This window comes from Halomonas sp. B23F22_20 (assembly GCF_043496985.1).
Classification (GTDB): Bacteria; Pseudomonadota; Gammaproteobacteria; order Pseudomonadales; family Halomonadaceae; genus Halomonas.
Genome location: NZ_JBIEKH010000023.1, coordinates 1 through 57671, shown reverse-complemented (window position 1 = coordinate 57671; position 57671 = coordinate 1). Strand labels below are relative to the sequence as shown.

Below are 57671 nucleotides of genomic sequence, written 5' to 3'. Positions count from 1 at the left end.
CCTTGTGGGTCGATGCGCGGCGATTCGGCGGCCATTAGATCGGAGAGCAATTGGGCGCTGCCGCAGCTCATGGTCCAGCCCAGGGTGCCGTGACCGGTATTGAGCCAAAGGTTGTCGTAGCGAGTGGCGCCGACGATCGGCGTGGAATCCGGCGTCATCGGCCGCAGCCCGCTCCAGAACTCGGCGCGGTCGACGTCGCCGCCCTCGGGGAAGACATCACGCACCACCATGTCGATGGTCGCCCGACGCTTTTCCGGCAGGCTCAGGTCATGGCCCGCCAGCTCGGCGGTGCCGCCCACCCGAATACGGTCGTCGAAGCGCGAGATCGCCACCTTGTAGGTCTCATCCATCACCGTGGACTGGGGCGCCCCGCCATCGTCGATGACCGGCACGGTCAGGCTGTAGCCCTTGACCGGATAGATCGGCAGACGAATGCCCAGGTCCTTGACCAGGAACGGAGAGTAGCTCCCCAGGCAGACCACGTAGGCATCGGCGGTGAGCTCGCCGGCGCTGGTGATCACGCCCTCGATGCCGGCATTGCCACGGCGAATGCGCTGGATGTCGACGTTGAAGCGGAATTCGACGCCCAGGCGCTCGCGGCAATGGTCGGCCAACCGAGTGGTGAACAGGTGGCAGTCGCCGGTCTGGTCGTCCGGCAGGTGCAGGCCACCGACGAACTTGCCGGGTACCCGAGCCAGGGCCGGCTCCACCGCAGCAATTTCCTCGGCGCCGAGCAGGCGATGGCGCACGCCGCACTGCTCGAGCACCTTCATGTCCTTGGCCACGGCCTCGACCTGGCTGTCGTGGCGAAACAGCTGCAGCAGACCGCGCTGGCGATCCTCGTAGCGGATACCGGTCTCGGCACGCAGGGCGTCGATGCAGGCCCGGCTGTGCTCGGCGATGCGCACCATGCGCTCCTTGTTCACCGCATAGCGCTCGGGATTGCAGTTGCCGAACATCTTCATCATGAAGCGGGCCATGGTCGGGTCCATGCGCGGCTGGATCTTCAGCGGCGCATGCTCCTGGAACATCCACTTGACCGCCTTCTGGGGAATGCCCGGGGCGGCCCAGGGCGAGGAGAAGCCGAAGGAAACCTGGCCGGCGTTGCCATAGCTGGTCTCCATGGCCGGCGCGGACTGGCGGTCCACCACGGTGACCTCATGGCCCTGGCGGGCCAGGTAGTAAGCGCTGGTAACGCCGACCACGCCGCTGCCGAGAATCAGTACCTTCATGCTCTCACTCCCCTGCTCTTGTTGATCGCGCTGGATGGTCGCGGGAACGATGGCGCCCGGCGCTGACCGGACGCGTTGCGTGGAGCAGAGTATAGGAGAGCCGAATCAGTCGATTGAACTATTTTCCATCTAAAAATCACATAATAAGTTCAAAATATGACTCATATTGATTTCAAATCACCAAAAAATAGCCATTAAAAAGGAAAAACAACCATGAGTATCATATCGCCTGGCGCCGTGGGCTGGCGAGGGTCCGCCGCAGCAGTCCCCAGGCCCCCAGCCCGGCCAGCAGGTTGCCGACTGCGGCCCCCAGTGCCAGGCCCGTCAGGCCGCCCAGCCAGGCCCCCAGTCCCAGGCATGGCAAGTAGAAGGCGAACAGTCGCGCGGAGGACATCATCATCGCCCGCAGCGGCCACCCCAGGGCATTGCCGGCGGAGACCACCAGCATGCACACGCCGAGTGCCGCATAGCTTGGCGGCAGGAAGCGAACCAGGACGGACAGGTCCGAGCGGACTTCGGCGGTGCCGGCAAGGGCCGCTGCGACCCAGGGGGCGGCCAGCGCCAGTGCGAGCCCGAGAGCCAACTGCCAGACCACCGTCACCCGAAGCGCCAGGCGCATCAGACGATGCACCTGGGGCCAGTCGCCCGCGCCGTAGCAACGCCCAAGCCAGGGCGGCAGCGACATGGTCATCGCCAGCACGGCCATCAACGAGACAGTCTCGAGGCGACTGATCAAGCCCCAGGCCGCCACTTCGGACTCCCCGAGCCTCGCGACGACCGAGATCGCCAGCATGGCGGCGAGCGGCGGCATCAACTGCCCGATCATGGCCGGACCGGCGATGCCGAGGAAGGGCTTGAGCGACTGCCGCGCTTCCTCGCGCAGCCCATTCGCAGACAGCCACCCCCGCCCCGACAGACGCGCCCCCAACATCACGAGCCCCAGCAGAAAGGCCAGCACCGTGGCCCAGGGCGCTCCTGCCAGCCCCAGGCCCGGCCAGTCGCCGATGCCGAAGATCAGCAGCGGATCGAGCACCAGGTTGGCCAGACTGGTCACCACCATCAGGGTCCCGGGCAGACGGGTATTGCCATGAGCGCGAAACAGGCTATAGCCGAAGTAGAGCAATGCACCGAGCCAGGCGGCAACGAGCTGGGGCCCCCAGTAGTCGCGGATCAGCGCCAGCGACTCCTGAGCGGCGCCGAGGCGCAGGAAGATTGGCGCCTGGGCCCACCACAGCAACAACGACAACAAGGCGATGACCAGGGTCCCGGCGAGCAGCACCAGGCTGCCCAGGCGCCTGGCACGGTACGTCTCACCGGCGCCCAGAGCGCGTGAAATCAGCGCAGCGATGGCGATGCCCATGCCCACCTGGACGCCGATGATCAGGAAGGAAAGCGGAAAGGTGAAAGACTGGGCGGCCAGCGACGCGGTACCCAGCCGGGCAATGAAGGCGCTGTCGATCAGCTGAAAACCCAGCAGCGACAGTACGCCGATGGCCATGGGCCAGGTCTGGCGCCACAACGCCAGGCCCAGCGAGGAAGAAGTAGCGTCGGTTCGCAACACGAGGCTCCGAGGTGGTCATCGAGGGCGCCCCATTCTACGCGAAGTCGGGGGCCGACTCAGTGGGGAGTGGCAGATGACGCCACCAGCAACGGAAACACTTCGGCGGCCGGCAGCGGCGGATAGAAATAGAACCCCTGCACCAGATCGCAGCGCATCTCGCGCAATAGCGCGAGCTGCTCGCCGGTCTCCACCCCTTCGGCGACCACCTCCAGCCCCAGCCGATGGCCGATGAAGATCGCCGCTTCCATGATGGCGCGATCCTCTGGCTGCTGGGGCGCATCGCGGACGAAGGCACGATCGACCTTCAGCGCGGTGACCGGAAAATGCTTGAGGTAGCTCAGAGACGAGTAGCCGGTGCCGAAGTCGTCGATGGCGATGCGCACGCCATGATGATGGAGGAGACGGAGCTTCGCCAGAATCCGGTCATCCGCCTCGATCAGTACGTTCTCGGTCAGCTCGATGCCGACATCCTGGGGACGAAGCCCATGACGCATCACGCAGGCTTCGAAGCGCTCCAGACTATCCGCCGCCAGTACCTGCCGCCCCGAGAGATTGAGGTCGATGCGCAGATCCTCGATACCGGCAGCACGCCACACGGCCTGCTGACGGCAGACCTCCTCCATCACCCACTCACCCAGACGTTCGATCAGCCCTGAGCGCTCGGCCACCGGAATGAACTCCGCGGGCGACACCGACTCGCCGTCAGCGGGATACCAGCGCAGCAAGGCCTCGAGATTCTCGATTCGCCCGCTCACGGCGGACACCTGTGGCTGATAGTGCAAGCTGAGCTCCCGGTTGGCGATGGCACGCTCCAAGCCCTCGGCCAGGCGGTGCTGACGCATCAGCTCGTCGTGGAAGTGCTGCTTGAAACACTGCAGCCCTCCCCGGCCATCCAACTGGGCTCGGTTCTTGGCCACGTCGGCATTGCGGATCAGCTCGCGAGCCGACATGCCATGCACCGGAAAGAGGCTGATACCCAAGCTCGCCGTCACGACACGTTCGCCGCCGTCCAGCAGGAAGGGCTGGCGGAATACCGCCCGAAGCCGCTCGGCCAGGGCACGAGCGTCCCGCTCGTGCGCGATCTCGGGACAGGCCATCACGAACTCGTCACCGGACACCCGCGACATCAGGTCACAGCTGCGTTGCTGCCGGCGCAGCCGACGGGTCAACTCGATCAACAGCTGATCGCCCTGAGCATAGCCCAACGCATCGTTGATCTCGACGAAATGGTCGATATCCAGATAGAGCACGACCAGTCCCTGGCCCTGTCGCCGGCAATGCTCCAGCAACTCGTCGAGATCGGTCTCGAAGGCCTGACGATTGGGAAGATGGGTCAGGCGATCGAAGTGAGTGGCGAAGGCCAGTTCGCGGTGGGCCCGCTTCTGGTCCGACAGGTCGACGTCGACACAGAACATCAGCGGCGAGGCGGTATGCTCGCCTAGCATCACATGGTGGGAAAACACCGGCACGGCCTCGCCGCTTCGGTGACGCAACTCGAGCTCGTCGGCGGGGATCTCCTTGCCTTCATTGATCCAGGCTCGATGGGCGTCTATGACCGGCTGGCGCATGGCCTCCGGGATGATCAGGTCCTCCAGCAGCTGCCCCATCGCCTCCTTGGTAGGGTAGCCATATAGACGCACGCTGGCCTCGTTCCAGTAGATGACTCGTCGGTCACGATCATAACCCTGGACCGCTACCCGGGGCAGACTCTCCAGCAGGGCGCGAAAACGCTGCTCGCTTTCATGGTGACGGCGCTGGACGAGCGCGAGGTCTGCCGACGCGGACGGAGCACGGCGAAAGGCCGGCTTTGCCCACAACCTGGCCCATAGACGCGCGGCACGGCGAAGCATGGATTTCCTCGACAACCAATGATGGAAGTCCGTCATGTCAATCTCTCTTCACCCTAGGGATAAGGCCTGGCACATATGCTCTCCCTGCGGCGCTTGTTTCATCTTGACATACGCCGTGCCGACCAGCGCTCAAGCCAACCCGATACCTTCGGCCACACAGGCATCGACTCGCCTCTTTGACATTTTGAAACATTTCTCCTCACTTGCTCACTGTTGACGGTCAGTTCCGTCAACGAACGGGCCAAGACGCCCGATGAGCCAATCAGGAGAACTTCCTATGAAACTCGATACGCTTAAATATGGTTTTGATCACACCACCATGCCAGTGGACCCTCTCGCCGGCTACTGGGCCCCGGAGGTCCAGGCAGATCTGATCAGGCAAGACTGGGCCCTGAGCGAGGTTCGCTCACGGCTCGACCTGGCGGCTTGGCAAGGTTTCACCGCCGACCTGCCCCGGGATCCCTACGTCAACCGACGCTGGAAGCGAATGTCCTGGCTGGCCCTCGACGACGCCGGCGGCGTCCAGGAACTGGGGCCCTGCCCCATGGCCCAGGGCGGCGCCTTCAACGATGCCGAGAGCATGGCGGACCGGCTGCGCTACTATGAGCCGCTGGCGCCGGCCTTCCTTGAGCGCGCCGACGTCAAAGCCTTCGTGCGTGCCTGGGCCCGGCTGTGGGATATCCAGCCCGACGAGCCCATCCTGATGCAGATCACCGGGCAACGCGGCGAGGGTCACATCGATCCCCTACAGGGCCAAGGCATCCACGCCGATGGCTGCCAGGCGTTGAGCATCCTGGTGCTCGAACGTCGCAACGTATTGGGCGCCGACAGCCGGCTCTATGCCGACAAGACGGGCAGCCGCGAACTCGGCGTCGCGACCCTCGCGCCCGGCGACATCCTGCACCTGCGCGACGACCGAGTCTTCCATAGCGTCGACCCGCTCGCCCAGCTGGATCCCGCAGCGCCGTTCGAGCGCTTCATCATCATCATCAACAGCCGCTTCGTGGATGACTTCCAGAACCGCATCCTGAGGCGCCACTTCCCCCAGGCAGTGCTTTATCGGGGGTAAACCGCAAGGGTGAGGCGCCAAGGTGACAGGCGCCGTTCATGCGATGCCTGACCGAAACGCCTGCCCAAATGCAACGCCCCCGGCCATGGGTCGGGGGCGTTCGTATCGCGGCGACCGAAGGCGTTTACTGGCGAATGCCTTCGAAGGTCACATAGAGCTCGAGCTCGTGCATCGCCTCGGGGAAGCTGGACATGTCGATACCGTAATCGGCAAGCGTCAGGGTGGCCGAGCCTTCGAAACCGGCACGATAGTTACCCCAGGGATCGTCGCCCTCGCCCAGCAGAGTCACCGGCATTTCGATGGTGTTGGTCTCGCCGTGCAGGGTCAGTTCACCGGTCAGCACGCCCTCGCCATCGCCGGTCGGTTCGAAACCGGTGGAGGTGAAACTGGCGCTCGGATACTCGGCGACGTCCAGGAAATCGTCGCTCTTGATGTGCTTGTCGCGCTCGGCATGGTTGGTGGTCAGGCTGGCCACGTCCACATCCAGGCTGGCCGAGGAAGCCGCCGGATTCTCGGGGTCGTAGCTGAACTCGCCGCTGAACTCCTCCAGGCTGCCGAGGATGTAGGAGAAGCCAAGGTGACTGATCTTGAACTGGATGAAGGCGTGCTGGCCGTCGGTATCGATGACGTAGTCGGCGGCCTGGGCCTGGGCGAACGGCACCAGGGTAGCAGCGGCCAGGGCGGCACTGAGGGCGGTTTTCTTGAACATCGCGTTCTCCTTGCGTGGTTCAGTCTTGGGATGACCCGCCGGGACGGCGAGCCTGAACGAAACGGGGGGACAACATACGCTTCAGGGTGTCATGGCGATCCACCCAATGGTGCTTGAGGGCGATCATCCCATGCCCGGTGGCCAACCCCAACAATCCCAGGGCGGCATACCAGTGAATCATCCCGGCCAGGCTGGCCTGGTCGGGAAGGCCAGTCACCACCGCTGGCACTTCGACAACGCCAAACACGCTGATACCGGCCCCTTCGGCGGTGGAAATCAGGTAGCCGCTGACCAGCACCAGCAGCATCAAGACATAGAGCCCGGTGTGGCCCAGGTGGGCGGCGAAGCGCTCCAGGCGCGAACCGGGTAACGTCGGCGTCGGCTGCATGAACCGCCACGCCAGGCGACCCAGGGTCACTGCCAGCAGCAGCATGCCCACCGAACGATGCCACCAGGGCGCCAGGTTATACCAGCTGTCGTAGTAACCGAGTCCGGTCATCCACCAGCCCAGCACGAACAGGCCAACGAAGGCCACGGCACTCAGCCAGTGCAGCAGGATGCTGGTCAGCCCCCAGCCAGAGGTCGAATTACGCCACATGGGCAGTTCCTGAACGTCTCGAATCAAGACAACAGGCTACCCGAGCGAGCGGATCGAATCCGCTGAAAAAAGATGAAAGTTTCGTTCGGAAATTCCGCATGCCGCCCGGGCGGACGACATGCGAAGCACCGGTACGAACCGGCGGCCCATGGAGGAGCCAGGCGTGGCCCGGCCTACCGCACCTCAGCGTGCCGCCAGGGCGTCGAGCCCGCGGGCCAGGTCGGCCTGGATGTCGGCGATGTCCTCGAGGCCCACCGCCACCCGGATCAAACCTTCACGGATACCGGCAGCGGCCTTCTGGTCGTCGGACAGGCGGCCATGGGTGGTGGTCCCGGGATGGGTGATGGTGGTCTTGACGTCGCCCAGGTTGCCGGTGATGGATAGCATCCGGGTGGCATCGATCACCGACCAGGCGCCCTCTCGCCCGCCCCGGACCTCGACGCCGAGCACGGCGCCGAAGCCGCGCTGCTGGCGGGCAGCCAGCGCATGCTGGGGGTGGCTTTCCAGCCCGCTGTAGTGGACCCGCTCCACCGCCGGATGCGCCTTGAGCCATTCGGCCAGGCGCTGGGCATTGGCGCAGTGAGCCTGCATCCTCAGCCCCAGAGTCTCGAGCCCCTTGGTGAAGATCCAGGCGTTGAACGGGCTCATGCAGGGCCCGCAGGTACGCACTACACCGAACAGCTCCTCCAGCAGCTTGTCAGGGCCGACCACGGCTCCGCCGATGGCCCGGCCCTGCCCGTCCAGGTACTTGGTCGCGGAGTGGATCACCAGGTCGGCACCCAGCGCGATCGGCTTCTGCAGCGCCGGGGTCAGGAAGCAGTTGTCGATGGCCAACCAGGCCCCGTGGCGGTGGGCCAGATCGGCAAGCGCCGGGATATCGGCCACCTCCGAGAGCGGGTTGGACGGCGTCTCGGCGAACAGCAGCTTGGTCGCTGGCGTCACGGCCGCTTCCCAGGCCGCCAGGTCGGAGAGCTCTACGTAGCGGGTGGTGATGCCGAACTTGCCCAGGTACTTGTCGAATAGGCTGACCGTGGAGCCGAACAGCGAGCGGGAGGCGACAATCTCGTCGCCGGCCTGCAGCAGCGCCAGCGCCGTGGACAGGATCGCCGACATTCCGGAACTGGTGGCCACACAGCGCTCGCCGCCCTCCATGGCGGCCAGGCGGCGCTCGAAGGTCTGCACCGTGGGATTGGTGAAGCGCGAGTAGACGTTGCCAGGCTCCTCGCCACCGAACTTGCGCGCCGCCTCGGCGGCGCTGTCGTAGACAAAGCTCGAGGTCGGGAAGATCGGCTCCCCGTGCTCTTGCTCGGCAGTGCGTTGGTGCCCGGTGCGGATCGCCAGGGTGTCGAGCCCCCAGCCCTCCGGGTTGGATTCGTCGTGCATGGGGCCTCCCTGTCAGTCGATGTCATCTTCCTGATTGTGCATGCCCACCAGGGCATGGTCACCGGCACTCTGCTGGGTCTTGGCAGCGTCGTTACGGCTCGCCTCCAGCGCCGCCAGATAACCCTCGTCGATATCACCGGTGATGTAGCGACCGTCGAACACCGAGCAGTCGAAGGCATCCAGGGCCGGATTGACTTCGCGACAGGCCGCCTTCAGATCCTCGAGATCCTGGTAGATCATGCGATCGGCACCGATCAACTCGCCGACCTCGGCTTCGCTACGGCCGTGGGCGATGAGTTCGGTGGCCGCCGGCATGTCGATGCCGTAGACGTTGGGATAGCGCACGGGCGGCGCCGCCGAGGCAAAATACACGTTCTTGGCCCCGGCTTCGCGAGCCATCTGGATGATCTGCCGGCAGGTGGTACCACGCACGATGGAGTCGTCCACCAGCAGCACGTTCTTGCCCTTGAACTCGATGTCGATGGCGTTGAGTTTCTGACGCACCGACTTCTTGCGCTGGGTCTGCCCCGGCATGATGAAGGTCCGACCGATGTAGCGATTCTTCATGAACCCCTCGCGGAAGGTCACACCCAGGTGCTGGGCCAGCTCCAGCGCCGAGGTCCGCGAGGTATCGGGAATCGGGATCACCACGTCGATATCGTGCTCAGGCCACTCCTGCTGGATGCGGTCGGCGAGCTTGCGTCCCATGGCCATGCGCGTGCCATAGACATAGGCGCCATCGAGCAGGGTGTCCGGGCGCGCCAGGTAGACGTGCTCGAAGATGCAGGGGGCGAGCCGCGGCGCATCGGCGCACTGCTGGGTATGGATCTCGCCGTTCATGTCGACGAAGATTGCCTCGCCCGGTGCCAGATCACGGTGGAGCTCGAAGCCCCCCACGTCCAGGGCCACCGACTCGGAGGCGATCATTACCTCCTGGCCTTCGCCTTCATCGCGGGTACCGAACACCACAGGGCGGATGCCGTTGGGATCGCGGAAGGCCACCATGCCGACGCCGTTGATGATGGCCACCGCGGCATAGCCGCCCTTGCAGCGGCGATGCACTCGACGCACCGCGTCGAAAATGTCGCCCGGGGCCAGGTGGGGCCCCTGCTTGCCCAGCTCGTGAGCAAAGACATTGAGCAGCACCTCGGAATCGGAACTGGTGTTGATATGGCGCAGGTCGGAGGAGAACAGCTCCTGCTTGAGCTGATCGGAGTTTGTCAGGTTGCCGTTGTGCGCCAGGGTGATGCCATAGGGCGAGTTGACGTAGAACGGCTGAGACTCCGCCTCGCTGGAGGATCCGGCGGTGGGATAGCGCACGTGCCCGATACCCAGGTTGCCCTTGAGCCGCGCCATGTGGCGCGTGTGGAAGACGTCACGCACCAGGCCGTTGCTCTTGCGCAGCAGGAAGCGGCCTTCGTTCCAGGTCATCATGCCGGCGGCATCCTGGCCACGGTGCTGTAGCACTGTCAGGGCATCATAGATCCCCTGGTTCACCGCCTGCTTGGCCATCAGGCCCACGATACCGCACATTACACCTTACCTCGCTTGCCTTGGTTGGGCGGCACGGGGCCGCCGCATATCATCATGTCAGGGGGTGACGATCCCGTCATCCACCGCGTCTTCCGTCGGCTCGGATGTCGGGACGCCGAGGGCGCCGGGCGACACCGGCAGTTGCCCTTCCCAGTCCGCCAGGCGCCCGATCGCCCAGTCTTTCATCTGCACGAAGCTCGGTCGCAGGGCCGCCTGCTGCCAGGCCTGAAGACGCTCGAGCGGGGTCAGGCCGATCAGCAGCGTCGCCACCACCAGAATGGCGGCGCCCTTGGCCAGGCCGAATGCCGCCCCAGCGACCCGGTTGAACAGCCCCATGCCGACCCACTCGACCGCCGCCTGGATCAGGCGGATGATCACGCCGCAGGCCAGAATGACCCCCAGCACGACCACCACGAAGGCCAACACCAGCCGACCATCGGGACTGTCGATCAGACCATCGAGCCGCATGGCCAGGGGAGCAGCCAGCCAGCGGGCCGCCAGCAGTGCCACGCCCCACGACGCCAGCCCGAGGGCCTCGCGAACCAGGCCTCGCATCAATCCGGCGATGCCGGTGACGGCGAGCACCGCGACGAACAGCCAGTCCAGCCAGGTCAGGGTCATGGCCTCACTCCGTTTCCACCAGCAGGCCCTGGAGATTGAGGCCGGCCTTGAGCTCGGCCATCGCCTCCTCGGCGACCTCGCTGCTGGCATAGGGACCGACGTAAACACTGGTCAGATTATTGTTGCGAGGACGGCGATAGGCCGGAAATCCCTGCTCCTTGAGCCGCGCCTCGAGACGCTGGGCATTGCCGGGCTCACCAAAGCTGCCGACCTGTACCGCCCACTCGCCACCGGACACCGATTCCTGGGTGCGCTCTGCCGACGCCGACAGACGCTCGTCGGCGGCGCGGGCCAGATCGGCGATGGGGTCGCTCGACGTATCCGGCTCAGGCGCAGGCTCCGTCGACGGCGCCGCGGTCTCGACGTCATCTTCCGCCGGCGCCGGATCGGCCACATCGTCGCCGGCCGCGGTCGCCTCCTCCTCATCGACTCTCCCGGCCGTCTCAGACGCCGTGGCGTCGTTCGGCGAACCGGAGAGCTGAGCGCTGTCCGACAGGCTGTCGGAGGGCTGCGGCGCCGCTGGTTCGCGATGCGCCACCTCGACCGGCTGCTCGATGGTCAGGCTCGGCTCGGGGCGATTGTCCCGCGGCGCAGGATCGTCGAACAGCAGCGGCACGAAGATGACCGCCAGGGCGATCAGAATCAGTACACCGCTGACCCGCTCTCGCATTCCATATTTCATGTCATTCCCTCGCTACCGGCATCCGTTGAAGTCTGCGCCGCCCCGGCCCAGGCCGCCAGCACGCCGGCCACGGTAAAGAAGGAACCGCACACCAGCACGCGATCATCGGGGTCCAGGTGATCGGCCAGCCAGGCCGCGCCTTCTCCCGGTGAGTCCGCCAGATGCAGCACCCGCGCCTCGAGCGCTCCGAGACGTTCGCCCAAGGCCTCGGCACTGCGGGCCCGGTCGCCGTCGAGGCTCACCGGTAGCCAGGCATCGACTGCCGGCGCCAGGGCGCCGATGACGCCATCGGCGTCCTTGTCGGCGAGCATGCCCAGCAGAGCGATGGTACGTCCCCGGCACGGCCGCTCGGCCAGGCGTCCGGCGAGGTACTCGGCGGCATGAGGGTTATGTCCCACGTCCAGGCACCACTGGCCACGCCACTGCATGCGTCCGGGCAGCTCGACTCGAGACAGCGCCCGGCGACAGGCCGCGGCGTCGAGTTCCCAGCCCGCCAGGGCAAACGCCTGCAGCGCGGTGGCGGCATTGTCCAGCGGCAAACCGGGGTCCGGCAATGCTGCGACGCGCAGAGACTTGCCCTGCACGTCCAGGCCCCGCCAGGACCAACCGGACGCCTCGGGCGTGCGATGGTAAGTGTCACCGAGGGCATGACGAGGGGCACCAAGGGCCTCGGCGGTGGCGGCGACGCTGGCCGGCAAGCGGGAACTGCCAAGCACCGCCGGCCGACCGGGCCGCATGATGCCCGCCTTCTCCCGGCCGATCCCTTCGAGATCGTCCCCCAGGAAGGCGGCATGATCACGGGCGATGGTGGTCACCACCGCCACGTCGGCATCGAGCACGTTGACGGCATCGAGGCGCCCCCCCAGGCCCACCTCGAGGATGGCAAGCTCGGGGCCACGAGCGCGAATGGCGTGCAGCGCGCCCAGGGTACCGGCCTCGAAATAGGTCAGACTGATCGGCTCACCGTCGCATCGAGCGGCCTCAACGGCCTCGAAACCGTCGATCAGCTCGGCATTCGTCGCTTCGCGACCGTCCAGGCGCAGCCGCTCGTTGTAGCGCAGCAGGTGGGGCGAGGTATAGGTGGCGGTGGTGGCCCCGTGCTCGCGAGCCAACGCCTCGAGCATGGTCACGGTGGACCCCTTGCCGTTGGTCCCGGCCACGGTGATCAGTCGACCAGCGATGGGCCCCTCCAGGAGCCCCATGCGGCGCGCGACCTCGGCCACACGCTCGAGGCCGAGGTCAATATCCACCGGATGGGCCGCTTCCAGTCGCGCCAGCCAGGCCTCGAGAGAGGAGGAAGGAGCGTCGCGCATGGCGCCTCAGCGCTCGGCGTCGCGGCGCGGAGACTCGCCGGCGGACTCCGCCGCGGCCCCCTGGGGCGTCTCGTCGGACACGACCGCCTCGTCGGCCGTGTCGGCCTGCTCCGCGGCGTCGACGAGATCGGGCTCGGAGGCCTCTTGCTCACCCTCGGCCAGGCCGCTGATCGGCTGATGCGTCAGCTTGCGCAGCACCCCGCCGAGTCGGCTGCGGATCTCGTGACGGTGCACAATCATGTCCACGGTGCCGTGCTCGAGCAGGAACTCACTGCGCTGGAAGCCCTCGGGCAGCTGCTCGCGCACTGTCTGCTCGATGACCCGCGGTCCGGCGAAGCCGATCAGGGCATTGGGCTCGGCGACATTGAGATCACCGAGCATGGCAAGCGAAGCGGAGACGCCGCCGAATACCGGATCGGTGAGTACCGAGATGTAGGGCACGCCGGCCTGCTTGAGCTTCTCGAGGGCGGCAGAGGTCTTGGCCATCTGCATCAGCGAGAACAGCGCCTCCTGCATGCGCGCCCCGCCGGACGCTCCGAAGCAGACCAGCGGCACGCCCTCTTCGAGGGCCAGGCTGGCGGCACGCACGAACTTCTCGCCGACCACCGCGCCCATGGACCCACCCATGAAGGTGAACTCGAAGGCCACCGCGACGACCGGCAGACCGTCCAGCTGACCGCGCATGGCCACCAGCGCGTCCTTCTCGCCGGTGGACTTCTGGGCGGCGGTCAAACGGTCCTTGTACTTCTTCGAGTCGCGGAACTTGAGACGGTCGACGGGCTCGAGGTCGGCCGAGATCTCTTCGCGACCATCCGGATCAAGGAACCAGTCGAGGCGCTTGCGCGCGGTGAGGCGCAGATGGTGGTCGCACTTGGGACAGACGTTGTGGTGCTTCTCGAGTTCCGGCAGGTAGAGCACCCCGTCACACTTGGGACACTTGCGCCACAGGCCATCGGGGACGCTCGCGCGGCGGTCCTTGCGCTGAATGCGGCCCACCGAGGGCACGATCTTGTCTAGCCAGCTCATGTCAGAAACGCTTCCATTGTTGCGGACGCCCCCGGGACGTCGGGGGCGGAGTCGATTCGGTCGGCTCGGGCCGTCAGGCATCCAGTGCCTGGCGCATCTCACCCAGCACCGCTTCCAGGGTAGCGGGGATCGCCTCGGGTCGCTCGGCGTTCTCGGCGATGCGCGACACCAGCGCGCTGCCGACGATCACGCCGTCGGCCACCCGGCCGATCTCGGCGGCCGAGGCGCCGTCGCGTATGCCGAAGCCGACGCACAGCGGCAAGTCGGTCATCTCGCGCAGCGGCACCAGATGCTCGGCGACATCCTCGGCATTGGCGCTGGCGCCGCCCGTGACGCCCTTGAGCGAGACGTAATAGAGATAGCCCTCGCCATGGGCGCATATTGTAGCGGCCCGAGACCGTGAAGTGGTAGGGGCGACCAGGAAGATCGAGGCCAGGCCGCGCTCCTTGAGCACCGGCCCCATCAGGTCGGCCTCCTCGGGTGGCATGTCGACGAGCAGCACGCCATCGATGCCGGCCTCGCGGGCCTGGTCGGCAAAGGCATCGAACCCCAGGCGCTCCACGGGGTTGAGATAGCCCATCAGCACTACCGGGGTCTCGCTGTCTTCGCGCCGAAACTCGCGCACCATGTCGAACAGGTGGGTCAGGCGTACGCCGTGCCGGAGTGCTCGCTCGCAGGCTTTCTGGATCACCGGGCCATCGGCCATGGGATCGGAAAACGGTACGCCCAGCTCGATGACGTCGGCCCCGGCACGCACCAGGGCGTGCATGAAGCCAACGGTATGCTCCGGCGCCGGATCGCCGGCGGTGATGTAGGGGATCAGCGCACGACGCCCCTCGGCCTTGAGCGCGGCGAAACGTTGGTCGATACGATTCATCACTATCCCCTAGAGTTCGATGCCATCGATCTTGGCGACCGTCAGAATATCCTTGTCGCCACGCCCCGAGAGGTTGACCACGATGTGCTGGTCGGGGCGCATCTGCGGCGCCAGCACCTTGGCGTGGGCCAAGGCGTGAGCCGACTCCAGCGCCGGCATGATGCCCTCCACGTGGGTCAGCTCGCGGAAAGCCTCGAGCACGGCATCGTCGTTGGCCGCCACGTAATTGACGCGCCCCACGTCCTTCCACAGGGCATGCTCCGGCCCCACGCCCGGGTAGTCGAGCCCGGCGGAGATCGAGTGGGTGTCGCTGATCTGCCCGCCCTCGTCGGACATCAGATAGGTCCGATTGCCATGCAATACGCCGCGCGGCGCGCCAGAGGCCAGGGGTGCGGCATGGCGGCCGGTGGCCACACCGTCTCCGCCGGCCTCGACGCCATACATGGCCACCTCGTCGTCTTCGACGAAGGGATAAAACAGCCCCATGGCGTTGGAACCGCCGCCCACGCAGGCAATCAGTGCATCGGGCAGGCGGCCGAACTCCTCCAGCGACTGGCGACGCGCCTCGCGGCCCACCACCGAATTGAAGTCGCGCACCAGCATCGGGTAGGGATGCGGTCCGGCCACGGTGCCGATGATATAGAAGGTATCGTCGACGTTGGTCACCCAATCACGCAGCGCCTCGTTCATGGCGTCCTTGAGGGTGCGGGTGCCGGACTCGACGGGAATCACGTTGGCGCCCAGCAGGCGCATGCGGTAGACGTTGAGCTTCTGGCGCTCGACGTCCTCGGCCCCCATGTAGACATCGCACTTCAGGCCCAGGCGAGCGGCCACGGTGGCGGTGGCCACTCCGTGCTGGCCGGCGCCGGTCTCGGCAATCACTCGCGGCTTGCCGCTCTTCTTGGCCAGCAGCGCCTGACCGATGGTGTTGTTCACCTTGTGCGCGCCGGTGTGATTGAGATCCTCGCGCTTGAGCCAGACCTGAGCCCCTCCGAGCCGCTTCGACCATCGCTCGGCATGATAGAGCGGCGACGGCCGACCCACGTAATGAGACAGGTCGTGGTCGAATTCCGCCTGGAAGTCCGGATCGTCACGCAACTGCGCGTAGGTCGCGTCCAGATCCTCCAGGGCGAAGCTCAGGGTCTCCGAGACGAACCGGCCGCCATAGGGGCCGAAATGGCCGCGGGCATCCGGCAGTCGGGTCAGGTCACTGAACTTGCTCACAAGGACACCTCACAGAGTCGCCAGAGGGAGTGGGGGCGCGGGGCGGTGGAATCAGGTATCGGCGCGACGCACCGCCTTGAGGAAGTCAGCCATCAGTTCGGCATCCTTGACCCCCGGGGCGGCCTCGATGCCGCCGGAGACATCCACCGCGAAGGGCCGCACCGATGCGATGGCCTCGGCCACGTTGGACGGCGTCAGGCCCCCGGCGAGAATAACAGGTTTTGCCAGACTTGCGGGGATACGCGACCAGTCGAAGGTCTCCCCGGTGCCGCCCGGCACGCCGGGGCGATAGGCGTCGAGCAGCAGCGCCCGGGCGCCGGTATAATCGCGTGCCGCCTGCAGCAGATCCAGCTTGTCGCGCATGCGCAGCGCCTTGATCCAGGGCCTGCCGACCGCCTCGCAGAAAGCCGGCGCCTCCTCGCCATGGAACTGCAGCAGGTCCAGGTGCTCGGCGGCACTGGCCACCAGTTCGGGATCGGGATCGACGAACAGCCCGACCCGGGTGACGAAGGCCGGCACCCGAGCGCTCAACATCGCCAACCGCTCGACATCCACGGCTCGCTTGCTGCCGGGCCACAGCACGAAGCCCAGGGCGTCGGCACCGGCCGCCACGGCGGCATCGACGTCCTCGGGGCGGGTCAAGCCACAGAGCTTGACCCGGGTACGGTAGAGGGGCACGCCATGTTCAAGCATCGCCGCCCTCCTCCACCGTCTCCGCCAGTGGCCTGCCACGGCGGAACTCGACCATCGGGCAGTCCGGCAGTGGTCGTTCGCCGGTCCACTCGCCGAGGAAGGCCAGCAGGTTGGGGCCCAGGGGTTCCGACGGCAGCCCCCAGCATTCGTCGTAAAGGGAGTCGACGAAATGCAGGCCGCAGGCCGGGGCGGTAACGTCGCCCTGAGTGCGATCACGCAGCGCCAGCAGGCGGGCGATGTAGTCCTCGCCCTGCTCGCCACGCCCCACTGCGACCAGGGCGCCGGCGATGTTGCGAATCATGTGGTGCAAGAAGGCATTGCCCTGGACGTCGATGACCACCAGCGGCCCGTGGCGATGCACCTCGATGAAATGCAGGTGGCGCCAGGGGGTCTTCGACTGGCAGCCGGCGGCTCGAAAAGACGAGAAGTCATGCTCGCCGACCAGCGACTGGGCGGCGCGGTGCATGGCCTCGGCGTCGAGCGGATCGCGACACCAGGTCACGTTGGCGCGCTCCATGACCGGGCGGCTGGGCTGGTTGAGCAGCACATAGCGATAGCGCCGCGCCAGGGCCTTGAAGCGGGCATGAAAGTCATCGGGCACCGGCGCGACCCAGCGCACCGCGATATCGCGGGGCAGGTTGGCATTGACGCCGTACACCCAGGCCTTCTCCGAACGCGGCGAGGGCGGGTCGAAGTGAATGACCTGGCGAGTCGCGTGAACGCCGGAATCGGTGCGGCCACTGCACAGAACCTTGACCGGGGCGGCAGCCACCCGGGACAGAGACGCCTCCAGAGAGGCCTGCACCGAAGCGGCGTGCTTCAGGCGCTGCCAGCCGCAGTAGGCAGTGCCGTCGTACTCCACCGCCATGGCCAGCCGGCCACTGAGCGGTTGATGTTCGTCGAGACGATGAAAAAGAGTCATGCGTGTGTCATGGCTGATAGCGGTCGAGCAGATCGCGGGCCTCCAGCCGGGCAACGGTATCGCCGGACGCCTCGAGCAGGCGCTCCAGCAGGACGCGTGCTTCGCGAACCTCTCCGACCTCGAGCAGGTGGCGTGCCTCGGCCAGGGTCACCCCCGAGGCAGCCTCGTCGGCAGAGTCGACATTATCCCCATCCAGCGACGGAAACGCCACCTCCTCGATGTCCCATTCCTCACTTGCGCGGGACGAGCCGGCGGACGTCGACGCGACATCGATGCCAGGTGGTTGAGGCGTCTCTTCCCGGGGCTCGTCCGGCTCGAGCGACGGCGGCCGGTAATCGATGACATGAACGTCCTCGTCGTTCTCTCGAGACCCCACCTGGGGCATCGACTCGGGTGTCTCGAGATGAGACTCGGCCGCCTCATCCCCACGAGGCGACTCCGGCGCTCCCGATGGCATGCCTGACGAGGAAAGGTCGCCCGCCGCCGTCAGATTCTGCGTCCCGGCAGACTCGCGTGAGGCCGGCTCGCCCAAGGGCGGGCGTTGACGGGACGGCTCATCGGCGGCGCTGAACACGGCGGGCCCGCCAGCGGAAGGAGCACCATCGGCCAGATGCCCCATCAGTCGCTCGGTTTCGGCACGCGTCGCGTCGCTGGCGGAGACCTGCAGGCGTTCTGCCTGCGCCTCGGCGGCGGCACGGTCGCCCTGTTCGAGCAGGACCCGCAGCAGCGTCAAACGCAAGTCGTCACGCTCGGGCTCGCGAGCGATGCCCGCTTCCAGCAGCTCCCGAGCCTGCTCATAGCGCCCGTAGGCGATGAAGATATCGACCTCGCCGATGGCCTCCGTTTCAAGCATGTCAGAACGTGCAGTAGCGCCGGCTGAGCCTGTCGGCGCCGCCTCGACGCTGGACGGCTCGGTCTCCCCAGGCGGCCTGGCTATCAGGGCGTCGTCAAAGGACGGGGCGGGTGCCCTGCCCTGCCGTCGATGTCGTATCCATCCCCATGACACCAGCAGCAGGATGATCGCTGCTACGCCAAGAGCCCACGGACGCACCGGCAGCACCCACCAGACACTTGCCGGTTCGGCATCGGCAGCCGGCGGCACGACGCCTCGCGCCGCCACCCCCTCCGCCCCAACGGCGGTCAGCCCTGCCACTCGCGCGCGCAGCGCATCGAGCTCGTCACGCAACTCGTCGAGCTCGGCTTCCAGGGCATCCCGCTCGGCCTGGACGTCGTCCAGCCTCTCGAGCCCTTCCTCCCAACGCCGCTCCAGGCGCTGCAGACGCGTTTCCTCACCCGGCCCTCCTCGGCCAGTGAGCGAGGCCAGCACCTCGTCCTCCAGATACTGAATCCCACCTGAAAATTGAGGCGTAGCCCCCTCGGGGTCGGCATCCGGCACCTCTGTCGCTGCCTCGCTCGCCGCCCTGGCAAGACCGGCGGCCGCCTGCTCGTCGGTCAACAGGGTCAAGCGTGCGACCTGGGGCGGCTCGGCGACGACGGTTGACGGCTCGTCATCGCCCAGGGCTACCGGTGCCGGCACCCCGTCACCGCGGCTGGCCCAGGCACGATTCATGTCCTCCATCAGTGCCGACGCTCGCGCCGAGGAGCGGGCCACGATGGCCGCTCGCCCCGGCACTGACAGGGTATGGCCGGCTCGCATCTGGTTGGCGTTGCCCGACGGAAAGACCTCGGGATTGGCCTCGACCAGCGCCACCATCATCTGATCCATGCCAATAGCCGCATCGGGCCGCAGCCTCTCCGCCACTGCCCAGAGGGTATCGCCGCTGCGCACTCGCGCCGGGTTTTCCGCATCCCGCTCGGCAACGGACAGCGTCGCCTTCTCGGTATTCTCCGGGGGCGGCACCTCGACATCCTTAGAACCGTTCGCGCCCTCGAGCAGCACCGGCATGGCCGCATAGCCGGGAGGGTCGAGCAGCAGGGTGACCTCGCGCAACCGGCGGCCGCCTGGCCAGTCGAGGCTCAACATCAGGTCAAGCCATGGCTCACTCACCGGCTGCCTGGTGGTCAGCTCCAGCACCAGACGCCCACGCTGGCGACGAACCGCCATCCGGACGCTCGCCGCCAGTGCAGTGCGTACAAGGCCGGCAGAACGATAGGCCTCGGCGCCGGCCAGCGATACGCTGAGCGTATCCGGGTCGAGACCGCCGGTATCGGTCAGCGGAATGGTGGCATGCAGTGGCGCATCGAGCGGCGAGTCGACTTCGGCATCGCCCAGCCCGAGGGCCAGCGCGAGCGAACTGGCCAGTGACAGCGGCAGCAGCATGATAGGCGATAGCTTGCGTTTCATGGCCCTCCTGGCGATCACCCCTCCCGTACCCTGATACCTCAACGGCGACTCAGGCCAGTCCGCACAATGGGTGACCCGGCCTCTGGCATGCTCGACCCAGCACCGGATCATGACGCATGGGATCGACGCTGATGCATTCAACGTAAACCATGGCAGCACGCCACGGCGAACGCGCCCATAAACGAAGACGGGGCGACTCCGAAGGAGTCGCCCCGCCGAATCGCCGGGATTGCTCGAGCTTACTGTTCGCGCAGGATCTTGAGCATGCGCTTCAGCGGCTCGGCGGCCCCCCACAGCAGCTGATCGCCGACGCTGAAGGCCGACAGGTACTCGCCACCCATGGCCAGCTTACGCAGGCGGCCGACCGGCACGGTCAGGGTGCCGGTGGCGGCGGCCGGCGTCAGGCCATCGATGGTGGCATCCTTGTCGTTGGGGATCAGCTTGACCCAGTCGTTGTGGGTCGCGATGCGCTCCTCGATCTCGTCGAGCGGCACATCCTGCTTGAGCTTGATGGTAAACGCCTGGCTGTGGGAACGCATGGCGCCGATGCGCACGCACAGGCCGTCGATCGGCACCGGGTTGTCCTGCAGACCGAGAATCTTGTTGGTCTCGACGTTGCCCTTCCACTCCTCACGGCTCTGGCCGTTGTCGAGCTTGGAGTCGATCCACGGCAGCAGGCTGCCGGCCAGCGGCGCGCCGAAGTTGTCGGTCGGGAAGTCACCACCGCGCATGGCCGCGGTCACCTTGCGATCGATGTCGAGAATGGCGCTGGCGGGATCGGCAAGCTCGTCGGCCACACTGTCGCGCAGCGTACCCATCTGGTTGAGCAGCTCGCGCATGTGCTTGGCGCCGGAGCCGGAGGCCGCCTGATAGGTCATGGAGGTCATCCACTCGACCATGTCCGCCTCGAACAGACCGCCCAGCCCCATCAGCATCAGGCTGACGGTGCAGTTGCCGCCGGTGAAGGTCTTGGCACCGCGGGCCAGCTGCTCGTCGATGACCTTGCGGTTGACCGGGTCCAGCACGATGGTGGCGTCGTCGGCCATGCGCAGGGTACTGGCGGCGTCGATCCAGTAGCCCTTCCAGCCGGCGCCGCGCAGGTCCTCATAGACCTTCTTGGTGTAGTCGCCGCCCTGACAGGTCACCACCACGTCCAGGGCCTTGAGCGACTCTAGGTCGAAGGCGTCCTTCAGCGGAGGCACGTCCACGCCGACGTCGGGGCCGGCCTGGCCGACCTGGGAGGTGGTGAAGAAGATCGGCTCGATGCCGTTGAAGTCTCCATCTTCCACCATCCGCTGCATGAGCACGGAACCCACCATGCCACGCCATCCAACGAAACCGACTTTCAACATGTGAAGTCCTCCAGAAAGAATTGAACCCATTAGTATACAGGATGGAGAGTGGGTTATCAGCGGCCTGCCGGGATCGACCGGCCCCGGCAGGCGCGAACCCCGGGGTCGGGCGACTCGGAGTTCACTTGCCGCAAGGCCGTCGCCTACAGGGCTTCGAAGGCCGCCAGCACGGCGTCGCCCATCTCGCGGGTGGACACGGCCCGCTCGCCTTCGGCGGCGATGTCGGCGGTACGCAGACCGTCGTCGAGGACCTTGCCTACCGCCGCCTCGATACGCTCTGCCAGCGCCGCTTCGCCCAGGGAGTAACGCAGCATCATGGCCACCGAGAGAATGGTGGCCAGCGGATTGGCAACGTTCTGGCCGGCGATGTCCGGGGCGCTGCCGTGGCAGGGCTCGTACATGCCCTGGCCGGACTCGTTGAGCGAGGCCGAGGGCAGCATGCCGATGGAGCCGGTGAGCATGGCCGCGGCATCGGAGAGGATGTCGCCGAACATGTTGCCAGTGACCACCACGTCGAACTGCTTGGGCGCGCGGACCAGCTGCATGGCGGCGTTGTCGACGTACATGTGGGACAGCTCGACGTCCGGATACTCCGGCGCCAGACGCTCCATGACCTCGCGCCACAGCATGGTGACCTCGAGCACGTTGGCCTTGTCCACCGAGCACAGCTTCTTGCCGCGCTTCTGCGCCATCTCGAAGGCGACGCGACCGATGCGCTCGATCTCGGCCTCGGAGTAGACGTAGGTGTTGTAGCCGACGCGCTGGCCGTCGCGCTCTTCGATGCCGCGCGGCTGACCGAAGTAGATGCCGCCGGTAAGCTCGCGCACGATCATGATGTCCAGACCGGACACCAGCTCGGGCTTGAGGCTTGAGGCCTCGGCCAGCTGCGGGTAGAGCAGCGCCGGGCGCAGGTTACCGAACAGGCCGAGCTCCTTGCGCAGGCCCAACAGGCCCTTCTCGGGGCGCTTGCTGATGTCCTCGAGCTTGTCCCACTTGGGGCCGCCCACCGCACCCAGCAGCACGGCATCGGCAGCCCGAGCCTTGGCCAGGGTGCTCTCCGGCAGCGGCGAGCCCTCGAGGTCATAGGCAGTACCGCCGACCGGGGCCTCCTCGACCTCGACGTCCAGGCCACGGGCCTGGCAAGCGGCCAGCACGCGGCTGGCCTGGGCGGTGATTTCCGGGCCAATACCGTCGCCCGGGAGAACCAGAATCTTGCGTGTCATCCATCAATCCTTATTGAAGTTCAGCTGGAAGCTGGAAGCTGGAAGCTGGAAGCTGGAAGCTGGAAGCTGGAAGCTGGAAGCTGGAAGCTGGAAGCTGGAAGCTGGAAGCTGGAAGCTGGAAGGCAGCATGAGCCCGACGACGTCGGGATCAAGGGTTTTCTGCAAGCTTCAAGCTTATGACTTCAAGCTCCGGGCGAAGCCCGGCCAGGTTTTCTTCAAGCTTCCAGCTTAAGCCCGCGAAGCGGGCGTTCTTCCAGGTGCGAAGCACCGCTCTTCAAGCTTACGTCCGCGAAGCGGGCGCTCTTCCGGCTCCCGGCGAAGCCGGGTCAGGCTTCGCGAAACAGCCAGGGCCGCGCCGCTCGATGCTTCTGTTCGAAGGCGCGAATGGCATCCTCGTTCTGCAACGTGATGCCAATGTCGTCGAGGCCTTCGAGCAGACAGTGCTTGCGGAACGCATCCACCTCGAACTCGAGGATCTCGCCGGACGGCGTGGTGACGCGCTGGGCCTCGAGATCCACATCGAGGCGGTAGCCCTCGGCGGCCTCGACCTCGGCGAACAGCCGATCGACGACACGCTCGGGGAGCGTGATCAGCAGGATGCCGTTCTTGAAGGCATTGTTGTAGAAGATGTCGGCGAAGCTCGGCGCGATCACCACCTGGAAGCCGAAATCGGCCAGCGCCCAGGGAGCATGCTCGCGAGAGCTGCCGCAGCCAAAGTTCTGACGCGCCAGCAGCACGCTGGCTCCCTGATAGCGGGGCTGGTTGAGCACGAAGTCGTGATTCAGCGGACGCTGCGAGCAGTCCTGGCCCGGCTGTCCCTCATCGAGGTAACGCAGCTCGTCGAACAGGTTGACGCCGAAGCCGGTACGCTTGATCGACTTCAGGAACTGCTTGGGAATGATCAGATCGGTGTCGACGTTGGCACGGTCCAGCGGCGCGACCAGGCCGTCGAGGCGTTCGAATTTCTGCATGGCTCAGGCCTCCTGCTGCTGGGTGTCGTCGTTGGCGGCGCCGCCGAGAGCACGCACGTCGACGAAGTGGCCGGCGATGGCGGCAGCGGCAGCCATGGCCGGGCTGACCAGGTGGGTGCGCCCGCCGTAGCCCTGGCGACCCTCGAAGTTGCGGTTGGAGGTGGAGGCACAGTGCTCGCCGGCACCAAGCTTGTCGGCGTTCATCGCCAGGCACATGGAGCAGCCCGGCTCGCGCCATTCGAAACCGGCCTCGAGGAAGATCCTGTCGAGCCCCTCCTCTTCGGCCTGGCGCTTCACCAGGCCGGACCCCGGCACCACCATGGCCAGCTTGACCGAATCGGCCACCTTGTGACCGCGGGCCACCTTGGCGGCTTCACGCAAGTCCTCGATGCGCGAGTTGGTGCAGGAGCCGATGAACACCTTGTCGAGGCGGATATCGGTGATCTTCTGCTTGGGCGAGAGCCCCATGTACTCGAGCGCCCGGCTGATGCCGGTGCGCGCGGTCTCGTCGGCGGCCTCGGCCGGGTCAGGCACCTCGCCACCGATGCCGGTGACCATCTCGGGGCTGGTGCCCCAGCTGACCTGCGGCTCGATCGCCGCCGCATCCAGGGTCACTACCTTGTCGAAGGCTGCGTCGGCATCGGAGACCAGCTCGCGCCAGTCGGCCACCGAGGCCTCCCACTGCTCGGCACCAGGCGCATAGTGGCGCCCCTTCAGGTAGTCGACGGTGGTGTCGTCAACGGCAATCAGTCCGACCCGGGCACCGGCCTCGATGGCCATGTTGCAGACTGTCATGCGACCTTCCATGGACAGCTCGCGGATGGCGCTGCCGGCGAACTCGATGGCGTAGCCGGTGCCTCCGGCGGTGCCGATCTCGCCAATGATCGCCAGCACGATGTCCTTGGCGGTGACGCCGGCGCCAAGCTCGCCTTCCACGCGCACCTGCATGTTCTTCATCTTCTGGGCCAGCAGGCACTGGGTGGCCAGCACGTGCTCGACCTCAGAGGTGCCGATGCCGTGGGCCAGGGCCGCGAAGGCACCGTGGGTGGCGGTGTGAGAATCGCCGCAGACCACGGTCATGCCGGGAAGGGTAGCGCCCTGTTCGGGGCCGACCACGTGAACGATGCCCTGGCGCGGGTCGTTGATGCGATACTCCTCGATGCCGAACTCGTTGCAGTTGTCGTCAAGGGTCTGGACCTGGATCAGCGACACCGGATCCTCGATCCCGGCGTTGCCCTCGGCCCGCTCCTTGAGCGTGGTCGGCACGTTGTGATCCGGGGTTGCCAGGTTGGCATCGATCCGCCAGGGCTTGCGCCCCGCCAGGCGCAGGCCCTCGAAGGCCTGGGGCGAGGTCACTTCGTGGAGCAGCTGGCGATCGATGTAGATCAGCGCGGTGCCGTCATCGCGCTCCTTCACCAGGTGCTGCGACCACAGCTTGTCGTAGAGGGTCTGGCCTGCCATCTCGTTCTCCCGGGCCGTTGGCCCTGTCACTGGAATCCGGTCGTGAGCGCCGCTTGCGTCATGCGGTTTTGATTATTCGTCGACGCCTTGTGCTTTGGCGTGAGTGTCCCGCGACGCGCACATAAAAGCAATTCATGTTATTTATTCAAAGGATTCCAAAAAGGAATACCGAAACATCTGAGCACCGCCATAGGCGCAGAGGAGACGATGATGGATACCCAAAGCCTGCAGGCCTTCCTCGCCGTGGCCGACGGCGGCAGCTTCTCGCGTGCCGGCGAGCAGCTGCACCTTACCCAGCCGGCGGTGAGCAAACGGATCGCCGCGCTCGAGGACCAGGTCGGCGCCCGGCTGTTCGATCGCATAGGGCGACGCATAACGCTGACCGAAGCCGGCCGCCTGCTGCTGCCCCGCGCACGCCAGATCCTGGTCATGGTCGACGACAGCCGTCGCGCGCTCAGCAACCTGGATGGTCAGGTGGCCGGCAGCCTGACGCTGGCGACCAGCCACCATATCGGCCTGCACCGCCTACCACCACTGCTGAAGGCCTATACCGGACAACACCCCGACGTGCGCCTCGACCTGCACTTTCAGGATTCCGAGCAGGCCTATCAGGGGGTGCTCGACGGCGAACTGGAGATTGCCGTGGTCACCCTGGCCCCGCACCCGGATCCCCAACTGGAGGTCGTGCCGGTATGGATCGACCGTCTGTGCTTCGTCTGCTCGCCGGACCATCCCCTGGCCAGCCGAGGTCGGTTGGCATTGCACGAGCTGTGCGACTTCGACGCTGTGCTGCCCGGACCGTTGACGTTCACCCGCACGCTGATCGAGGGCCGTTTCGCCGCCGCCGGGCTGCGTCTTCCGGTGGCACTGTCGACCAACTACCTGGAAACACTGAAGATGATGACCGCCATCGGCCTGGGCTGGAGCCTGCTGCCACAGCGCCTGGTGGCGGGCGAGCTGCACGAGCTCGAGGTGGATCACCCGCCGATCCAGCGCCCATTGGGTTACCTGGTGCACCGCAACCGTACGCGCTCCAATGCCGCCAGGGCGATGCTCGAGCTACTCGCTCAGGCACGGGAGGCGGCGGCCCTGAAATGGCCTGACTGATGACGTAAAACATCAATCCATCCGGGAGTAAGATTCGCCGCAAAAGCAGAAAAAATGACTTTTAGCGACGCATAAATGTCGCATTTAATCAAATAGCTTCAGACATGAAGTCGTGAAAAATCATGTCGCCATCCACCTCGCCTCCTAGCCTCGTGCTCATCATATCCCCCGATGCACGAGGTGAGTCATGTCACAGACGCCCCAGGCCTGGGCCGCCCAGTCCCCCGAGAACGCCCTGACCCTGCCCTCCCGCTATTTTCATGACCCGGCACTGTTCGAGGCCGAGCGCGAGCGCATCTTCATGGGCGCCTGGCACTTCGGCTGCCACGTCAACGAGCTTGACCAGGCCGGTGCCTTCGTGGTCCGCAACATCTTCGACCAGAGCGTGATACTGATGCGCGACCGGGCAGGCGAGCTGCATGCCTTTCACAACGTCTGCCAGCATCGCGGCAATCGCCTGCTGACCGAGACCCGCGGCGTGCGCAAGGGCGTTATCCGCTGTGCCTACCATTCCTGGTGCTACGGCGCCGACGGTCGTCTCAAGGCCGCCCCGCGCAGCGACCGCATCGAAGCCTTTGACGTCAACGACTACCGGATCCCACCGGTCCGCCTCCAGGTCTTCGCCGGCGGCGTCTACTTCAACTTCGATCCCGACGCCGCGGACATGCACGAGCTCTTCCCGAACGCCGAGGCAGCGATCCGCGACGCCATCCCCCACCTCGACGAGATGCGCCTGATCCAGGAGGACGACGTCATCGTCCCGGCCAACTGGAAGGTGATCATGGACAACTCCATCGAGGGCTATCACTTCCAGCTTTCGGGCCCCTGTCACGTCGACCTGGCGTCGCTGATCGACTTCTCCGGCTACAAGCTGCGCCACCACGACAACTGGTGGACCTACGGCGCCCCGCCCAACCGCGAGGCCACCGAGGCCTACGGCGAGCCCATCGGCCGGCCGGTGGAGGACGGCGACGGCTTCTTCAACATCGGCCTGTGGCCCCACAACACCTTCTACCAGTTCCCGTTCTCCCAGTGCATGGGCACCTTCATGATCATCCCGCTGGACGCCGAGCGCAGCATTCTGCGCTTCGGCTACTACAGCGCCCATGCCCCTGACGCCCTGCCCGAGGTGACCCGGGCCAGCATCCGCTGGATGAACGAGGACCTGGGCCCGGAGGACATCGAGCTCAACGTCACCACCCAGAAGGGCCTGCGCTCCCTGGGCTACGACCAGGGCCGCTACATGATCGACGCCGAGCGCAGCAACGAGAGCGAGCACCTGGTGCTGAACTTCCACCGCCTGGTGCATCGGGCCCTGCACGGCGAGGACGGAGCCAAGTCATGAGCGCTCAGGGAGCCTTCACCGGCAAACGGGTGCTGGTCACCGGCGGCGCTCGCGGGATCGGCGCCGCCACCGTGCGCCGCTTCCTCGAAGAGGGCGCGACGGTCGCCGTCGGTGCCCGCCGCGCGGCCTCCATCGACGCCCTGTGCCGCGAGCTGGGCGACGAGGCCCGGGTGGTCGCCGCCCCCGGACCGCTGGAAGACCGCGCTTCCTGTGCCGCCGTGGTGGACGCCGCGGTGGACGGCCTCGGCGGGCTGGACATCCTGGTCAACGCCGCCGGCGTCTTCGAGGAGGTGCCCTTCGAAGCCGTCACCCAGGCCCACTGGGACACCACCTTCGCCGTCAACACGGGCGGCACCTTCTTCACCCTGCAGGCCGCCCTGCGCCACCTGGAGGCCAGCGGCGGCAACGCCGTGAATCTGGGCTCGGACGCCGGGCTGATCGGCTTCCCGCCGAGCAGCGTCTACTCCGGCGCCAAGGCCGCGGTGGTCAACCTGACCCGGGCGCTGGCCCTGGAGCTCGCCGGTCGCATCCGCGTCAACTGCGTCTGCCCGGGCAACGTCGCCACCGACATGATCGACGCCGCCGCCGAAGCCAGCGGCGATCGCGAAGCCTATCTGGCCGCCGCCCGGGCCCGCGCCCCGATGGGGCGCATGGCCCGACCCGAGGAGATCGCCGACGCCATCCTCTACCTGGCCTCACCCCGGGCCGGCTTCACCCACGGCGCCATCCTCTCGGTGGATGGCGGCGGGGTCTGCGGCTTCTGAGCCGCCTTCACACAACAACACGAGCACGAGGAGATTCCCCCATGACGAAGCATCACGACATCCTGCGCACCGGCCTGCTGGCCGCCACCCTGGGCGCCGTCGCCCTGCCCGGCCTGGCCCAGGCCGACGAGATACGCTTCGCCACCCCGCCCTGGCCCGGCGCCACCGTCAAGACCGAGGTGGCCAGCCAGTTGCTGGAGCGCCTGGGCTACGAGACCAGCGTCAAGGAGGCCAGCACCGCCATCATCCTGGAGGGCCTGGTCGGCGGCGACATCGACGTCGACATGGCCCTGTGGCGTCCCTCCCAGGGCGCCATGCTCGACCCGCGCCTGGAAAGCGGCGAGCTGGTCGAGGTGGCACAGAATATCCAGGGCGCACGCTTCAAGCTCGCCGTGCCCGGCCATGTCTGGAACGCCGGCGTGCACTCCATGGCCGACCTGGCCGAGCACGCCGAGCGCTTCGACCACAGCTTCTACGGCATCGAACCCGGCAACGTCGGCAACGAGATCATGCAAGGCGCCATCGACGACAACACCTACGGCCTGGGCGACTGGCGGGTGGTGGCCTCCAGCGTCACCGGCATGCTCTCGCAGCTCGAGGCCAACAACGACGGCAAGCGCTGGACGGCCTTCCTCGGCTGGGAGCCGCACTGGATGAACGTCGTCTACGACGTGCACTACCTGGAGGACCCCAAGGGCCTGTGGGGCGATGCCAGCACCGTCTCCACCATCGCCAATGCCGACTTCCTCGAGCGCGAACCCAACGTCGCCACCCTACTCGAGCAACTGGTCGTGCCCATCGAGGTGCAGAACGCCTGGGTCCACGAGTTCAGCCGCGAGGAGCGCCCGCTGGAAGCGGTGGCCGGAGACTGGCTGGACGACAACCCCGAGCTTATCGGCGAGTGGCTGACGGGAGTCACCACCGCCGATGGCAGCACCCCTGCCCTGGAGGCCTACATGAACGCTCAGTTGGCCGCGCGCTGACCATCGATTCTGGAGCCATGATGAAGACTGCCCCCGACTACGACTACATCATCGTCGGCGCGGGCTCGGCGGGCTGCGTGCTCGCCGACCGGCTGACCGCCGACGGCCGATACCGGGTGCTGCTGCTCGAGGCCGGCCCCAAGGATCATTCCTGGACGATCCACATGCCAGCGGCCATGGGTGCGGCCATCGACGGCCCGCGCTTCAACTGGCACTACTGGTCCGGCCCCGAGCCTCACCTGGATGACCGCTATGTCGCCACCCCTCGGGGCAAGACCCTGGGCGGCTCGTCCTCGATCAACGGCATGGTCTACATTCGCGGCCATGCCCGGGACTACGACGCCTGGGCCGAAGCCGGCTGCAAAGGCTGGAACTACGCCCGGGTGCTGCCCTACTTTCGGCGCGCCGAGGGCCATGCCCTGGGCGGAGATGACTACCACGGCGGCGACGGGCCGCTGCGCGTCAGCCCGGGCCGCCCCACCGACCCGCTGTCCCGGGCCTTCCTGGAGGCCGGCGAGCAGGCCGGCTACGGCGCCAGCGCCGACGTCAACGGCTACCGCCAGGAAGGCTTCGGCCGCGTCGACCGCACCACCTGGAAGGGCCGGCGCTGGAGCACCGCCCGGGGCTACCTGGCCCGGGCCCGCACGCGCCCCAACCTCACGCTGATCACCGGCGCCCTGGCCGAGCAAGTGCTGGTCGAGGACGGCCACGCCCGGGGCGTGGCCTACCGTCGAGGCGGCCGCCGCGTCGAGGTGACGGCCAGACGCGAAGTGTTGCTGGCCGGCGGCGCCATCAACAGCCCCCAACTGCTGATGCTCTCCGGGGTCGGCCCGCGAGACGAGCTCGAGCGCTGGGGGATTCCCGAGGCCCACCGCCTGGAGGGCGTCGGCCGGCGACTCAACGACCACCCGGATACCGTGGTCGCCTACCGCTGCCCCCGGCCGGTCTCCCACGCCCCCTGGACCCGAGCGCCACGCAAGTGGTGGCTGGGCATGCGCTGGTTCGCCGATCGAGGCGGGCTGGCCGGCACCAATCTGTTCGACGCCGGCGCCTTCATCCGCTCCCGGGCCGGGGTCGAGCATCCCGACCTGCAGTTGACCTTCATGTCGCTGGCCGTCGAGCCCGGCAGCATCAATGCCCTCAAGGAACACGCCTTCCAGGTGCATATCGACCTGATGCGCCCCACCAGCCTTGGCCGGGTGCGCCTGGCGGACAGCGACCCGGCGAAGGCCCCGGAGATCGTCTTCAACTACCTGGCCACCGAGCGCGACCGGGCCGACATGCGCGCCGCGGTGCGACTGGTCCGCGAGCTGATCGAGCAGCCGGCCTTCGACGGCCTGCGCGGCGAGGAGATCACCCCGGGAGCGGACTGCCAGAGCGACGAAGCCCTGGACGCCTGGGCCAGGGCCACCACCGAAACCGGCTACCACGCCGCCGGCACCTGCAAGATGGGCCCGGCGAGCGACCCGGAGGCGGTGGTCGACCCCGAGCTACGTGTCCACGGGCTCGAAGGGCTGCGCGTGGTGGACGCCTCCATCATGCCGACCATCGTCAGCGGCAACACCAACGCTCCGACCGTGATGATCGCCGAGAAAGCCAGCGACCTGATCCTCGGCCGCCCCGCGCCGGCACCCAGCGAAGCGCCGGTGTGGATCCACCCCGACTGGCAGCGCCAGCAACGCTGAGGAGATCCCATGTCTGAGCGCCTGTCACTGATCCTGACCCGTCACCGCCGCCTGGCAGCGTCCGTCGTCGAGCTGACCCTCGAGGCCGCCGACGGCGGGCCCTTGCCCTCGGCCCCGGCCGGGGCCCACCTGGAGCTCGAGCTGCCCGGTGGACTCACTCGCCACTATTCACTGCTGGATGACGGGGCTGGCGGCCGTTATCGCCTAGGCGTACTGCGCGAGAGCGACTCCCGGGGCGGCTCGGCCTTCCTGGCCGACCAGGCCCGGGAAGGACTCACGCTGATCGCCTCACCCCCGCAGGACCGTTTCCCATTGGACGAGACCGGCGGCCGCCAGGTGCTGATCGGCGGCGGCATCGGCATCACTCCGCTGGTGGCCATGGCCCGGCGGCTGTGCGCGCGGGGTGTCACGCCGGAGGTGCACTATCTGGTGCGCCGGGAGGAGGACGCCGCCTTCGCCGAGGAGCTCGCCGCCCTGCTACCCGAGGGCGCGCTGCGCCTGAACGTCTCCGCGCGGGACGGCCGCGCTCAGGTGGCCGAGCTGGTCGGCGAGGTGGACGCCGACACCCGGATCCATGCCTGCGGCCCGGAGAGCCTGCTCGCCGCCCTGGAGGCCGAGGCCGACGCCTGGCCCGCGGGCTGCCTACGCCTGGAGCGCTTCCGCGGTGCGGTGCCGGATACCACGCCCCGGGACGGCCAGTGCGAGGTCGTGCTGGCACGCAGCGGCCGGACCCTCACCCTGGCCACCGACGAATCGCTGCTCGACGGTCTCGCCCGCGCCGGCGTCGCCCCGCCCACCCTGTGCGGCGAGGGCGCCTGCGGCACCTGCGCCTGCGGCGTGATCGAAGGCGCCGTAGACCACCGAGACGTCCTCCAGGACGACGCCGAGAAGGCCGCCAACGATACCCTCTACGCCTGCGTCTCGCGCCCCGCGGGAGCTCGCCTGGTGCTCGACCTCTAATACCCACGCCCTCGAGGAGGCTCCATGCCCCTGACTCATGACGACTGGAAGCGCCGCGCCGCCACCCTGGAAACCGACGGCCGCGCCTGGATCGCCGGCCGGCGCTGCCCCGCTGCGGGTGGCGCCACCCTGGACTCGATCAACCCCATGACCGACGCCCCGGTCGCCGCCATCGCCGCCTGCGAGGCGACCGACGTGGATCGCGCCGTGAGCGCCGCCCGGGCGGCCTTCGTAGCCGGCGATTGGGCCCGTGCCGAGCCCGCTGAGCGCCGCCGGGTGATGCTGGCCATTGCCGGCGAGATCCGCGCCCACGCCGAGGAACTGGCCCTGCTCGACAGCCTGGAGAGCGGCAAGTGCATCCTCGAGGCACTGGACGACGCCGAGGAGGCCGCGGTGCTCTTCGACTGGTACGGCGAAGTGCAGGACAAGGCCTACGACCGCGTCGCCCCCTCCCCGGCCGGCGTCCAGGCCACCATCACCCACGAGCCGCTGGGCGTGGTCGGCGCCGTGGTGCCCTGGAACTACCCGCTGCACAACAGCGCGGTCAAGCTGGCCCCGGCGCTGGCCGCGGGCAACAGCCTGGTGCTCAAGCCCGCCGAGGAGTCCTCGCTGTCCGCCCTGCGCCTGGCCGAGCTGTGCCAGGCCGCCGGCCTGCCCGACGGCGTGCTCAACGTGGTGCCGGGCCACGGCCATCTGGCCGGCGAGGCCCTGGGTCGCCACGACAACGTGGACGCCCTGGGCTTTACCGGCTCCACCGAGATCGGCAAGCGCTTCTTGGTCTATGCCGGCGAGTCCAACATGAAGCCGGTGTGGCTGGAGTGCGGCGGCAAGAGCCCGCTGCTGATCTTCGACGACTGCCCCGATCTGGAGGCGGCGGTGGACGCCGCGGTGGCGGGCATCTTCACCCACGCCGGCCAGGTCTGCTCGGCCCACTCACGGCTGCTGCTCCAGGACGGCATCCACGAGGCCTTCCTCGCCGCCCTGGACGCGCGCCTGGAAACCCTGGTGCCCGGCGATCCCCTGGACCCGGCCACCCGGCTAGGGCCGCTGGTCAGCCGCGCCCAGTTCGACAGGGTCCGCGGCTACCTGGCCATCGGCAAGCAGGAGGCCACCCTGCACCGCGGCGGTGAAACGCTCACCGCCGCCGGCGGCGAGCTCTTCATCGCCCCCACGGTGTTCACCGGCGTCACCCCCGAGCACCGGCTGTTCCGCGAGGAGATCTTCGGCCCGGTGCTGGCGGTAAGCCGCTTCGCCGACGAGGCCGAGGGCGTGGCGCTGGCCAACGACAGCCGCTACGGCCTGGCCGCCTCACTGTGGACCGCCGACCTGGGCCGCGCTCACCGTCTGTGCGATACCCTCCAGGCGGGGACGGTGACGGTCAACGGCGTCGATGCGGTGAGCCCCCAGACCCCATTCGGCGGCATGAAGGAGTCGGGCATCGGCCGCGACTACGAGCTGGCCGGCATGCACAAGTACATGGCGCTTAAAACCCGCTGGATCCACTACTGAGCCAGGAGCCCATCATGAGCGAGATCCCCGAGGTCCCGGGCAACGCCCGGGAACAGTTGGCCTGTGCCCTGCGCTGGCTGGCTCGACTGGACATGCACGAGGCCACCGCCAACCATTGCAGCCTGGCCACCGCCAAGGGCGGAGAGCGCTTTTTGATCAACCCGGCGGGCCGCCATTTCGCCGAGCTGTGCGCCAGCGATCTGCTGGAGGTCGAAGCCCGTGGCGGCGAACGCCCCGCGGGGCTCGACCCCACCGCCTGGGCCATCCACGGCGCCCTGCATCGCCAGGGCCGCGAGGTGGGCTGTATCCTGCATACCCACTCGCTATACGCCACCGCCTTGGCCTGCCTGGAGTGCCCCGGGCTGCCGCCGGTGGAGCAGAACGCCATGCGCTTCTACGAGCGGGTGGCGGTGGATCGCGGCTTCGACGGCATGGGCCTGGGCGACGAGGCCGAGCGCCTGGCGCGGCTGGCTGGCGAGGCGCCGATCCTGCTGCTGGGCAACCACGGCGTGATCGCCACCGGCGCCGATGTCGCCGAGGCCTTCGACAACCTCTATTATTTCGAGCGCGCCTGCCGCTCCTACCTGGTGGCCCGCGCCAGCGGCCTGCCGCTGGCGCCGGTGGCTCCGGAAGTGGCCCGCAAGACCGCCGCCCAGTGGGACGACTATACACGGGCGGGCGCGCCCCAGGCCCACTTCGCGGCGCTGATGCGCCTGCTCGACAAGGAGGGCGACGATTACCGAAGCTGAGATCTCATCATGACCAGGAGCCTCGTCCCCACTGCGCCCCCCTACCGGTTCGGCATCTTGCTGCTGCCGCAGTTCTCCTTCGCCGGACTGGGGGCGCTGCTGGATCCGCTGTTCATCGTCAACTGGCTGGCCCAAGAGCCACGCTTCGAGTGGCGGCTGCTGGGCGGCGAGGCGACGGTACCGGCCTCCAACGGCGTGCCCCTTGGAGTGAGAATGGACTGGCCCGCTCCCACCGAACTGGACGGCGTCCTGGTGTTGGCTAGCTTCGAGACCAAGGCGCTGACCGGCGACCGCCCCCTGGCCATGTGGCTGCGGCATTGTGCTGCTGCCGGCGTGGAGCTGGGGGGAATCGAGATGGGCAGCGAGGTGCTCGCCGCAGCGGGCCTGCTCGACGGGCGACACGCGGCCGTGCACTGGGACAACCTGGAGGGCTTCCAGGAGCTCTACCCTCGGGTGCAGGCCGTTGGCGAGCTCTACACCCTCGGCGACGGCCGGCTGACCTGTGCCGGTGGCACGGCGGTGCTCGACATGATGCTGGCCTGGCTGGCGCGGCGCGTGGAACCGCCGCTGATGGAAGAACTCCAGAACCATCTGCTGGAGCGCCGCCGACGCCCGGGGGACGCCGTGCAACTGGCCACTGCCCCGGAACGCCAGCCGGAGACTTCGGCCCAGATGCGCCGAGTGGTCCGGCTGATGCGCCGGGCCATCGAGTCACCGCTTTCCAGTACCGAGCTGGCCAGCGAGGTGGGCCTATCGGTGCGCCAGCTCGAGCGACGCTTCAAGGCCGAGCTCGGCGTCACGCCCAAGCGCTACTACCTGTGGCTGCGCATCAACCGCGCCCATCGTCTGCTGCAGCAAACCGATCTCGGCGTGGCGCAGGTGGCGGCCAGCGCCGGATTCGGCTCCCTGGAGCACTTCTCTCGGGCCTATCGACGCTTCTTCGGCTGTGCACCAAGCCAGGATCGCTTGCAATCCCGTGATGCCCCAGTGCTGCCGGTACGTTACCTGCCCCGCCGCGACTAGCGAGTCGCCAATCGATGCCACTGTCGCCTTGTGAGGGGGCAGCATCTTGCTTAGCATGCAAGCTTTCTCGCCACTCGGTAACGTCATGTCGTCTCCCACCGTCTCAGAGGCGGCCTCCCCCAACGTCAATCCCCGCCACGCCCTCGCCGGCCTGGCGATCTTCGTCGGCCTGCTGTCACGGATCGCGAGCCTGGCCTGGCTTCCCGAGGCCGAGACACTGACCGGGCCGGCGCTGTGGCTGGGCACCGCCCTGCTGTGGCCCGACCTGCCGAGGCGCAACCGACGCCAGGCGGGACTGCTGGCGGGCATCGGCATCGGCCTGCTGCTGGTCGCGGCCTTCGTCTACGACGCCCCGGTAGACTGGACCACCCTGCTGGACGCCAACACCCAGGTGGTGGCCATGCTGGTGGGGGTCAGCTTCATCGGCCTGATCGGCAACCGCCGCGGTCGGTCGCGACCCTCGGGGCCGCCGGTCACCGGGCGTCGCGGCCTCGCCGGCACCTGGCTCGGCGTGCATCTGCTCGGCACCATCCTCAACCTGTCCACGGTGTTCATGGTCGGCGACCGCCTGGCACGCCGAGCGCCGCTGACCACGCCCCAGCTGCTGGCGCTCAACCGAGGACTGTCCAGCGCCGCGCTGTGGTCGCCCTTCTTCGCCTCCATGGGCATCGTGATCACTCTGGCGCCGGGCATGGACTACGCCACCGTGCTGGCCCACGGCCTGCCGCTGGCATTGTGTGCGGGGCTGGTGACGCTGATCGAGCTGCCGCGGCGCTTCGATCTGACCGACACCGCCGGCTTCTCGATGGCACCGAGGAGCCTGCTGCTACCGGTGATCATGGCCATGCTGGTGATGGGCTTTCACTTCGGCCTGACGCCGGGGCTCTCCATCGTCGCCATCATTACTTTCCTGATGCCGGGCGCGGCATTGGCGACCAACCTGCCCCGCGGCCTGCACTGGACCGTCGGCCGCCTGCGCCAACACACCTTGACCCGGCTGCCTGCGATGCGCGGCGAGATCTCGCTGTTCCTGTGCGCGGGGCTGCTGACCCAGGGCCTATCGACGCTCGCCGACGCCGCGACCGAAGGCGGCTGGACCCTGTTCGAGCAGTTTGCCACGAGCGAGGCCATCATGAGCTTCCTGGCCATCGTGGCCAGCGCCGTGGCCGGACTGCATCCGATCATCGGCGTCTCGGTGCTGGCCTCGGTGCTCGATCTTGCGCCGACGGAGCAGACGCTGTTCGCCTTCGTCGCCCTGGCGGCCTGGGCGGTGGGCACCAGCGTCGGGCCGCTGTCGGGAATCAACCTGTCGCTGCAGGGTCGCTATGGCGTCAGCGGCGGCCTGATGATGCGCGAGAATCTGCGCTATGCGCTGGTGATGGCGGCGCTGGTTGTTGGAATGATCGCCTGGCTGGCCGGCTGAGCCGGCTCGATCATGCTCTACAGGACACTCTCGGGTGGTTCGGGGGCCACCGAGCAGGTTTTCATGGGAGCGTACGGTCCGCCGCTCCGACTGGCTGCGCGAGGGAGTGATACCTCGGGGCACCGCCCTCGCGCTCTGAAGGGGGCTCACGCAAGGAGCGCCCTCTCAGGATCGTGACGGGCATCAGTCCAGCGGCGCGCGCACGAAGTAGCGGTGGCCGCACTGGTGGCAGGGTTCGAGGCGAGCGACCTCGGGAAGCTCGACCACCGCATCACAGTGGGTGCAGGCCATGCGCCCCGGGGCGGCGATCTCGCCGGCGGTATAGTCCGCTCGCGAGGCCTCGAGATCGTCCTCGAGCCGCTCCCGCTCGATCAGGCCCCGATCGGCGATCGACAGCAGCGACTCCACCACTCGCCGCGACAGCACCGACAGATCGATGCCGAGCCAGTGGGCTACGCTGTGCCCGCCGGCATTCAGGTAGCGGCGCATCTCCTTGAGATCGCGATCGACCCAGGCACGCAGCAACGAGAGTTCATCGCGGGTGAAATCCTCCACGTCGGACTCGAACTCGATCGCCTCGTCGAGCTCCTTTTGCAGCGACTCCCGGTTCAGCTCGCCGGCGCCCTCCTTGAGGCGCTCGAGCACGCGTTCGTAGGCATCCTTGAGACGATGGTCCTCATGGGGCTTGTGCGGTTGGTCGCTCATCGCTGTTCTCCTGTCCGTGTCCTGTCCGCGTCGGGGTCACGACACCGTCACCATAGCCGGCGCCGGCCGTGCTGGGGTATCCTTGCGCCCCAGAGGTTCTCCCATTTAGACGATATGCCGTCGGCGAATCAATGGCTTCCCCCAAGTAATGGGGCTGACCCTGACGCCGGACAAGGCCCGCTGACATGCGCCGCGCCGCGCGCGCCGCGCTCGACTAGCAAGGTACCCGAAGACAGCGATGGACGCACAATACCAGCCCCAAGAGATCGAACGCGACGCCCAGCAATTCTGGGAGAAGAACGCCTGCTTCAAGGCAGTGGAAGACGCCAGTCGCGAGAAATACTACTGCCTGTCGATGTTCCCCTACCCCAGCGGCAAGCTGCACATGGGGCATGTGCGTAACTACACCATCGGCGACGTGGTCTCCCGCTTCCAGCGCATGCAGGGCAAGAACGTGCTGCAGCCCATGGGCTGGGACGCCTTCGGCATGCCGGCCGAGAACGCCGCGATCAAGAACCAGGTGCCGCCGGGCGAGTGGACCTACCAGAACATCGACTACATGCGTCGCCAGCTCAAGGCGCTGGGCTTTGCCTACGACTGGGACCGCGAGTTCGCCACCTGCGACGTCGACTACTACCGCTGGGAGCAATGGTTCTTCACCAAGCTCGTCGAGAAGGGCCTGGTCTACAAGAAGATGTCCACGGTCAACTGGGACCCGGTCGACCAGACCGTGCTGGCCAACGAGCAGGTGATCGACGGCTGCGGCTGGCGCTCCGGCGCTCCGGTCGAGCGCAAGGAAATCCCGCTGTGGTTCCTCAAGATCACCGACTACGCCGAGGAGCTTCTGGCGGATCTGGACAAGGTCGACTGGCCAGAGCAGGTCAAGACCATGCAGCGCAACTGGATCGGCAAGTCCAGGGGTGTCGAGCTGGCCTTCGACGTCGCCGACCATGAGGACAACGCGCTCGAGCCGCTGCGCGTCTATACCACCCGCCCCGATACCCTGATGGGCGTGACCTACGTCGCCGTGGCCGCCGGCCATCCGCTGGCCCAGGCCGCCGCCGAGGGCAATCCCGAACTGGCCGCTTTCCTCGAGGAGTGCGCTCACGGCGGCACCTCCGAGGCCGAGCTCGCGACCAAGGAAAAGAAGGGCATGGCCACCGGCTACCAGGCCGTGCACCCGCTGACCGGGCGTCGCGTTCCGGTCTATGTGGCCAACTTCGTGCTCATGGAGTTCGGCACCGGCGCGGTGATGGCGGTGCCCGCCCACGACCAGCGCGACTGGGAGTTCGCGACCAAGTACGAGCTGGCCATCGAGCCGGTGATCGCCGACGAGAACGGCCAGGCGCCGGACGTGAGCCATGGCGCCCATGACGAGCACGGCGTGCTGATCAACTCCGGCGAGTTCGACGGCCTCGACTTCCAGGCGGCCTTCGATGCCATCGCCACTCGCCTGGCCGAGCAGGGCCACGGCGAGGTCAAGACCAACTTCCGCCTGCGCGACTGGGGCGTGGCCCGCCAGCGCTACTGGGGCGCGCCGATCCCGGTCAAGTACGGCCCCGAGGGCCAGACCGTGCCGCTCACCGACGACGAGTTGCCGGTCGCCCTGCCGCTGGAAGTCACCGTCGACGCCTCCGGCTCACCGCTCAAGAAGATGCCCGAGTTCTCCGACCTCGGCGACGGCTGGGTGCGCGAGACCGACACCTTCGACACCTTCATGGAGTCCTCCTGGTACTACGCGCGCTTCGCCTGCGCCGACAACCCGGAGGCCATGCTCGACGAACGCGCCAACTACTGGCTGCCGGTCGACCTCTACATCGGCGGCATCGAGCACGCCATCCTGCACCTGCTCTACGCGCGCTTCTTCCACAAGCTGATGCGAGACTTCGGCCTGGTCGAGTCCGACGAGCCGTTCCAGCGCCTGCTGACCCAGGGCATGGTGATCGCCGAGACCTTCTATCGTCCCGAGGCAAACGGCGGCAAGGAGTGGTTCAATCCGGCCGACGTCACCGTCAAGCGCGACGACAAGGGCCGGCCGCTGAGCGCCGTGCTCGAGGAGGACGGTCAGCCGGTGGAAATGGGCGGTATCGAGAAGATGTCCAAGTCCAAGAACAACGGCGTCGACCCCCAGGCGATGATCGACCGCTTCGGTGCCGACACCGTGCGGCTGTTCATGATGTTCGCCGCGCCGCCCGAGCAGTCCCTCGAGTGGTCGGACGCCGGCGTCGAGGGCGCCCATCGCTTCCTCAAGCGCCTGTGGCGGATGGTGGCCGAGCACGTCGAGGCCGGCACCCCAGGCGAGCTCGACGTCGACGCGCTGAACGACGATCAGCGCGAGCTGCGTCGCAAGACCCACGAGACCATCCAGAAGGCCAGCGACGACATCGGCCGGCGCACCACTTTCAACACCGCTATTGCCGCGGTGATGGAGCTGACCAACGCGCTGGGCAAGTTCAGCGATACCAGCCCGCTTGGCCTGGCCGTGGCCCGTGAGGCCGTCGAGGCCTGCGTGCTGCTGCTGGCCCCGATCACCCCGCACGCCAGCCACGCCCTGTGGGCCGAGCTCGGCCACGACGAGCCGGCCATCGACGCCGCCTGGCCGGTATTCGACGAATCCGCCCTGGCTCGCGACACCATCGAGCTGGTGGTGCAGGTCAACGGCAAGCTGCGTGCCCGCCTCGACGTACCGGCCGACGCCGACAAGGCCGCCATCGAGGCCCAGGCCATGGCCGCCGAGAACGTGCAGCGCCACGTCGAGGGCAAGACGGTGCGCAAGGTGATCGTGGTCCCGGGCAAGCTGGTCAACATCGTGGTCGGCTGAGCCGGCCGCCGGCCAAGGAGAGAGCCAAGATGCAACGGCGCGACTTTGTGCGCTTCACCCTGGCCGGCGCTGCCGGCCTGATGCTGAGCGGCTGCGGCTTCCGCCTGCGCGGCCTTGATCAACCCGCCATCGGCCTGGAGTCGCTGGCCATCGCCGGCGCCGACGACGCCTTCGCGCGACTCGCCGCCGAGCGGCTCGCATCCATCGGCATATCGATCCGCGACGACGCACCGCTGGTGCTCAACCTCGCTGCCGAGCGCCTCGACGAGCGTCGACTCGGCGTGCTCGATTCGGGCAGCCAGGAGCGTGAATTGACCCTGAGCGTGCCCTTCTCGGTGCAGCGCCGGGCCGATGGCGCCTACCGCCTGGATCAACAGATCGTCGAGGTCAGCGAGCGCTTCACGGTCAGTGACGACAACCTGCTGGCCAGCGACGACCTGCGCGAGGCGGCGACCGAGCGCCTGCGTCGCAACGCCGTGCGCCGGCTGGTGGATCGCCTGCGCGCCCTGTCACCAAACTGAGGTCGACGTGAAGGTCTTTCCCGACAAGCTCGAGCCGGCACTGGCCAAGGGCCTGCCACCGGTGGTGATCGTCGCCGGCGACGAGCCGCTGCAGCACATGGAGGCCTGCGACGCCGTGCGCGCCGCGGCGCGCACGGCGGGTATCGAGGAGCGCGAGGTGCTCCACGTCGAGGCCAACTTCGCCTGGGGACGGCTGACCGAGGCCGCCGCTAGTCTGTCGCTGTTCGCCTCGCGCAAGCTGATCGAGCTGCGCCTGGGCAACGGCAAACCCGGCCAGGAGGGCGCCAAGGCACTGCGCGAGTATGCCGAGGGCATGGCGGGCAGCGACAACGTGCTGCTGGTCGCCGCTGGCAAGCTCGATTTCCGCGAACAGAAGAGCGCCTGGTTCAAGGCCCTCGACAAGGCCGGACTGTTCGTGCCGGTGTGGCCGGTGGATGCCTCCCGGCTGCACTTCTGGCTGCGCGACCGTGCCGGCCGCCACGGCCTCTCCATGGACCTGGATGCCTCCCGGCTGCTCGGCGAGCGCACCGAGGGCAACTTGCTGGCCGCCGACCAGGAGTTGCAGAAGCTGGCACTGATGTCGCCGCCAGGGGCGCGCATCTCGCCCCAGCAGATCGCCGGCGGGGTGGAAGACAGCGCCCGCTTCGACGTCTTCACGCTGACGGACGCCTGCCTCAAGGGCGAGCGCGCCCGCGTGTCGCGCATCATGACCGGCCTGCGCGGCGAGGGTGTCGAACCGCCTATCGTGCTGTGGGCGCTGACCCGCGAGCTGCGACTGCTGCTCTCGCTGCACCAGCATCTCGACCAGGGGCAGAGCCTTGAGCACGCCTGCAAGGCCCAGAAACCGCCGATCTTCGACAAGCGACGCCCCGCCTACCAGCAGGCGCTGAATCGCCTGCCGATGAAGCGTCTGCACAAGCTGCTGCTGTTCGCCCAGCGCCTCGACCTGGCGATCAAGGGGGCGAGCCCGATCCCGCTCTGGGAGGGCCTCCACGACCTGGCTCTGACGCTCGCTGGAGGCCGCGGCTTGCTGGCCGAATCGCCCCACTCCTACAAGGTCGGCTGAGATCGCAGCAGGCACCGTGGCAGCCCTGTCGAAACGACGCGCCCGATGACGCTCCTGCACCGCCAGCCACTTTCACAAGCGTTTGGAAATCAACGCACAATCGTGAAATGACGGGTCCTTTTCCCCTATACTGTCGTGGCATCGCCGCCGGCATGGTGCAAGGAGGCCCATGCGGAGCGGACAAGAGCCGGACCATCCCGACACACAAGGTTTTCACCATGAAGCGACTCACCCGACTCCTCAGCCCGCTCCTGATTCTCGCCCTGGCCCTAGGCAGCCTGCCGGTGGTCGCCGCCACCCCGGCGGCCGACCAGGGGCTGATCGGTACCGCCACGGTCCTGGACGCCCAGGCCGGCCAGAACGACCGCGACCAGATTCGCCGCGTGCTGGCCCGAGAGGACGTCCAGCAGCAGCTGCTGCTCCAGGGCGTCTCCCCCGCGCAGGTCGAGGACCGCGTCGCGGCGCTGTCCGACGCCGAGGCGCGTCAGATGGCCGAGCGCCTCGACCAGATGCCGGCCGGTTCCAGCGTGGTCGGCGCCCTGTTCGCGGTCTTCGTGATCCTGCTGGTGACCGATATCCTCGGCCTCACCGACGTCTATCCCTTCACCCGCTGATCCCGGGAGGCCTCGGATGAAAGGCCCGTTGCGGCCATCCGAACGCAAGAACGCCCGCATTGCGGGCGTTCTTGCGCTGGTGATGAGCCTACTGCTGATATCGGGCTGCGCCGCGACGCCGCGGCTGTCGCCCGAAGACCGCCAGAGCTTGCCCTCCCGCACCGCCGTCGGCGACGTTCCCTTCCATGGCCAGCGCGACTACCAGTGCGGCCCGGCGTCGCTCGCCATGGTGCTCGAGGCCGCCGGCCGCGAGGTCGGCGTGGACGCGCTGATCCCCCAGGTGTTCCTGCCCGGGCGCGAGGGCAGCGTGCAGCCCGAGATGCTGGCCACGGTGCGTCGCCATGGTCTGATTCCCTTCAGGCTGGATACCGGTTTCCCGGGCCTGCTCGACGAGCTCGCCGCCGGCCGGCCGGTGGTGGTGATGCAGAATCTCTCACTGCCGGCCTGGCCACAGTGGCACTATGCCGTGGCCATCGGCTACGACCTGCCGGCCGAGGAGCTGGTGATGCACACCGGCATGACGCCGGAGCGTAGGATCGACTTCGCGCGCTTCGACGCCACCTGGGCACGCAGCGAGCGCTGGGCGTTCGTCGCTCTGCCGCCCGGCCGGCTACCGGTCGACGAAGATGTCGAGGCCGCCACACGGGCCATCACCGACTTCGAGTCAGCCCAGGGCAGCGCGCCGGCCCTTCCCGCCTGGCAAGCCCTGGCCCAGCGCCATCCCGACGCTGCCATGGTACAGTTCGCACTGGGCAACGCCCGACACGCCACTGGCGATGCCCTGGGCGCCAAACGGGCCTTCCGGGCCGCCGTGAATGCAGATCCCGAGCTCGCCCCGGCATGGCTCAACCTGGGCATCGTCGCCGGGCGCACCGGCGATACCGACACGGCCCATCAGGCCCTGGAACGCGCCGCCGCCCTGCCGGGCCCCTGGCAGTCACGGGCACGGGAGGAGCGACGGGCACTCACCAAGGAGCGCGATGCATGAGCTACGACATCGTCCTCAAGCGCGTCTATCAGGCCCCCGAGCCCGACGACGGCGCCAGGGTGCTGGTTGATCGCTTGTGGCCTCGGGGCAAGCGGCGCGAATCCCTGCTGCTGGCAGACTGGTATCGCGACGCCTCGCCGTCGCCGGCCCTGCGCCGCCAGTATCACCAGCACGAGATCAGCCCGGCAGTGTTCGCCGTCCGCTACCGCGGCGAGCTGCGCGATCAGCCCGACTGCCTACTGCCGCTGATGCGCCGGGCGCGTGAAGGCCGACTAACCCTGCTCTCGGCCGCGCGGGACCTGGAGGCGTCTCACCTGCCACTGCTGCGCGAGGCGCTGCTCAAGGCGCTGGAAGCAGAGGATGCCAGCGACCGAGAACCGGCCTCCTCGCCGTGTCTTCGCGATCAGTTTCCGGATCCAGCACACTAGCCCCGAATCACGCTCATCCGCCAGGTGCCAAGGTGGGCCATCGGTCTTGCATCGTCACCGGCCTCGTCCCGTGAGGCGCTCTCCGATGGCCTCGCTGCAGCAACCCCACCGCACTGTCACCCATCGGCGCGCCCCGTATCCAGCGGCTGTGCACGGGCCAACCGACGATGGCAGCGTCGTGCGATCCATTCCTCCCGACGCATCACTGCCCAGCAGCCAATGCTCAGCCCCATGTAGCCGCTCAAACCTCGCACGTCCCGCAGCATGGACTGGGTCAGGCCAAACTCGAGGAAGGCGACCGGGATCAACAGCCCGGCCACGGCCAGGACCCGCACGCCGACCTCCTCGTGACCTAGCCGGCGATAGAACAGCCACAGCGGTACGCCATAGAACAGACCCAGAACCACCAGCCCCAGCAGCCCTCGCCGGGCGGCCGTGTCGATGGTGTCGCTGTGCAGTTGATCGAAGACACTAACCCCCGGATGCAGGTCCCCTCGCGCCACCATGTCATCACGGGCCGCCTCGAGCCGCCCTTCGCCCCAACCGGTCACGGGACGCTCAAGGAACAGCCGATAGCCGGCTCGCCACATCTCCAGGCGAAGCCCCACCGACCCATCCCGTTCCTCCCCCTGCTGATACGCCTGAAAATCCTCCACCGCACGCTCGAGTCGCGAGGTGACGCCGCTGATCGGCACCGCCGTCACGACCATCAGCATCAGCAAGCCCATGATCATGGTAAACCGACGCCAAGGCGCCGCGGGACGAACCGTACCCACAGGCAACCACCGCCAGGCCAGATAGCACAGTCCCAACAGCAGCGGTAAGGCGACCCAGCCACCACGAGTGCCGGAGAGCAGCGAGGCCAGGAAGCCTCCCAGCACGGCGACCAGCGCCAGCCGCTCCCCGCGGGACGCCTGGATATGGCGGCGGGACGCTCGGCGACGGCGCGCCCACCACCAGATTGCCGCCAGCAGCGAAAGACACCCCAGCAACAAGGCAATGTTGCCAAAGGGAATGGGGTTCATGCCATTACTGGCCCTGGAATACCGGAGCACCAGACATTCGAACAGCGCGATTCCACCAGCGGCCAGAGCACCGGCGGCGATGCCCAGCCACCAGTGACGCGGCGAGGGACCGACGCAGCGCAGCCAGATCAGCAGCCCCGCGGCCAGGATCGGCCAGAGCGGCAATCCGACACCCTGATCTCCCTCGCCCACGGGCCATACGCCCGTGCGCCGCACATCCCACAGCCAGAGCGCCGCATAGGCCAGCAACGCCAAGCACCACAGCGCATCCTCATGGTCCAGGTATCGCCAGCGGTGACGTACCGAGGGAATCGACACCGCTGCCACGCCCGATGCCACCAGGGGCACCATGAAATATCCCCAGGGCACGACGATCAAGCAGGCCGCGAAGGCCCCCACCAGCCATCCGCTGATGCTCTGACATGTTCTGAATGACATCATGACTCGAGGCACATTCCTCCAATGCCACCCATCACACGCCGTGATAGTCGCGATACCAGGCGACGAATCGCCGTATGCCCTCTTCGACGCAAACCTGTGGAGAAAAGCCGGTGGCATCGAAAAGCGCCTGGGTATCGGCGTAGGTTCGCGGCACATCTCCCGGCTGCATGGGCAGATATTGGCACTCGGCTGGACGCCCGACAGCGACCTCTATCGCACGAACGAAGTCCATCAAGCCGACGGGACTGCCATGGCCGATGTTGTAGATGGCATAGGGAGCGCGGCTGCTGTCTGGCCTACCTACTGCCGGATCCCACGCGTCGTCAGGCTGAGGAATCACCTCGAGCAATCGCACGATGCCTTCGACAATATCATCGATGTAGGTAAAGTCCCGGGACATGTCGCCGTGGTTGTAGATCTCGATGGGCTTCCCCTCGAGAATTGCCTTGGTGAACTTGAACAGCGCCATATCCGGTCGCCCCCAGGGGCCATACACGGTGAAGAAACGTAGCCCGGTGGTAGGCAGCCCATAGAGATGGGAATAGGTGTGCGACATCAGCTCGTTGGCCTTCTTGGTGGCGGCGTAAAGGCTGACGGGATGATCCACGCTGTCGTGAGTAGAGAACGGCGTGCGGGAATTCATGCCGTAGACCGAACTGGACGACGCATACACGAGATGATCCACGTCATGATGACGGCATCCCTCGAGGACATTGAGGTGTCCTACCAGATTGGCATCCACGTAGGCGTGAGGATTATCCAGCGAATAGCGCACGCCCGCCTGGGCCGCCAGATGCACAACCCGGTCGAAGCGGTAACGTTCGAACAGCGAGGCCATGTCATCCCGGCTCGCGAGATCGAGCTTGACGAAGGTGATGTCATCGCACCCCGCCAATTGAGCCAAGCGAGCCTCTTTCAGTGACACATCGTAGTAATTGTTGAGATTGTCGACTCCCACGATACGGTGGCCTTGGCCGGAAAGCCGCCGGGCCAGTGAAAAGCCGATGAAGCCTGCCATACCGGTAATCAAGAGCTTCATGATGATGTCCCCTGCCTATGCCGCGTTATTCGATATATCGCCCTATGCGCCGACATGAGGGTCGGAGCACCAATCAGACTCGCCTCGCCAGACGACCCACACATCCCCTCATCCGGCCGCAGCCACCTCTTTCATCCGATGAGCGTCCCCATGGAATAAGTCTCATCATCCAACAGGAAAAAACTCCTACTTGCTCACTCTAGCCACGTCATCAATCGGTGCATGAATGATCAGAAAATCAACTGGCAATAATGATAAAAACCATCTTGTGCTGCCCGAACCATAAATTATTGTTAATAACATTACTTAACACACATGCCACTGAAATTACATTACATAACAATGGCGATCATAACAAGAAAAAAGCACAGAAAAATATATCAAATAAGCCATCAGCTCACAAAATTTAGACTTATCCAATGGCGAAAATCAGCACATTGAATCGCTAAAAACGTAACGATGAATGCGTCTCAATATGCTTGTTTCAAGAAAACTTAATGACTTATTTTACGGATCGATGACTCGACAAAATCATTAGTTTCTCTCAACGCCACCACCCAGTGTCTAGACGAAAGATCAACGATTTATGCCAGGAGGTCAGTTCGTGAATATGACAATATCACTGGGCGATACTCGAGTCGCTGTCATTGGATTGGGATATGTAGGACTTCCCTTAGCCGTCGCATTTGGCAAGCACTATCCGACGATAGGTTACGATATCAACGCGAAGCGAATCGCCCGGCTCAACGAAGGCGTTGACACGACCCGGGAGGTCGAACCCGCTGAGCTCCGCCAGGCCGGGCGACTGACGTTTTCCTGCGAGAGACAGGCGCTTCACGACAGCAATGTCTATATCGTTACGGTGCCAACGCCCATCGATAACCAGCGTTGCCCGGACCTGGCACCGTTAATCAGAGCCAGTGAGACACTGGGTGAAGTGATACGACCCGGCGACGTGGTGATCTATGAGTCGACGGTCTACCCCGGAGCAACCGAGGAAGTGTGCATACCCGTCATCGAGCGCGTGTCGGGACTTGCCTACAATATCGATTTTTTCGCGGGCTACAGCCCCGAACGCATCAACCCCGGTGACAGAGAACATCGTGTCGACTCGATCAGGAAAGTCACCTCGGGCTCGACCCCCGATATCGCGGCGTTCGTCGATGCCCTCTATGCCTCGGTCATCACCGCCGGCACCTTCCGGGCCAGCTCGATTCGCGTCGCCGAAGCCGCCAAGGTCATCGAGAACACCCAACGCGACGTCAATATCGCATTGATCAACGAGCTGGCAATGATCTTCAATCGCCTGCAGATCGATACCGAAGAGGTGCTGCTGGCGGCGGGGACCAAATGGAACTTCCTGCCCTTTCGTCCCGGCCTGGTGGGTGGCCACTGTATCGGCGTCGACCCCTACTATCTGACCCACAAGGCTCAGCAGGTGGGTTACCACCCGGAAGTCATCCTCTCGGGCCGGCGGATCAACGACGGCATGGGCGGCTACGTGGCCGGGCAGCTCGTCAAGCAGATGGTCAAGCAGCGTATTCACGTTCAGGGCGCACGAGTGCTGATGATGGGCCTGACGTTCAAGGAGAACTGCCCCGACCTGCGCAACACGCGTGTCACCGACATCATTCACGAACTGGCAGACTATAACGTCACCGTCGACGTATTTGACCCCCATGTCGACCGTGACGAAGCTCTCCAAGCCTACGATATTCGCCCGATAGACCACCCCCAGGAAGGGGCCTATGATGCGGTGATTCTGGCAGTAGCCCACAATGAATTCCGCGATTTCGGCATTGAGCGCATCCGCACCTGGGGAAAACCGCAGCACGTGCTTTATGACTTGAAGTACCTGCTCGCCAACGGCGAGGCCGACTTGCGACTTTGAACGTCCCCTCTCTCGTACTTGTCCTCACAACATGCGCCCGGCGAGAAACCTCGGCCGGGCGCATGTTCCACTGGAACAACGTATCAGACCGTCGCCTTCTCCATCGTCTCCTCAAGGACATCGCAGGTCAGCTCGATCTCCTTGTCGCTAAGGGTCGGATGAACGAGAAACATCAGGCTGGTCTGTCCGAGCTCCTGGGCGACGGCTAGCGGGCGACGAGGCCGCCATCCGGTCTCCTCAAAGGCACGCTCACGGTAGACCTCCGAACAGGAGCCACCAAGGCATGGCACGCCACGCGTCTGGATCTCGTCGGTGATGCGCTCACGACTCCAGCCGGATCGCAACCTCTCGGGTTCGAGAAACACATAGGCCTTGTAGGCAGCATGGCCGACATGCACCGGCGGCTGTGGTACGCGCAGGCCCCGGCACTGGTGTGCTGCCTGCCAGATTCGCTCCTGGTTGGCGCGCCGACGCTCGGTCCATTCCGGCATGCGCCGTAGCTGGAGGCGTCCGATCGCCGACTGCATCTCGGTCAAGCGCCAATTGGTGCCGAAGGAATCATGCAGCCAGCGAAAGCCCGGGGGATGGTCGCGATGATAAACCGCCTCCCAGCTCTTGCCGTGGTCCTTGTAGGCCCACATGCGTTGCCAGAGGTCCGGATCGTCGGTGGTCACCATGCCGCCTTCGCCACCGGTGGTCATGATCTTGTCCTGGCAGAACGACCAGGCGGCGACATGGCCAAGCCCCCCCACTCGACGCCCATGCCAGGTGGCACCGTGTGCCTGGGCGCAGTCCTCCACCACCGCAAGCCCGCGGGCTTCCGCCAGCGCCATGAGATCGCCCATTTCACATGGCCATCCTGCGAGATGAACGGCAACGATCGCCCGAGTACGTGGCGTAATCAGGGGCTCCACGGTAGCAGCGCTGATGTTCTGGGAATTTCGATCCACATCCGCAAACACGGGGATGGCCCCTGCCGTGACAATGGAAGAGGCTGAGGCCATGAAGGTCCGTGGGGTCACGATGACCTCATCGCCCGGACCTATGCCCAGCCCCCGAAAGGCAAGATCCAAGGCCGTAGTGCCATTGGAAACGGCCACCGCGTAGCGCGTACCGGCGAAATCGGCGAACTCGCGCTCGAAGGCACGCCCTTCCTCGCCGGTCCAATAATTCACCTTGTTGGACAACAGGACCCGCCTGACGGCATCGGCCTCTTCTTCGGTGAAGGCGGGCCAGGGGGAGAACGGGGTCTCGAGCATGGATGGGCCCTCCAGGGCTGGCATTCTCGGCGAAAGGACACCTGATTCCGGGTCGGCAGCGAGGCGCTACTAGACGAGATCGCGGGCCTCGCTGGCCCGTATGCGCTGCACCGTCGTCGAAGCGACCGGTACGATGTATTTCATGCCTCTCACGCCCAGCGAGGGCCTCAGCCATCCGGCCTCGGGCCGCCGCCCCTGGGCCAGTGCGATCAGCGCCTTGGGGAAGTCGACGCCGGCCAAATGCGAGAAGGGGTAGCCGCCGCCGAAGCGGGCGTTGAGTTCAAGCACCTGGGGCGGCCCGTGCTCAGCCAGCATGATGTCGATATCCAGGTTGCCCCTGTGGCCCAGCAGTGCGGCGACACGATGGGCGCCACCAATATGGACATTCACCAGACAGCGGCTCCAGTTCTGGTCATCTCGTATGGTGGCCGGGTTCAGTCATTGCCATAGAATTCATCAACGGTCACATGCCCTTCCGCCGAGACACCATCACGGGACAAAACCTTTCTCACGGTTAGCATCAAAATGTACAGATCCAGCCGTAGCGTATGGTGATCCACGTACCAAACGTCGAGTTCGAACTTTTTCTGCCAGGAGAGTGAGTTGCGACCGTTCACCTGTGCCCAGCCGGTGATGCCGGGAAGCACGTCGTGGCGACGATACTGCTCGGCGCTGTAACGGGGCAGGTATTCCATCATCAGCGGACGCGGGCCAACCAAGCTCATCTCTCCCCTGATGACGTTCCAGAGTTCGGGCAGCTCATCCAGACTGCTACCCCGCAACCAGGTTCCCAGGCGCGTCATGCGCTGCTCGTCGGGCAGCGGTCGTCCCCGGGCATCGACGGCATAACGCATGGTCCGGAACTTGATGATCTCGTAGGGCCGCCCATGCAGGCCGGGCCTTTGCTGGCGAAAGAACACTGGCCTCCCTAGCCTCAGGGCGACCAGCAGTGCTACACAAACGAAGACGGGTAGCAACAGTACCGACACGAACAGTGCGACGACGACATCAAAGACTCGTTTTCCCATGATAGCCTCGCAGTTCATCCACGCCGGTGTCGTTTCGTCGGCATCCGGTTCCCGGTCCTATGCCCATCTGCCCGAGAATATCTTCGTTGACCTTGTTGACGTCATACTTGGCCTCCACGATCTCTCTCGATTTTCTTCCCATGGTATCGATCAACTCGGGACATTCGATGAAACGCAGCATAGCGCTCGCCAGAAACGAAGCATCTCGAACCGGGACCAGATAGCCATTAACCCCCTCGACAACGGTTTCACGACAGCCCGGGGCATCGCTGGTAATGACGGCTCTGCCCATGGCCATGGCTTCGAGCACAGTGCGCGGCGTGCCTTCACGATAGGACGGCAATACGTAGGCGTGGCAGGCGGCGATCGCCGGTCGCACGTCATCGAGGGAACCAAGAAAGTCAATGGTGCCGTCGGCGATCCAGTCGTCTAACTCGTGGCGATCGATGGCGTCAGGGTTGTCATCGATCCAACCAGCCAAGGCGAAGGTCGCCAGTGGATGGGTCCGGCGCACCTGACGGGCGGCTTCCACATACTCACGCACGCCCTTGTCACCGAGCAGCCGACCGATCAGAAGGAATCGACAAGGCCCCTCGGCGCGGGGCGCTACGACATACTGCTCCAGGTCGATGCCCGAGCCATTCACGACGTGGGATGGGACTCTGGGCGAGAGGACCTTCTGTTGCAGGAATAGCGCCTGATCGTCAGGGTTCTGGAAGAATACCTTGTGGGCCCCGGAGAGGGCCAGGCGGTACAGGGTCCGCACGATCGTCAGCACTGCCTGCCGTTTTCCGAACGCTCTGGCCGACGCGTCGGAAGTGAACGCATAGCCCAGACCGGTGACCAGCACGAAGCGCCGGGGAATACGGGCAAGCCGGGCGCCGAGAGTGCCGTAAATCACCGGCTTGATCGTGTAACCCATTACGACTTCGGGCCGTATTCGGCGCATTAGACAATAGAGCTCACCGAGCGTCTTGAGATCGGCTACGGGATTCATCCCCGTACGCTGCAGGCCAATTTCGTGCACCCTGATACCCTTTTTCTCCAACTGCCGACGCCATTTATTGTCTGATCCGATATCAGGCGATGCCGCATGGACCTCATACCCCTTGGCGATCAAGGCATCGAGCAGCGGGCCACGAAAGTGGATCAGGGAATCCGCATAGCTGGCAATCACGAGGAATCGGGTCATTTGCCCTCCCGGCGTTGTAGCACATCACGATGATGTAGCCCTGGCCGGTGCTGAACAGGTACTCGCGGGACGCCGGATGGCATACGCATAGTGCCCATCACCGAGATGAAAAGATAGATCAGCACAGGGGCGAACATCCATTTCTGACGAACGGAGATCCCCAGATTTGCTGTCGTCATAGCCAGTATCACCCAGGCCAGGATGGCATAAATCCAGAGAAAGGTACGATGTTCTCCAAGCTGACTCTTCTCGCCCTTGAGAATGGCACACCCGCCGACGATAAAAAGATACAGAAAAATCAAATTATCCATCGACGAAGCCAATTGAAATATACTGCCAGCCTCGAATGGCATGGGGCGAAACATATAGGTAAATAATTTCATGGGAAGATTCATTTGACTTATGTCAACGCCACCCCCTCCGCTTTGATTGTACGCCTGTCGCTCCTCGACGTAACTCATCACGACATCGACATCTGATCCAAAACCGATACCTGCGTAATTCATGGCAAAAGGTACAATTGCACTTGAAGCGGCTAAAGCCAAGCATCCAAATCCGATTCTCTTCAGATACGAAACGTTGGCGTGAAGCACGAACGAAGCAGAAAGCCCTATGACGATCAACCCAGCCATGTGAGGCCTAACCAACAATATCAACAGGACGGCAACTATCATCAAGATAATTCTTTTGTTGAGATGAATGGATGCCCACAATGCCAAGGCTATAGCAGTGAACGAAATAGCATCTTTCCCAATCGCGGATGACCAGAAGCTAGCTGAGGGAAGAAGGACCACTAACAGCGCCAGACGCTTTAAAAAAAAACCCTTTCCATCTGTAGCCGCTTTCAGGGATGCATAGAAGGCAAGGAGCCCGACGTAGCCAATTATATTGTAAACAAGAAAAACGCCAAGAAAGGACAAACCCAGCCCCTGCGAAAACAATGATGTCAGATAGATCACCCCAGCAGTACCAACATTGAAAACGAGATCATGATGCAATGATACACGATAGTACATATTAGCATCACCACCATCGAATACGACATACCATGCATATGTCAGGCAAAAAATGGAATGCCACAGATAAAGAAAAATGGATCGCCCTACAGGGACCTGAAATGGCTTCCCTAAAAATAAACACAGCAACAGACCCAAAAAAAACACTAATGTCGCTGTCACCACATCGAGGCCACCATCTACATATTCCATTTTCACCCCATCATCAACGACTAATAAAAAATGAAACATACCAGCTATTACAGCATGAGCCTTCATCCTCCACGCATTGATGGCATTACAATCAGAACCTGCATCCACCCAGAGAAACCCACATACTCAGAGTTCAACGAGAAACCTTTTAATACTATCGACTATAAGTTCTTGATCTTTTATTTCTAGATAAGGATGCATTGGCAAGCTCATGACTCTCTTCGCCAGTTCATCTCCACTCGTCAACGAAGAACGTGCACTAAAAACAGCAGGCTGCATATTCAACGGTATAGGGTAGTGTACGGCAGTAGGGATACCGCACTGTTTGAGATTCTCTCTTAGCTCTTCCCTGTTCCTGACGCATATCGTATATTGAGCCCATACACTCGTTGCACAGGAGGCCACATCAGGTGTAGATGTGATACCGGCTTCCTTCAACATTCTCGTATAACGACTCGCAACCTGGTTTCGCAGCGCAATCTCATCCTCGAATATTTCCAGCTTTGTCAACAGCACTGCTGCTTGAAGTGTATCCAGACGACTATTGATGCCAAGACGAACGTGATGGTAGCGGCCATCCTGACCATGGCGAGAAATTTGACGCAGAATGGCGGCCAGCTCATCATTGCTAGTAAAAATAGCCCCACCATCCCCGTAGCACCCTAAAGGCTTGCTAGGAAAAAAACTTGTCGTAGCGATAGTGGAAAGATTACACGACTTTCTTTCCTTGTACGTAGCACCAAAACTCTGAGCGGCATCCTCAATGACAGGGATCCCATACTCTTTTGCGATGTCATTGATAATATCAAAGTCGGCACACTGGCCATACAAAGAAACGGATATTATCGCCTTGGTTCGAGGTGTAATTGCCTCTTCTATTCTAGCCACATCAATATTATAGGTGCGAGCGTCAACATCAACATAAACCGGTCTTGCTCCCAATAATGCGACGGTTTCTGCAGAGGCAATATAGCTAAACCCGGGCATGATCACTTCATCTCCAGGACCAATACCCAAAGCCATCTCGGCGACTTGGAGAGCATCCGTCCCATTAGCACAACTGATACAATGTTTTGCACCAGTATACTCAGCCAGCCTCTCTTCTAGCTCGTACACTTCAGGCCCCAATATATAAACACCATGGTTTAAAACCTTCTGCATGCGCTCATCAATTTTATTTTTTATACGCATTTTCTGAGCACCCAGGTCAATAAAAGGAATCATATGGACTCCTTTTTCACATTCCGACCATCCAGAAGATAACGAGCCCCCGTATGCTGGCATACCGCTTCACCATAACCTTCCAGAGGCAAGTCAAGTTGCTCACCGTATTCGCTCATCCAGCCGACCTGAGTTGATGGAACACCAACCATCAGTGCATAGGCCGGTACATCTCTGTTAACCAAGGCTCCTGCACCAACGAAGGCATACTCTCCTATCGTTACCCCACAGATAATAGTGCAGTTTGCACCTAGTGTTGCTCCTTTCATAACCAAAGTAGCGCGATACTCATTCTTTCTATCGATCAAGGAACGAGGATTATAGACGTTCGTAAAAACCATGCTCGGGCCACAAAATACTCCCTCTTCTAACGTTACGTCGTCATAAACCGACACATTATTCTGTACTTTGCAATAATCTCCTACATTAGCGCGACTACCAATAAAGACATTCTGCCCTAGCGACACACCAACACCTATGCGAGCCCCACGACAGACGTGTACAAAGTGCCATATACGTGTGCCATTTCCTATCTTCGCACCTTCGTCAATCACGGCTGTATCATGTATCTTTACGTTCATAGCCAATTTTCCGTTATCGTTTCAAGAAAGGGTGATACTCTCCCTTAATCCCCTGCGGTGTTGCATTTCGAATCTCTGAGACTGTTTCAACAGCCACTCTATTTTCCTCTAGACCAAAGCCACGCCCGGAAATGATCTCTTCATAACTGAGAGTATGCAGATCGGTGAAACCATTTGAGAACTCGATCTCTTCACCATCCACGGTAATCGATCGATAAGTTCGATGGCCAGCACTCAGAGAAGGTAAGGGGATGTCATGCTCATCAACAGACAGAAACCAACGTACATGGGCATTCTCATATTCAAGGTATCCAGACACTTTCGTTGGAGAGCAATAGTGCACCACATTTTCACAAAGCCTACCGAAGATAAAATGAAGCATATCGTAAAAGTGTATGCCTATATTAGTGGCTATCCCACCAGATTTCTTTTCGTCTCCTTTCCAGCTCTGTAGATACCATCGACCGCGCGCTGTAATATAGGTCAAATCAACTTCATATTTCCTCACTCTTGACTGGCTCTTCACCTTATCTCGCAGCTCGATGATCGCTGGGTGGAGACGTAACTGAAGAATTGTATTCACTTTTTTCCCTGAGTCCCGCTCGACTTCCCTCAAACCATCAATATTCCAAGGATTCAATACAAGAGGCTTTTCGCAAATGGCATCTGCACCCGATCGCAAGGCAAACCTGACATGCGAGTCATGTAAATAGTTAGGTGAAGCGATAGATACATAGTGAACCTCACGCCCATCATTGACTCGACGCAGCAAGTCGACATGCCGGTCGAACCGCTCGAATTCAGTAAAAAAGTCTGCGTCTGGAAAAAAGCTATCGATGACTCCCATAGAGTCACTGTGATCAAGTGCAGCCACCAAATTATTACCAGTAGACTGTATCGCTTTCATATGCCGCGGCGCGATATAACCTGCAGACCCTATAAGAGCAAAGTTGTGCATATAGCCATCCTCCAGATACCGAGCAACTTTCAGATCAAGCCACAAACCTATAGCAGCCAGCCGCGCAAGTCAGAAAAGGCTTTCACAAAGACATACAACTCCACATGCTCGCAACGCCCCAGAAAAGCGATAACAAGCTTTAAAAATCAAAAAGCCACTTCACTACCAACCAAATAGCTTGAAAGCATGGATTCAACCAACAAGGGAAACCAAAGCCTAAAAAGGCCTCACAGGGTCAACTGGAAGACATGGCATATTCAAAAGCAACGATATACTGGTAAATAGGGTATCGAACTGATATGCACCCCTCCCAACTGAGCCGGGATAACATTCAGCTCCAATATTTTAGCAATCGCAAACCTATGACATCCTCCACACCCGAAGAAAGTTTCTCCCTCAGGCCCGATATGAATATATATTCCACCTAGCTCTCTGAAATTCTTCGCTCCCAGCTCACTGCATGAAAGCAACTTTCCATCCTTTTTCACCTGATTGAACATAAGATCCAATTGGCGATACCTTAAGACGATATCATCCATATTCCTGCAGCCATCATAGCGGCCATGCTGCTTGACCAAACTCTCCATATGTTGGTAAATCCCAGTATTCTCCCATGACACACCTCCCAACCAGTGCTCATAACAACACCTTATCTTTAACAAATCTTCAACTGGGAAAATCTTATCGCTTCCTCCTGGTGGCCAGTCTCCCAAAAAAACTTGACCGCTTACCCTTCTATCTAACCCATCAACTCCTAATAAACACTTCTCTGGATTTATCCATATCCTTTCTGCATACCTAGGAGAATCCAATCCATACTTCACTTGATTACACTTCTCATACACCAGCTTTTTAAAAATGGCTGTTCTTGCAATCAGGTTTACAGCAGGTTTCTTTATGACATTATAAACATCATGAACTTCCATAGCCTTCATAACCTTTAACAAAGCCATTCCATCTTCATCAGATAAAAAGCTGTTAACCACACCGCAAAGAACCCACCTATCATAATTAAATCAATCAGCTAATGGAAACCGGCCATCCCGAGCACTCAATAGTTCTCCACGAATCCACATAACAACGGACTTCATAAAAATCACCTTAGATATATATCTTTCAGAGGCGGCCCTTACCTCACTTCTAGGAACAGGCTTAAGGCGTTCTGCATATGTAACCATGGATGCAATATTGACACGAGAGTCATTAAAATAGTATGGAAAGCTGTCTGGTATTGCTGTATCCTCGGAAGTTGAGTAAATGGGCAACCCCATCGCCAGAAGCTCTCTCACTTTCAACAAAGCGCCTTCCTTGAGCCCTTTCCTGTCCATCGCAAACGATGAAAACCCGATGTCACACAAGCTGACGATCTCTACATATTCATCCTCCTCCAAGAGGCCATGCCAAATAAAAGTACGCACTCTGTGGGGAGTGGCGGCTATTTCCGAAACCTGTTCTTTACTAAGATCCCCTACTAGGTGCACCTTCAGGTTTAATTCAATATTTTCACACGCAGAGCCGTCAACCGCCTGAACCAGTCTGTCCAAACCATGCCAAGAGGAGAACTTCCCACAGATAAAAATGGCATTGACCTCATTACCACTTCGAAAATCCTTCGCCAGCACCACTTGCCTGACATCCACTCCATTGGGATATGCATCGTGGACAATCTGTCGCGACGCCACTCTTCTCACTTCATAATCAGCGATCTCGTGCGTCACTCCCAGCACCCCCAGGGAGTGCCTATTACTAAAACTGCCAGCGAACTTCTCCAGCACCGAGGACAAATATCCAGTCACTCCTGGGCGAATTAACCTGAGTTCTTCTATCTCCTTTGCATGGTGTACACTGACTCTATTTTTCACTAACGGGGATAACAACATGGAAAAGGGATCAAAGGTCATATGTCGCAGCAAAACAATGTCATACTTCTTGCTCATCCGAAGAACCATCCACCATGCATATAGCTCCCTTAAAAAAAGCGGGCGAAACCCCCATGGTATCTTCTTCTCGAAAGGCTCAACAATCTTTCCAGTATGAAAGGCAACAGTTGACCACTCCACATTTTCAAGCTGTCCATGGCAAGCCACTTCATACTTCAGCTGTTTCCTTTGCCCTTGTGATAGGCGACGACAAGCTGTAACATGTATTACTTTTATCTTGTCTTCTCTACCTTGAATGGAATCCATCGCCCCCCCGCACTTCGAGAAGAAAATCACCTAAGCAGTCAAAATATAACGAAACCGGCCACCGCCAGAAGCCAAGCCAACAATTAAACTCAAGCACTCACATGAACTGTGAGATACTAGAAAAGCCCAACTATCAAACTCTCCTGGAATGTCATCTAACTGTAGGGTCCCGGATGATCAGATGAGCCATAGAAGTTATCCTTTGCTGGCCGCCAAGGGGCTTCTTCAACAGTTCATCCGGGAGCAAGGATATGGACATCAAGCTACATAAACAGGCGACCACCACACCGAAGATCCGGGCCGAGATCCAGGCAGCGCCTTCCAGCATCAGCGACAGCGAGCTGGC

Annotated in this window: 52 protein-coding genes (1 of these 52 running past the window's edge); 19 read left to right on the top strand and 33 right to left on the bottom strand. The window is 64.0% G+C overall.

Annotated features, from left to right (window positions below; translation table 11 throughout):
* From ACGTN6_RS17275 to ACGTN6_RS17265, 3 genes are all read right to left on the bottom strand, one after another.
* Positions 1-1232, bottom strand: partial view of a D-amino acid dehydrogenase gene (locus ACGTN6_RS17275; protein WP_394593961.1) — the 5' portion only. Its footprint begins 28 nt before the window's first position; only the first 1232 of its 1260 coding nucleotides appear in the window; it begins with the start codon at positions 1230-1232; the stop codon falls past the left edge of the window.
* Between the two features lie 220 nt (positions 1233-1452).
* The gene (locus ACGTN6_RS17270) at positions 1453-2730 is read right to left on the bottom strand and encodes an MATE family efflux transporter (protein ID WP_394593965.1); all 1278 of its coding nucleotides are present in this window, start codon (positions 2728-2730) and stop codon (positions 1453-1455) included.
* A gap of 119 nt (positions 2731-2849) precedes the next feature.
* Positions 2850-4643: a putative bifunctional diguanylate cyclase/phosphodiesterase gene (locus ACGTN6_RS17265; protein WP_394593960.1), complete on the bottom strand. Its 1794-nt coding sequence runs from the start codon at positions 4641-4643 to the stop codon at positions 2850-2852.
* Positions 4644-4920: 277 nt separating this feature from the next.
* On the opposite strand from ACGTN6_RS17265, the gene ACGTN6_RS17260 reads away from it, so the two are divergent.
* Positions 4921-5712, top strand: coding sequence for a 2OG-Fe dioxygenase family protein (locus tag ACGTN6_RS17260; RefSeq protein ID WP_394593958.1), 792 nt, complete (start codon positions 4921-4923; stop codon positions 5710-5712).
* A 124-nt stretch (positions 5713-5836) separates the two neighbouring features.
* Here ACGTN6_RS17260 and ACGTN6_RS17255 read toward each other — a convergent pair whose 3' ends face one another.
* From ACGTN6_RS17255 to leuB, 15 genes are all read right to left on the bottom strand, one after another.
* Complete coding sequence (locus ACGTN6_RS17255) at positions 5837-6421, bottom strand: YceI family protein (protein ID WP_394593956.1); 585 nt, start codon at positions 6419-6421, stop codon at positions 5837-5839.
* Between the two features lie 19 nt (positions 6422-6440).
* The gene (locus ACGTN6_RS17250) at positions 6441-7019 is read right to left on the bottom strand and encodes a cytochrome b (protein ID WP_394593954.1); all 579 of its coding nucleotides are present in this window, start codon (positions 7017-7019) and stop codon (positions 6441-6443) included.
* A gap of 183 nt (positions 7020-7202) precedes the next feature.
* The gene (locus tag ACGTN6_RS17245; protein WP_394593952.1) at positions 7203-8402 is read right to left on the bottom strand and encodes an O-succinylhomoserine sulfhydrylase; all 1200 of its coding nucleotides are present in this window, start codon (positions 8400-8402) and stop codon (positions 7203-7205) included.
* Between the two features lie 12 nt (positions 8403-8414).
* Positions 8415-9935: an amidophosphoribosyltransferase gene (purF, locus tag ACGTN6_RS17240; protein ID WP_394593950.1), complete on the bottom strand. Its 1521-nt coding sequence runs from the start codon at positions 9933-9935 to the stop codon at positions 8415-8417.
* Between the two features lie 57 nt (positions 9936-9992).
* On the bottom strand, positions 9993-10556 hold the full coding sequence (locus tag ACGTN6_RS17235) for a CvpA family protein (protein WP_394593948.1): 564 nt from the start codon (positions 10554-10556) through the stop codon (positions 9993-9995).
* A gap of 4 nt (positions 10557-10560) precedes the next feature.
* Positions 10561-11238, bottom strand: a complete 678-nt coding sequence (locus tag ACGTN6_RS17230) for an SPOR domain-containing protein (protein WP_394593946.1) — start codon at positions 11236-11238, stop codon at positions 10561-10563.
* A complete protein-coding gene (gene folC / locus ACGTN6_RS17225; RefSeq protein ID WP_394593944.1) occupies positions 11235-12551 on the bottom strand; it encodes a bifunctional tetrahydrofolate synthase/dihydrofolate synthase in 1317 nt (438 codons plus the stop codon). Before folC ends, ACGTN6_RS17230 begins: the two co-directional genes overlap by 4 nt.
* Positions 12552-12557: 6 nt before the next feature.
* Complete coding sequence (gene accD / locus ACGTN6_RS17220; protein ID WP_394593942.1) at positions 12558-13577, bottom strand: acetyl-CoA carboxylase, carboxyltransferase subunit beta; 1020 nt, start codon at positions 13575-13577, stop codon at positions 12558-12560.
* Positions 13578-13650: 73 nt separating this feature from the next.
* Positions 13651-14454, bottom strand: coding sequence for a tryptophan synthase subunit alpha (gene trpA, locus ACGTN6_RS17215; protein WP_394593940.1), 804 nt, complete (start codon positions 14452-14454; stop codon positions 13651-13653).
* Between the two features lie 9 nt (positions 14455-14463).
* The gene (gene trpB / locus ACGTN6_RS17210) at positions 14464-15678 is read right to left on the bottom strand and encodes a tryptophan synthase subunit beta (RefSeq protein WP_394593938.1); all 1215 of its coding nucleotides are present in this window, start codon (positions 15676-15678) and stop codon (positions 14464-14466) included.
* A 51-nt stretch (positions 15679-15729) separates the two neighbouring features.
* On the bottom strand, positions 15730-16371 hold the full coding sequence (locus tag ACGTN6_RS17205; protein WP_394593936.1) for a phosphoribosylanthranilate isomerase: 642 nt from the start codon (positions 16369-16371) through the stop codon (positions 15730-15732).
* On the bottom strand, positions 16364-17293 hold the full coding sequence (gene truA / locus ACGTN6_RS17200; protein WP_394593933.1) for a tRNA pseudouridine(38-40) synthase TruA: 930 nt from the start codon (positions 17291-17293) through the stop codon (positions 16364-16366). Before truA ends, ACGTN6_RS17205 begins: the two co-directional genes overlap by 8 nt.
* Before the next feature lie 7 nt (positions 17294-17300).
* Positions 17301-19598 carry a type IV pilus assembly protein FimV gene (locus tag ACGTN6_RS17195; protein WP_394593931.1) on the bottom strand — a complete coding sequence of 766 codons (2298 nt, stop codon included), beginning with the start codon at positions 19596-19598 and terminating at the stop codon, positions 17301-17303.
* 239 nt (positions 19599-19837) lie between these two features.
* Positions 19838-20950, bottom strand: coding sequence for an aspartate-semialdehyde dehydrogenase (gene asd, locus ACGTN6_RS17190; protein WP_394593929.1), 1113 nt, complete (start codon positions 20948-20950; stop codon positions 19838-19840).
* Positions 20951-21093: 143 nt separating this feature from the next.
* The gene (leuB, locus tag ACGTN6_RS17185; protein WP_394593927.1) at positions 21094-22173 is read right to left on the bottom strand and encodes a 3-isopropylmalate dehydrogenase; all 1080 of its coding nucleotides are present in this window, start codon (positions 22171-22173) and stop codon (positions 21094-21096) included.
* Between leuB and ACGTN6_RS17180 the strand changes: the two genes are divergently transcribed.
* A complete protein-coding gene (locus ACGTN6_RS17180; RefSeq protein ID WP_394593925.1) occupies positions 22163-22405 on the top strand; it encodes a hypothetical protein in 243 nt (80 codons plus the stop codon). The two genes, leuB and ACGTN6_RS17180, sit on opposite strands and share 11 nt — an antisense overlap.
* Before the next feature lie 94 nt (positions 22406-22499).
* On the opposite strand, the gene leuD is transcribed toward ACGTN6_RS17180, so the two are convergent.
* The gene (leuD, locus tag ACGTN6_RS17175) at positions 22500-23144 is read right to left on the bottom strand and encodes a 3-isopropylmalate dehydratase small subunit (RefSeq protein WP_394593923.1); all 645 of its coding nucleotides are present in this window, start codon (positions 23142-23144) and stop codon (positions 22500-22502) included.
* A gap of 3 nt (positions 23145-23147) precedes the next feature.
* Entirely contained in the window at positions 23148-24605 is a 1458-nt protein-coding gene (gene leuC / locus ACGTN6_RS17170) for a 3-isopropylmalate dehydratase large subunit (protein WP_394593921.1), read from the bottom strand.
* 210 nt (positions 24606-24815) lie between these two features.
* Between leuC and ACGTN6_RS17165 the strand changes: the two genes are divergently transcribed.
* The 10 genes from ACGTN6_RS17165 to ACGTN6_RS17120 all read left to right on the top strand — a co-directional run bounded on the left by ACGTN6_RS17165 (position 24816) and on the right by ACGTN6_RS17120 (position 36153).
* The gene (locus ACGTN6_RS17165; RefSeq protein ID WP_394593919.1) at positions 24816-25712 is read left to right on the top strand and encodes a LysR family transcriptional regulator; all 897 of its coding nucleotides are present in this window, start codon (positions 24816-24818) and stop codon (positions 25710-25712) included.
* Positions 25713-25899: 187 nt separating this feature from the next.
* Positions 25900-27057, top strand: coding sequence for an aromatic ring-hydroxylating oxygenase subunit alpha (locus ACGTN6_RS17160; RefSeq protein ID WP_394593917.1), 1158 nt, complete (start codon positions 25900-25902; stop codon positions 27055-27057).
* Positions 27054-27821, top strand: coding sequence for an SDR family NAD(P)-dependent oxidoreductase (locus ACGTN6_RS17155; protein WP_394593914.1), 768 nt, complete (start codon positions 27054-27056; stop codon positions 27819-27821). Before ACGTN6_RS17160 ends, ACGTN6_RS17155 begins: the two co-directional genes overlap by 4 nt.
* Positions 27822-27862: 41 nt before the next feature.
* On the top strand, positions 27863-28804 hold the full coding sequence (locus ACGTN6_RS17150) for an ABC transporter substrate-binding protein (RefSeq protein ID WP_394593912.1): 942 nt from the start codon (positions 27863-27865) through the stop codon (positions 28802-28804).
* A gap of 20 nt (positions 28805-28824) precedes the next feature.
* A complete protein-coding gene (locus ACGTN6_RS17145) occupies positions 28825-30489 on the top strand; it encodes a choline dehydrogenase (protein ID WP_394593910.1) in 1665 nt (554 codons plus the stop codon).
* A gap of 9 nt (positions 30490-30498) precedes the next feature.
* Positions 30499-31449: a PDR/VanB family oxidoreductase gene (locus ACGTN6_RS17140; RefSeq protein WP_394593908.1), complete on the top strand. Its 951-nt coding sequence runs from the start codon at positions 30499-30501 to the stop codon at positions 31447-31449.
* 24 nt (positions 31450-31473) lie between these two features.
* Positions 31474-32958, top strand: coding sequence for an aldehyde dehydrogenase (locus ACGTN6_RS17135; protein WP_394593906.1), 1485 nt, complete (start codon positions 31474-31476; stop codon positions 32956-32958).
* A gap of 14 nt (positions 32959-32972) precedes the next feature.
* Positions 32973-33707, top strand: coding sequence for a class II aldolase/adducin family protein (locus ACGTN6_RS17130; protein ID WP_394593904.1), 735 nt, complete (start codon positions 32973-32975; stop codon positions 33705-33707).
* Between the two features lie 9 nt (positions 33708-33716).
* Positions 33717-34730, top strand: coding sequence for a GlxA family transcriptional regulator (locus ACGTN6_RS17125; protein WP_394593902.1), 1014 nt, complete (start codon positions 33717-33719; stop codon positions 34728-34730).
* Between the two features lie 85 nt (positions 34731-34815).
* Positions 34816-36153, top strand: coding sequence for a hypothetical protein (locus tag ACGTN6_RS17120; RefSeq protein WP_394593900.1), 1338 nt, complete (start codon positions 34816-34818; stop codon positions 36151-36153).
* Positions 36154-36336: 183 nt separating this feature from the next.
* Here ACGTN6_RS17120 and ACGTN6_RS17115 read toward each other — a convergent pair whose 3' ends face one another.
* The gene (locus tag ACGTN6_RS17115; protein WP_394593898.1) at positions 36337-36858 is read right to left on the bottom strand and encodes a zinc ribbon-containing protein; all 522 of its coding nucleotides are present in this window, start codon (positions 36856-36858) and stop codon (positions 36337-36339) included.
* A 238-nt stretch (positions 36859-37096) separates the two neighbouring features.
* On the opposite strand from ACGTN6_RS17115, the gene leuS reads away from it, so the two are divergent.
* The 6 genes from leuS to ACGTN6_RS17085 all read left to right on the top strand — a co-directional run bounded on the left by leuS (position 37097) and on the right by ACGTN6_RS17085 (position 43296).
* The gene (leuS, locus tag ACGTN6_RS17110) at positions 37097-39679 is read left to right on the top strand and encodes a leucine--tRNA ligase (RefSeq protein ID WP_394593896.1); all 2583 of its coding nucleotides are present in this window, start codon (positions 37097-37099) and stop codon (positions 39677-39679) included.
* Between the two features lie 29 nt (positions 39680-39708).
* Positions 39709-40200 (top strand): LPS-assembly lipoprotein LptE, encoded by a 492-nt coding sequence (locus ACGTN6_RS17105; protein WP_394593894.1) that lies wholly within the window; start codon positions 39709-39711, stop codon positions 40198-40200.
* A 7-nt stretch (positions 40201-40207) separates the two neighbouring features.
* Entirely contained in the window at positions 40208-41266 is a 1059-nt protein-coding gene (gene holA, locus ACGTN6_RS17100; protein WP_394593892.1) for a DNA polymerase III subunit delta, read from the top strand.
* 218 nt (positions 41267-41484) lie between these two features.
* Positions 41485-41880 carry a PA2779 family protein gene (locus tag ACGTN6_RS17095; RefSeq protein ID WP_394593890.1) on the top strand — a complete coding sequence of 132 codons (396 nt, stop codon included), beginning with the start codon at positions 41485-41487 and terminating at the stop codon, positions 41878-41880.
* 16 nt (positions 41881-41896) lie between these two features.
* A complete protein-coding gene (locus ACGTN6_RS17090) occupies positions 41897-42868 on the top strand; it encodes a PA2778 family cysteine peptidase (RefSeq protein ID WP_394593888.1) in 972 nt (323 codons plus the stop codon).
* Positions 42865-43296, top strand: coding sequence for a DUF488 domain-containing protein (locus ACGTN6_RS17085; RefSeq protein ID WP_394593886.1), 432 nt, complete (start codon positions 42865-42867; stop codon positions 43294-43296). The genes ACGTN6_RS17090 and ACGTN6_RS17085 overlap by 4 nt, the downstream gene beginning before the upstream one ends.
* Before the next feature lie 116 nt (positions 43297-43412).
* Here ACGTN6_RS17085 and ACGTN6_RS17080 read toward each other — a convergent pair whose 3' ends face one another.
* Together ACGTN6_RS17080 and ACGTN6_RS17075 are read right to left on the bottom strand one after the other, a co-directional pair.
* On the bottom strand, positions 43413-44762 hold the full coding sequence (locus ACGTN6_RS17080) for an O-antigen ligase family protein (RefSeq protein WP_394593884.1): 1350 nt from the start codon (positions 44760-44762) through the stop codon (positions 43413-43415).
* Between the two features lie 31 nt (positions 44763-44793).
* A complete protein-coding gene (locus ACGTN6_RS17075; RefSeq protein WP_394593882.1) occupies positions 44794-45801 on the bottom strand; it encodes an NAD-dependent epimerase in 1008 nt (335 codons plus the stop codon).
* A 610-nt stretch (positions 45802-46411) separates the two neighbouring features.
* On the opposite strand from ACGTN6_RS17075, the gene tviB reads away from it, so the two are divergent.
* Complete coding sequence (tviB, locus tag ACGTN6_RS17070; protein ID WP_394593963.1) at positions 46412-47692, top strand: Vi polysaccharide biosynthesis UDP-N-acetylglucosamine C-6 dehydrogenase TviB; 1281 nt, start codon at positions 46412-46414, stop codon at positions 47690-47692.
* A gap of 83 nt (positions 47693-47775) precedes the next feature.
* Here the strand turns inward: tviB and ACGTN6_RS17065 are convergent, their stop codons facing one another.
* The 10 genes from ACGTN6_RS17065 to ACGTN6_RS17020 all read right to left on the bottom strand — a co-directional run bounded on the left by ACGTN6_RS17065 (position 47776) and on the right by ACGTN6_RS17020 (position 57325).
* Positions 47776-48951: a DegT/DnrJ/EryC1/StrS family aminotransferase gene (locus ACGTN6_RS17065; protein ID WP_394593880.1), complete on the bottom strand. Its 1176-nt coding sequence runs from the start codon at positions 48949-48951 to the stop codon at positions 47776-47778.
* Between the two features lie 69 nt (positions 48952-49020).
* Complete coding sequence (locus ACGTN6_RS17060; protein ID WP_394593878.1) at positions 49021-49341, bottom strand: ATP-grasp domain-containing protein; 321 nt, start codon at positions 49339-49341, stop codon at positions 49021-49023.
* A gap of 44 nt (positions 49342-49385) precedes the next feature.
* Positions 49386-49979 carry a sugar transferase gene (locus ACGTN6_RS17055; protein WP_394593876.1) on the bottom strand — a complete coding sequence of 198 codons (594 nt, stop codon included), beginning with the start codon at positions 49977-49979 and terminating at the stop codon, positions 49386-49388.
* Entirely contained in the window at positions 49960-51171 is a 1212-nt protein-coding gene (locus ACGTN6_RS17050) for a glycosyltransferase family 4 protein (RefSeq protein WP_394593874.1), read from the bottom strand. Before ACGTN6_RS17050 ends, ACGTN6_RS17055 begins: the two co-directional genes overlap by 20 nt.
* Positions 51168-52487 (bottom strand): hypothetical protein, encoded by a 1320-nt coding sequence (locus ACGTN6_RS17045; protein ID WP_394593872.1) that lies wholly within the window; start codon positions 52485-52487, stop codon positions 51168-51170. The genes ACGTN6_RS17050 and ACGTN6_RS17045 overlap by 4 nt, the downstream gene beginning before the upstream one ends.
* An 18-nt stretch (positions 52488-52505) precedes the next feature.
* On the bottom strand, positions 52506-53603 hold the full coding sequence (locus ACGTN6_RS17040) for a DegT/DnrJ/EryC1/StrS family aminotransferase (RefSeq protein WP_394593870.1): 1098 nt from the start codon (positions 53601-53603) through the stop codon (positions 52506-52508).
* Positions 53600-54181, bottom strand: a complete 582-nt coding sequence (locus ACGTN6_RS17035; RefSeq protein ID WP_394593868.1) for an acyltransferase — start codon at positions 54179-54181, stop codon at positions 53600-53602. The genes ACGTN6_RS17040 and ACGTN6_RS17035 overlap by 4 nt, the downstream gene beginning before the upstream one ends.
* A 13-nt stretch (positions 54182-54194) precedes the next feature.
* Positions 54195-55139 (bottom strand): Gfo/Idh/MocA family protein, encoded by a 945-nt coding sequence (locus ACGTN6_RS17030; protein ID WP_394593866.1) that lies wholly within the window; start codon positions 55137-55139, stop codon positions 54195-54197.
* Positions 55140-55396: 257 nt separating this feature from the next.
* Positions 55397-56125, bottom strand: coding sequence for a ParB N-terminal domain-containing protein (locus ACGTN6_RS17025; protein ID WP_394593864.1), 729 nt, complete (start codon positions 56123-56125; stop codon positions 55397-55399).
* Positions 56126-56155: 30 nt separating this feature from the next.
* A complete protein-coding gene (locus tag ACGTN6_RS17020) occupies positions 56156-57325 on the bottom strand; it encodes a glycosyltransferase family protein (protein WP_394593862.1) in 1170 nt (389 codons plus the stop codon).
* Positions 57326-57671 lie beyond the last annotated feature (346 nt).

What these genes read in the sequence shown, in the direction of transcription:
- ACGTN6_RS17270 (WP_394593965.1), bottom strand. Translation starts at nt 2,730, where the DNA reads ATGGCCATCGGCGTACTGTCGCTGCTGGGTTTTCAGCTGATCGACAGC.
- ACGTN6_RS17265 (WP_394593960.1), bottom strand. Translation starts at nt 4,643, where the DNA reads ATGCTTCGCCGTGCCGCGCGTCTATGGGCCAGGTTGTGGGCAAAGCCG.
- ACGTN6_RS17260 (WP_394593958.1), top strand. Translation starts at nt 4,921, where the DNA reads ATGAAACTCGATACGCTTAAATATGGTTTTGATCACACCACCATGCCA.
- ACGTN6_RS17255 (WP_394593956.1), bottom strand. Translation starts at nt 6,421, where the DNA reads ATGTTCAAGAAAACCGCCCTCAGTGCCGCCCTGGCCGCTGCTACCCTG.
- ACGTN6_RS17250 (WP_394593954.1), bottom strand. Translation starts at nt 7,019, where the DNA reads ATGTGGCGTAATTCGACCTCTGGCTGGGGGCTGACCAGCATCCTGCTG.
- ACGTN6_RS17245 (WP_394593952.1), bottom strand. Translation starts at nt 8,402, where the DNA reads ATGCACGACGAATCCAACCCGGAGGGCTGGGGGCTCGACACCCTGGCG.
- purF (WP_394593950.1), bottom strand. Translation starts at nt 9,935, where the DNA reads ATGTGCGGTATCGTGGGCCTGATGGCCAAGCAGGCGGTGAACCAGGGG.
- ACGTN6_RS17235 (WP_394593948.1), bottom strand. Translation starts at nt 10,556, where the DNA reads ATGACCCTGACCTGGCTGGACTGGCTGTTCGTCGCGGTGCTCGCCGTC.
- ACGTN6_RS17230 (WP_394593946.1), bottom strand. Translation starts at nt 11,238, where the DNA reads ATGAAATATGGAATGCGAGAGCGGGTCAGCGGTGTACTGATTCTGATC.
- folC (WP_394593944.1), bottom strand. Translation starts at nt 12,551, where the DNA reads ATGCGCGACGCTCCTTCCTCCTCTCTCGAGGCCTGGCTGGCGCGACTG.
- accD (WP_394593942.1), bottom strand. Translation starts at nt 13,577, where the DNA reads ATGAGCTGGCTAGACAAGATCGTGCCCTCGGTGGGCCGCATTCAGCGC.
- trpA (WP_394593940.1), bottom strand. Translation starts at nt 14,454, where the DNA reads ATGAATCGTATCGACCAACGTTTCGCCGCGCTCAAGGCCGAGGGGCGT.
- ACGTN6_RS17205 (WP_394593936.1), bottom strand. Translation starts at nt 16,371, where the DNA reads ATGCTTGAACATGGCGTGCCCCTCTACCGTACCCGGGTCAAGCTCTGT.
- truA (WP_394593933.1), bottom strand. Translation starts at nt 17,293, where the DNA reads ATGACTCTTTTTCATCGTCTCGACGAACATCAACCGCTCAGTGGCCGG.
- ACGTN6_RS17195 (WP_394593931.1), bottom strand. Translation starts at nt 19,598, where the DNA reads ATGAAACGCAAGCTATCGCCTATCATGCTGCTGCCGCTGTCACTGGCC.
- asd (WP_394593929.1), bottom strand. Translation starts at nt 20,950, where the DNA reads ATGTTGAAAGTCGGTTTCGTTGGATGGCGTGGCATGGTGGGTTCCGTG.
- leuB (WP_394593927.1), bottom strand. Translation starts at nt 22,173, where the DNA reads ATGACACGCAAGATTCTGGTTCTCCCGGGCGACGGTATTGGCCCGGAA.
- leuD (WP_394593923.1), bottom strand. Translation starts at nt 23,144, where the DNA reads ATGCAGAAATTCGAACGCCTCGACGGCCTGGTCGCGCCGCTGGACCGT.
- leuC (WP_394593921.1), bottom strand. Translation starts at nt 24,605, where the DNA reads ATGGCAGGCCAGACCCTCTACGACAAGCTGTGGTCGCAGCACCTGGTG.
- ACGTN6_RS17165 (WP_394593919.1), top strand. Translation starts at nt 24,816, where the DNA reads ATGGATACCCAAAGCCTGCAGGCCTTCCTCGCCGTGGCCGACGGCGGC.
- ACGTN6_RS17160 (WP_394593917.1), top strand. Translation starts at nt 25,900, where the DNA reads ATGTCACAGACGCCCCAGGCCTGGGCCGCCCAGTCCCCCGAGAACGCC.
- ACGTN6_RS17155 (WP_394593914.1), top strand. Translation starts at nt 27,054, where the DNA reads ATGAGCGCTCAGGGAGCCTTCACCGGCAAACGGGTGCTGGTCACCGGC.
- ACGTN6_RS17150 (WP_394593912.1), top strand. Translation starts at nt 27,863, where the DNA reads ATGACGAAGCATCACGACATCCTGCGCACCGGCCTGCTGGCCGCCACC.
- ACGTN6_RS17145 (WP_394593910.1), top strand. Translation starts at nt 28,825, where the DNA reads ATGAAGACTGCCCCCGACTACGACTACATCATCGTCGGCGCGGGCTCG.
- ACGTN6_RS17140 (WP_394593908.1), top strand. Translation starts at nt 30,499, where the DNA reads ATGTCTGAGCGCCTGTCACTGATCCTGACCCGTCACCGCCGCCTGGCA.
- ACGTN6_RS17135 (WP_394593906.1), top strand. Translation starts at nt 31,474, where the DNA reads ATGCCCCTGACTCATGACGACTGGAAGCGCCGCGCCGCCACCCTGGAA.
- ACGTN6_RS17130 (WP_394593904.1), top strand. Translation starts at nt 32,973, where the DNA reads ATGAGCGAGATCCCCGAGGTCCCGGGCAACGCCCGGGAACAGTTGGCC.
- ACGTN6_RS17125 (WP_394593902.1), top strand. Translation starts at nt 33,717, where the DNA reads ATGACCAGGAGCCTCGTCCCCACTGCGCCCCCCTACCGGTTCGGCATC.
- ACGTN6_RS17120 (WP_394593900.1), top strand. Translation starts at nt 34,816, where the DNA reads ATGTCGTCTCCCACCGTCTCAGAGGCGGCCTCCCCCAACGTCAATCCC.
- ACGTN6_RS17115 (WP_394593898.1), bottom strand. Translation starts at nt 36,858, where the DNA reads ATGAGCGACCAACCGCACAAGCCCCATGAGGACCATCGTCTCAAGGAT.
- leuS (WP_394593896.1), top strand. Translation starts at nt 37,097, where the DNA reads ATGGACGCACAATACCAGCCCCAAGAGATCGAACGCGACGCCCAGCAA.
- ACGTN6_RS17105 (WP_394593894.1), top strand. Translation starts at nt 39,709, where the DNA reads ATGCAACGGCGCGACTTTGTGCGCTTCACCCTGGCCGGCGCTGCCGGC.
- ACGTN6_RS17095 (WP_394593890.1), top strand. Translation starts at nt 41,485, where the DNA reads ATGAAGCGACTCACCCGACTCCTCAGCCCGCTCCTGATTCTCGCCCTG.
- ACGTN6_RS17090 (WP_394593888.1), top strand. Translation starts at nt 41,897, where the DNA reads ATGAAAGGCCCGTTGCGGCCATCCGAACGCAAGAACGCCCGCATTGCG.
- ACGTN6_RS17085 (WP_394593886.1), top strand. Translation starts at nt 42,865, where the DNA reads ATGAGCTACGACATCGTCCTCAAGCGCGTCTATCAGGCCCCCGAGCCC.
- ACGTN6_RS17080 (WP_394593884.1), bottom strand. Translation starts at nt 44,762, where the DNA reads ATGATGTCATTCAGAACATGTCAGAGCATCAGCGGATGGCTGGTGGGG.
- ACGTN6_RS17075 (WP_394593882.1), bottom strand. Translation starts at nt 45,801, where the DNA reads ATGAAGCTCTTGATTACCGGTATGGCAGGCTTCATCGGCTTTTCACTG.
- tviB (WP_394593963.1), top strand. Translation starts at nt 46,412, where the DNA reads ATGACAATATCACTGGGCGATACTCGAGTCGCTGTCATTGGATTGGGA.
- ACGTN6_RS17065 (WP_394593880.1), bottom strand. Translation starts at nt 48,951, where the DNA reads ATGCTCGAGACCCCGTTCTCCCCCTGGCCCGCCTTCACCGAAGAAGAG.
- ACGTN6_RS17055 (WP_394593876.1), bottom strand. Translation starts at nt 49,979, where the DNA reads ATGGGAAAACGAGTCTTTGATGTCGTCGTCGCACTGTTCGTGTCGGTA.
- ACGTN6_RS17050 (WP_394593874.1), bottom strand. Translation starts at nt 51,171, where the DNA reads ATGACCCGATTCCTCGTGATTGCCAGCTATGCGGATTCCCTGATCCAC.
- ACGTN6_RS17040 (WP_394593870.1), bottom strand. Translation starts at nt 53,603, where the DNA reads ATGATTCCTTTTATTGACCTGGGTGCTCAGAAAATGCGTATAAAAAAT.
- ACGTN6_RS17035 (WP_394593868.1), bottom strand. Translation starts at nt 54,181, where the DNA reads ATGAACGTAAAGATACATGATACAGCCGTGATTGACGAAGGTGCGAAG.
- ACGTN6_RS17030 (WP_394593866.1), bottom strand. Translation starts at nt 55,139, where the DNA reads ATGCACAACTTTGCTCTTATAGGGTCTGCAGGTTATATCGCGCCGCGG.
- ACGTN6_RS17020 (WP_394593862.1), bottom strand. Translation starts at nt 57,325, where the DNA reads ATGGATTCCATTCAAGGTAGAGAAGACAAGATAAAAGTAATACATGTT.